50 protein-coding genes and 1 pseudogene (2 of these 51 running past the window's edge) are annotated in these 57179 nt (G+C 64.0%); 27 read left to right on the forward strand and 24 right to left on the reverse strand.

Annotated features, from left to right (window positions below; genetic code table 11):
• Positions 1-900: the 5' portion of a homocysteine S-methyltransferase family protein gene (locus AC19YX_RS15765; RefSeq protein ID WP_500606572.1), read on the reverse strand. It extends 9 nt beyond the left edge of the window; 900 of the gene's 909 nt are visible here — the first part of the coding sequence; it begins with the start codon at positions 898-900; its stop codon lies beyond the left edge, outside the window.
• A 109-nt stretch (positions 901-1009) separates the two neighbouring features.
• Here AC19YX_RS15765 and AC19YX_RS15770 point away from each other — a divergent pair, with 109 nt between their 5' ends.
• Both AC19YX_RS15770 and AC19YX_RS15775 read left to right on the forward strand, forming a co-directional pair.
• Positions 1010-1831, forward strand: a complete 822-nt coding sequence (locus tag AC19YX_RS15770; protein WP_078470387.1) for an ABC transporter substrate-binding protein — start codon at positions 1010-1012, stop codon at positions 1829-1831.
• Entirely contained in the window at positions 1828-2658 is an 831-nt protein-coding gene (locus AC19YX_RS15775) for an amino acid ABC transporter permease (RefSeq protein ID WP_078470386.1), read from the forward strand. Before AC19YX_RS15770 ends, AC19YX_RS15775 begins: the two co-directional genes overlap by 4 nt.
• Positions 2659-2754: 96 nt before the next feature.
• Here the strand turns inward: AC19YX_RS15775 and oadA are convergent, their stop codons facing one another.
• Both oadA and AC19YX_RS15785 read right to left on the reverse strand, forming a co-directional pair.
• Entirely contained in the window at positions 2755-4563 is a 1809-nt protein-coding gene (gene oadA / locus AC19YX_RS15780) for a sodium-extruding oxaloacetate decarboxylase subunit alpha (protein ID WP_078470385.1), read from the reverse strand.
• 102 nt (positions 4564-4665) lie between these two features.
• A complete protein-coding gene (locus AC19YX_RS15785; RefSeq protein WP_020294870.1) occupies positions 4666-6081 on the reverse strand; it encodes an acetyl-CoA carboxylase biotin carboxylase subunit in 1416 nt (471 codons plus the stop codon).
• A gap of 190 nt (positions 6082-6271) precedes the next feature.
• On the opposite strand from AC19YX_RS15785, the gene AC19YX_RS15790 reads away from it, so the two are divergent.
• Positions 6272-7234 carry a LysR family transcriptional regulator gene (locus AC19YX_RS15790; RefSeq protein WP_078470384.1) on the forward strand — a complete coding sequence of 321 codons (963 nt, stop codon included), beginning with the start codon at positions 6272-6274 and terminating at the stop codon, positions 7232-7234.
• Here AC19YX_RS15790 and AC19YX_RS15795 read toward each other — a convergent pair.
• The 3 genes from AC19YX_RS15795 to AC19YX_RS15805 form a co-directional block, all read right to left on the reverse strand.
• Positions 7176-7388 carry a PA3496 family putative envelope integrity protein gene (locus tag AC19YX_RS15795; RefSeq protein WP_078470383.1) on the reverse strand — a complete coding sequence of 71 codons (213 nt, stop codon included), beginning with the start codon at positions 7386-7388 and terminating at the stop codon, positions 7176-7178. The two genes, AC19YX_RS15790 and AC19YX_RS15795, sit on opposite strands and share 59 nt — an antisense overlap.
• A gap of 142 nt (positions 7389-7530) precedes the next feature.
• Positions 7531-8397: a transcriptional regulator HexR gene (hexR, locus tag AC19YX_RS15800; protein WP_003177007.1), complete on the reverse strand. Its 867-nt coding sequence runs from the start codon at positions 8395-8397 to the stop codon at positions 7531-7533.
• A gap of 172 nt (positions 8398-8569) precedes the next feature.
• Positions 8570-11437 (reverse strand): GGDEF domain-containing phosphodiesterase, encoded by a 2868-nt coding sequence (locus tag AC19YX_RS15805; RefSeq protein ID WP_078470382.1) that lies wholly within the window; start codon positions 11435-11437, stop codon positions 8570-8572.
• A gap of 246 nt (positions 11438-11683) precedes the next feature.
• On the opposite strand from AC19YX_RS15805, the gene uvrD reads away from it, so the two are divergent.
• The 4 genes from uvrD (at position 11684) to AC19YX_RS15825 (ending at position 15999) form a co-directional block, all read left to right on the forward strand.
• Positions 11684-13867 carry a DNA helicase II gene (gene uvrD / locus AC19YX_RS15810; protein WP_078470381.1) on the forward strand — a complete coding sequence of 728 codons (2184 nt, stop codon included), beginning with the start codon at positions 11684-11686 and terminating at the stop codon, positions 13865-13867.
• Positions 13868-13967: 100 nt separating this feature from the next.
• Positions 13968-14408 carry an EamA family transporter gene (locus AC19YX_RS15815; protein ID WP_078470380.1) on the forward strand — a complete coding sequence of 147 codons (441 nt, stop codon included), beginning with the start codon at positions 13968-13970 and terminating at the stop codon, positions 14406-14408.
• 176 nt (positions 14409-14584) lie between these two features.
• Positions 14585-15454 carry a Tim44 domain-containing protein gene (locus tag AC19YX_RS15820; RefSeq protein WP_078470379.1) on the forward strand — a complete coding sequence of 290 codons (870 nt, stop codon included), beginning with the start codon at positions 14585-14587 and terminating at the stop codon, positions 15452-15454.
• Between the two features lie 137 nt (positions 15455-15591).
• Positions 15592-15999, forward strand: coding sequence for an SMI1/KNR4 family protein (locus AC19YX_RS15825; protein WP_500606573.1), 408 nt, complete (start codon positions 15592-15594; stop codon positions 15997-15999).
• Between the two features lie 114 nt (positions 16000-16113).
• On the opposite strand, the gene AC19YX_RS15830 is transcribed toward AC19YX_RS15825, so the two are convergent.
• Positions 16114-17877 carry a cation:proton antiporter gene (locus AC19YX_RS15830; RefSeq protein ID WP_078470378.1) on the reverse strand — a complete coding sequence of 588 codons (1764 nt, stop codon included), beginning with the start codon at positions 17875-17877 and terminating at the stop codon, positions 16114-16116.
• A gap of 295 nt (positions 17878-18172) precedes the next feature.
• Here AC19YX_RS15830 and AC19YX_RS15835 point away from each other — a divergent pair, with 295 nt between their 5' ends.
• Together AC19YX_RS15835 and AC19YX_RS15840 are read left to right on the forward strand one after the other, a co-directional pair.
• Positions 18173-18658: an acyl-CoA thioesterase gene (locus AC19YX_RS15835; RefSeq protein WP_020294879.1), complete on the forward strand. Its 486-nt coding sequence runs from the start codon at positions 18173-18175 to the stop codon at positions 18656-18658.
• A 255-nt stretch (positions 18659-18913) separates the two neighbouring features.
• Positions 18914-20326 (forward strand): APC family permease, encoded by a 1413-nt coding sequence (locus AC19YX_RS15840; RefSeq protein WP_207202164.1) that lies wholly within the window; start codon positions 18914-18916, stop codon positions 20324-20326.
• Positions 20327-20371: 45 nt separating this feature from the next.
• On the opposite strand, the gene pdxY is transcribed toward AC19YX_RS15840, so the two are convergent.
• Complete coding sequence (gene pdxY / locus AC19YX_RS15845; protein WP_020294881.1) at positions 20372-21244, reverse strand: pyridoxal kinase PdxY; 873 nt, start codon at positions 21242-21244, stop codon at positions 20372-20374.
• Positions 21245-21362: 118 nt separating this feature from the next.
• Between pdxY and AC19YX_RS15850 the strand changes: the two genes are divergently transcribed.
• Positions 21363-21755, forward strand: a complete 393-nt coding sequence (locus AC19YX_RS15850; protein ID WP_020294882.1) for a DUF3301 domain-containing protein — start codon at positions 21363-21365, stop codon at positions 21753-21755.
• Positions 21756-21799: 44 nt separating this feature from the next.
• Here AC19YX_RS15850 and AC19YX_RS15855 read toward each other — a convergent pair whose 3' ends face one another.
• The 4 genes from AC19YX_RS15855 to dksA all read right to left on the reverse strand — a co-directional run bounded on the left by AC19YX_RS15855 (position 21800) and on the right by dksA (position 25219).
• The gene (locus AC19YX_RS15855; protein WP_500606574.1) at positions 21800-22762 is read right to left on the reverse strand and encodes a CobW family GTP-binding protein; all 963 of its coding nucleotides are present in this window, start codon (positions 22760-22762) and stop codon (positions 21800-21802) included.
• Between the two features lie 146 nt (positions 22763-22908).
• On the reverse strand, positions 22909-23571 hold the full coding sequence (locus AC19YX_RS15860; protein ID WP_500606575.1) for a DUF1826 domain-containing protein: 663 nt from the start codon (positions 23569-23571) through the stop codon (positions 22909-22911).
• Positions 23571-24779, reverse strand: a complete 1209-nt coding sequence (zigA, locus tag AC19YX_RS15865; protein ID WP_500606576.1) for a zinc metallochaperone GTPase ZigA — start codon at positions 24777-24779, stop codon at positions 23571-23573. Before zigA ends, AC19YX_RS15860 begins: the two co-directional genes overlap by 1 nt.
• 35 nt (positions 24780-24814) lie before the next feature.
• On the reverse strand, positions 24815-25219 hold the full coding sequence (dksA, locus tag AC19YX_RS15870) for an RNA polymerase-binding protein DksA (RefSeq protein ID WP_078470579.1): 405 nt from the start codon (positions 25217-25219) through the stop codon (positions 24815-24817).
• Between the two features lie 119 nt (positions 25220-25338).
• On the opposite strand from dksA, the gene AC19YX_RS15875 reads away from it, so the two are divergent.
• Complete coding sequence (locus tag AC19YX_RS15875; protein WP_201128646.1) at positions 25339-25719, forward strand: glutamine synthetase; 381 nt, start codon at positions 25339-25341, stop codon at positions 25717-25719.
• Between the two features lie 13 nt (positions 25720-25732).
• Here the strand turns inward: AC19YX_RS15875 and AC19YX_RS15880 are convergent, their stop codons facing one another.
• Positions 25733-26953 carry an N-acetylmuramoyl-L-alanine amidase gene (locus AC19YX_RS15880; protein WP_043228421.1) on the reverse strand — a complete coding sequence of 407 codons (1221 nt, stop codon included), beginning with the start codon at positions 26951-26953 and terminating at the stop codon, positions 25733-25735.
• Positions 26954-27083: 130 nt separating this feature from the next.
• Between AC19YX_RS15880 and folE2 the strand changes: the two genes are divergently transcribed.
• From folE2 to thrS, 8 genes are read left to right on the forward strand one after another with little or no spacing between them, the layout of a single operon-like run.
• Positions 27084-27980, forward strand: coding sequence for a GTP cyclohydrolase FolE2 (gene folE2 / locus AC19YX_RS15885; RefSeq protein WP_500606577.1), 897 nt, complete (start codon positions 27084-27086; stop codon positions 27978-27980).
• Positions 27977-28645, forward strand: a complete 669-nt coding sequence (locus AC19YX_RS15890; protein ID WP_500606578.1) for a metal ABC transporter ATP-binding protein — start codon at positions 27977-27979, stop codon at positions 28643-28645. Before folE2 ends, AC19YX_RS15890 begins: the two co-directional genes overlap by 4 nt.
• Positions 28645-29508, forward strand: coding sequence for a metal ABC transporter permease (locus AC19YX_RS15895; RefSeq protein ID WP_201128653.1), 864 nt, complete (start codon positions 28645-28647; stop codon positions 29506-29508). The genes AC19YX_RS15890 and AC19YX_RS15895 overlap by 1 nt, the downstream gene beginning before the upstream one ends.
• 11 nt (positions 29509-29519) lie before the next feature.
• Entirely contained in the window at positions 29520-30398 is an 879-nt protein-coding gene (locus tag AC19YX_RS15900) for a metal ABC transporter substrate-binding protein (RefSeq protein WP_421548175.1), read from the forward strand.
• Positions 30395-30832, forward strand: a complete 438-nt coding sequence (gene hisI / locus AC19YX_RS15905; protein WP_421548174.1) for a phosphoribosyl-AMP cyclohydrolase — start codon at positions 30395-30397, stop codon at positions 30830-30832. The genes AC19YX_RS15900 and hisI overlap by 4 nt, the downstream gene beginning before the upstream one ends.
• Positions 30829-31389: a gamma carbonic anhydrase family protein gene (locus AC19YX_RS15910; protein ID WP_421548173.1), complete on the forward strand. Its 561-nt coding sequence runs from the start codon at positions 30829-30831 to the stop codon at positions 31387-31389. Before hisI ends, AC19YX_RS15910 begins: the two co-directional genes overlap by 4 nt.
• Before the next feature lie 2 nt (positions 31390-31391).
• A complete protein-coding gene (locus AC19YX_RS15915) occupies positions 31392-32729 on the forward strand; it encodes a dihydroorotase (protein WP_421548172.1) in 1338 nt (445 codons plus the stop codon).
• Between the two features lie 55 nt (positions 32730-32784).
• Positions 32785-34680: a threonine--tRNA ligase gene (thrS, locus tag AC19YX_RS15920; protein ID WP_500606579.1), complete on the forward strand. Its 1896-nt coding sequence runs from the start codon at positions 32785-32787 to the stop codon at positions 34678-34680.
• 83 nt (positions 34681-34763) lie between these two features.
• Here the strand turns inward: thrS and AC19YX_RS15925 are convergent, their stop codons facing one another.
• A complete protein-coding gene (locus tag AC19YX_RS15925; protein ID WP_020294897.1) occupies positions 34764-35285 on the reverse strand; it encodes a DUF3617 domain-containing protein in 522 nt (173 codons plus the stop codon).
• A gap of 131 nt (positions 35286-35416) precedes the next feature.
• On the opposite strand from AC19YX_RS15925, the gene cls reads away from it, so the two are divergent.
• Positions 35417-36856: a cardiolipin synthase gene (cls, locus tag AC19YX_RS15930; RefSeq protein ID WP_078470363.1), complete on the forward strand. Its 1440-nt coding sequence runs from the start codon at positions 35417-35419 to the stop codon at positions 36854-36856.
• Positions 36857-36859: 3 nt separating this feature from the next.
• Here cls and cfaB read toward each other — a convergent pair whose 3' ends face one another.
• The 5 genes from cfaB to hflK (AC19YX_RS15955) all read right to left on the reverse strand — a co-directional run bounded on the left by cfaB (position 36860) and on the right by hflK (AC19YX_RS15955) (position 44238).
• Entirely contained in the window at positions 36860-38047 is a 1188-nt protein-coding gene (gene cfaB / locus AC19YX_RS15935; protein WP_078470362.1) for a C17 cyclopropane fatty acid synthase CfaB, read from the reverse strand.
• A 218-nt stretch (positions 38048-38265) separates the two neighbouring features.
• Positions 38266-40170: a cation-translocating P-type ATPase gene (locus tag AC19YX_RS15940; RefSeq protein WP_500606580.1), complete on the reverse strand. Its 1905-nt coding sequence runs from the start codon at positions 40168-40170 to the stop codon at positions 38266-38268.
• Positions 40167-41228, reverse strand: a complete 1062-nt coding sequence (gene hflK, locus AC19YX_RS15945; protein WP_201128664.1) for a protease modulator HflK — start codon at positions 41226-41228, stop codon at positions 40167-40169. The genes AC19YX_RS15940 and hflK (AC19YX_RS15945) overlap by 4 nt, the downstream gene beginning before the upstream one ends.
• On the reverse strand, positions 41225-42277 hold the full coding sequence (gene hflC, locus AC19YX_RS15950) for a protease modulator HflC (RefSeq protein ID WP_500606581.1): 1053 nt from the start codon (positions 42275-42277) through the stop codon (positions 41225-41227). The genes hflK (AC19YX_RS15945) and hflC overlap by 4 nt, the downstream gene beginning before the upstream one ends.
• A complete protein-coding gene (hflK, locus tag AC19YX_RS15955; protein ID WP_500606582.1) occupies positions 42274-44238 on the reverse strand; it encodes a protease modulator HflK in 1965 nt (654 codons plus the stop codon). Before hflK (AC19YX_RS15955) ends, hflC begins: the two co-directional genes overlap by 4 nt.
• 252 nt (positions 44239-44490) lie before the next feature.
• Between hflK (AC19YX_RS15955) and AC19YX_RS15960 the strand changes: the two genes are divergently transcribed.
• From AC19YX_RS15960 to lpdA, 7 genes are all read left to right on the forward strand, one after another.
• Positions 44491-45114 (forward strand): CDP-alcohol phosphatidyltransferase family protein, encoded by a 624-nt coding sequence (locus tag AC19YX_RS15960; RefSeq protein ID WP_500606583.1) that lies wholly within the window; start codon positions 44491-44493, stop codon positions 45112-45114.
• A gap of 10 nt (positions 45115-45124) precedes the next feature.
• A complete protein-coding gene (locus tag AC19YX_RS15965) occupies positions 45125-46882 on the forward strand; it encodes a bifunctional alpha/beta hydrolase/class I SAM-dependent methyltransferase (protein ID WP_500606584.1) in 1758 nt (585 codons plus the stop codon).
• Entirely contained in the window at positions 46882-48225 is a 1344-nt protein-coding gene (locus AC19YX_RS15970; RefSeq protein WP_500606585.1) for a phosphatase PAP2/dual specificity phosphatase family protein, read from the forward strand. The genes AC19YX_RS15965 and AC19YX_RS15970 overlap by 1 nt, the downstream gene beginning before the upstream one ends.
• Positions 48215-48670, forward strand: coding sequence for a hypothetical protein (locus AC19YX_RS15975; RefSeq protein ID WP_500606586.1), 456 nt, complete (start codon positions 48215-48217; stop codon positions 48668-48670). The genes AC19YX_RS15970 and AC19YX_RS15975 overlap by 11 nt, the downstream gene beginning before the upstream one ends.
• Before the next feature lie 9 nt (positions 48671-48679).
• Positions 48680-49300: a lysophospholipid acyltransferase family protein gene (locus AC19YX_RS15980; protein ID WP_020294909.1), complete on the forward strand. Its 621-nt coding sequence runs from the start codon at positions 48680-48682 to the stop codon at positions 49298-49300.
• A 1-nt stretch (position 49301) separates the two neighbouring features.
• Positions 49302-50234, forward strand: a complete 933-nt coding sequence (locus AC19YX_RS15985; protein ID WP_020294910.1) for a phosphatidate cytidylyltransferase — start codon at positions 49302-49304, stop codon at positions 50232-50234.
• A gap of 195 nt (positions 50235-50429) precedes the next feature.
• Positions 50430-51830, forward strand: a complete 1401-nt coding sequence (lpdA, locus tag AC19YX_RS15990; protein WP_500606587.1) for a dihydrolipoyl dehydrogenase — start codon at positions 50430-50432, stop codon at positions 51828-51830.
• A 40-nt stretch (positions 51831-51870) separates the two neighbouring features.
• Here the strand turns inward: lpdA and AC19YX_RS15995 are convergent, their stop codons facing one another.
• The 5 genes and pseudogenes from AC19YX_RS15995 to AC19YX_RS16015 all read right to left on the reverse strand — a co-directional run.
• Positions 51871-54000: a hypothetical protein gene (locus AC19YX_RS15995; protein ID WP_500606588.1), complete on the reverse strand. Its 2130-nt coding sequence runs from the start codon at positions 53998-54000 to the stop codon at positions 51871-51873.
• Positions 53987-55186, reverse strand: coding sequence for a DUF3142 domain-containing protein (locus AC19YX_RS16000; RefSeq protein ID WP_500606589.1), 1200 nt, complete (start codon positions 55184-55186; stop codon positions 53987-53989). The genes AC19YX_RS15995 and AC19YX_RS16000 overlap by 14 nt, the downstream gene beginning before the upstream one ends.
• 125 nt (positions 55187-55311) lie before the next feature.
• Positions 55312-56208, reverse strand: a pseudogene (locus tag AC19YX_RS16005) (pyridoxamine 5'-phosphate oxidase family protein); the annotation flags it as partial.
• 67 nt (positions 56209-56275) lie between these two features.
• Positions 56276-56905, reverse strand: a complete 630-nt coding sequence (locus AC19YX_RS16010) for a glutathione S-transferase family protein (RefSeq protein ID WP_500606590.1) — start codon at positions 56903-56905, stop codon at positions 56276-56278.
• Positions 56906-57036: 131 nt separating this feature from the next.
• Positions 57037-57179, reverse strand: partial view of a LysR family transcriptional regulator gene (locus AC19YX_RS16015; protein ID WP_500606591.1) — the 3' portion only. The gene runs 760 nt beyond the window's last position; the window shows 143 of its 903 coding nt (coding positions 761-903); its start codon lies beyond the right edge, outside the window — the gene reads right to left on this strand; the stop codon is at positions 57037-57039.

Consider the following 57179-nt stretch of genomic DNA (forward strand, 5'->3'; position numbering starts at 1 on the left):
CTTTTGCGCCAGGACGGCGATGTGCTCCGGGCCGATGCCGCAGCAACCACCCAGGTGGCTGGCGCCGCGTTGTTGCCAATCGGCCGCCCAGCGCAGGTAGCCCGGCGGATCCAGGTCTTCACGCAGCGGGTCGAGGCCGTCGTTGGCCGTGGCTTCCTCGGGTTGCGGCGGGAAGGCATTGGCGTAGGCACCGATATGGATCTTCATCCCCAGGCGCTCGAAGGTCGCACGCGCAACATCAATCGCATCACCAATCACTTCCGGCTGGCTGCAGTTGAACAGCAGGGTCTCCACACCCAGCTCGGCGGCTACTGCTGCCGCTTCGGCCACCGGCTCGCCGGAACGCAGGCGCGGCACGGCGTCGGTGTCTTCATCCCTCAAGGTAAAGGACAACCAGAACGGCTTGCCATCTTCAGGCAGGCCGGCATGAATCGCCCGCGCCTCGACGATGGAGCTCTGGGTTTCCGCCAGCCACAGGTCGACGTGGGGTGCCAGGCCGTTGACCAGCGGCGCCAGCAAGTCTGCAGCCCGCGAGGCATCGAACAAGTCCGGACGATAAGAGCCAAACAGCGGCGGCAGCGAACCTGCGACCCGCACGCTCTTGCCCGAGGCATCCGCCGCACGCCGCGCCAGCTCGCCGGCCAGGGCCGCCAGGGCCGCCAGGGCCTGCCCTTCAGCGGCAAACCGCTCTTCGCCAATATGGAACGGCACCACCGCATAACTGTTGCTGGTGATGACGTTGGCGCCGCTGTCGATATACGCCGCATGCACGGCTTCCACCGCTTGCGGCGCCTCGCTCAAGGCCAGGGCCGACCACTCGGGCTGCCGAAACGGCGCCCCGCGGCGTTGCAGTTCGCGGCCCATGCCGCCATCCAGAATTACCGTGCTGCCTGCGCCCATATGCCTTTTACTCATATGCTTATGAAAATAACTCACTACCGGAGTGGTTCTTATAACTATTAAATACGCACCATTCGGTTAATCACAACCTTTTTCAGTCAGGATTTCCATGAACTTCAAACCGTTATTGGCCCTGGGCCTGACCTTGCTCGCCGCCTCTTCCCAGGCGTTCGCCGGTGCCACCCTGGACCGCATCGAGCAGAAAAAGGAGTTGGTCGGCGTGTTGATGGAAAGCTATCCGCCCTTTTCCTTCCTCAATGATCAGAACCAGCTGGACGGCTTCGACGTCGACGTGGCCAAGGCCGTCGCCGCCAAACTGGGGGTCAAGCTGCGCCTGGAAACCCCTTCCTGGGACGTGATCGCCGCCGGTCGCTGGAGCGGTCGCTACGATATCTGCATCTGCTCCATGACCCCGAGCAAGGCCCGCGCCGAAGTCTTCGACTTCCCGGTGGAGTACTACGCCTCGCCGGCGGTGATCGTGGTCAACGCCAAGGACGATCGCATCCACGGGGCCAAAGACCTGAGCGACAAGAAAGTCGGCCTCACCAGCGCCTCCAGCTATGAAAGCTACCTGAACAAGAACCTGGTGATCGAAGGCGCCGAAGACACCCAATTGCAGTACCCGTTCGAGAACGTGCAGATCGCCCCGTACGACACCGACAACGTCGCCTTCCAGGACCTGGGCCTGGGTGCCGGCGTGCGCCTGGACGCGATCCTCACCAACCTGGTGACCGCACAACCGCGCCTGACCCAGGACAAACGCTTCAAGCTGGCCGGCGAGCCGCTCTACTCCGAACCCAACTCGGTGGCCATCGAGAAAGGCGACGCCCAGTGGAACAGCAAGGTGCGTGAAGTCTTCGCTCAGTTGAAACAGGACGGCACTCTGAGCAAACTGTCGGACAAATGGATCGGCGCCGATATCAGTAAATGACCTCTCTCTCGCAACCACCTCAGCCACCGCAACCGGTGGCTGAGTCGTTTCTCAAACGCCTGCTGGGTTTTCGCACACGCCTGTACCTGACCTGGGCGTTGCTGTTCTTGCTGTTTGTCGGGTTCTTCCTGAGCTTTGACCTGAAATTCGCGATCATCCTGGAAAAATTCCCCAACCTGGCGGGCTTTCGCCTGGGGCCCAATGGCTTCCTGCAAGGCGCGGCGCTGACCTTGTTCCTGTGCCTGTGCTCGATGCTGGCGTCGGTGCTGCTGGGCTTCGCCGCCGCCCTGGCGCGTCTGTCCAGCAGCGCCGTGCTGTTCGGCATCGCCAGCTTCTACACCTCATTCTTTCGCGGCACCCCGCTGCTGATCCAGATCATGCTGATCTACCTGGGCATGCCCCAGTTGGGCGTGGTGCCGGGCGCAATCGCGGCCGGGATCATTGCTCTGTCCCTGAACTACGGGGCCTATCTCAGCGAAATCTTCCGTGCCGGCATCATCGGCGTCGCCCAGGGCCAACGCCAGGCGGCACTGGCCCTGGGCATGCGCCCGACGACCATTTTCTGGCACGTGACCCTGCCCCAGGCGATGCGCACCATCATCCCGCCCACGGCCAACCAGTTCATTTCGATGCTCAAGGACTCGTCGCTGATTTCGGTGATGGGGGTTTGGGAAGTGATGTTCCTGGCCCAGTCCTACGGCCGCTCCAGCTACCGCTACCTGGAAATGCTGACCACCGCGGCGGTGATCTACTGGCTGATGTCCTTCGCCCTGGAACTGGTCCAGGCCCGCCTGGAGCGCTATTACGGCAAGGGCCATCAGCGCTAGGCACTCAACTGAACGGGCATGCGCAGGTTTTTTCCTCGCAAAAAAAAGGGGAGCAAATGCCCCCCCGAGGTAAAACGTTGCAGATGAAGGCTTAGATCAGCCCTCGATCTCGATCAGGATCTCGCCCGGGTTGACCCGGTCGCCCTTGGCCACGTGGATGGCGGTCACCTTGCCGGCGATGGCCGACTGGACTTCGGTTTCCATCTTCATCGCTTCGGTGATCAATACCGCCTGGCCGGCCTTGACCACGTCGCCTTCCTTGACCAGCACGTCGACGATGTTGCCCGGCATGGTGGTGCTGACGTGACCCGGCGCCGTGGCCTGCTTGCGTTTGCTGCTGCCGCCGCCGACAAATTCGTTGAGCGGCTCGAACACCACTTCTTCCGGCATGCCGTCGATCGACAGGTAGAAGTGGCGCTTGCCTTCGGCCTTGACCCCGACCCCGGTGATATCGACGCGGTAGGTTTCGCCGTGGACGTCGATGACGAACTCGGTGGGCACGCCCTCGCCGCCCGCCTTGCTGACGCCACCGGCTTCGGGGATCGGCAGCAGCACTTCCGGAACCAGGGTGCCGGCCTCGCGCTCTTCAAGGAACTTGCGCCCGATATCCGGGAACATGGCGTAGGTCAGCACGTCTTCTTCGGACTTGGCCAGGGCGCCGATTTCACCGCGCAGCTTGGTCATCTCAGGCTTCAGCAGGTCGGCCGGGCGCACGTCGATCACGTCTTCGCTGCCGATGGCCTGGCGCCGCAGTTTTTCGTCGACTTCACCTGGAGCCTTGCCGTAGCCGCCTTGCAGGTAGAGCTTCACTTCGTTGGTGATGGTCTTGTAGCGCTCGCCGGCCAGGACGTTGAAGAACGCCTGGGTGCCGACGATCTGCGAGGTCGGGGTCACCAGCGGCGGGTAGCCAAGGTCGTGACGGACCCGCGGGATCTCGGCCAGCACTTCGCTCATGCGGTTCAGCGCGCCCTGCTCTTTGAGCTGGTTGGCCAGGTTGGAGATCATCCCGCCCGGTACCTGGTTGACCTGCACCCGGGTGTCGACCGCGGTGAATTCGCTTTCGAACTGGTGGTACTTCTTGCGCACGGCGTAGAAGTACAGACCGATTTCCTGCAGCAGCTCCAGGTTCAGGCCGGTGTCGAATTCGCTGCCTTTAAGGGCCGCGACCATGGACTCGGTGCCCGGGTGGCTGGTGCCCCAGGCGAAGCTGGAGATGGCGGTGTCGATATGGTCGGCGCCGTTCTCGATGGCCTTGAGCTGGCACATCGCGGCCAGGCCTGCGGTGTCGTGGGAGTGGATGAACACCGGCAGCGACTGCTCGGCCTTCAGCGCCTTGACCAGCTCGCCAGTGGCATAGGGCGTCAGCAGGCCGGCCATGTCCTTGATGGCCACCGAGTCGCAACCCATGGCTTCCATTTGCTTGGCCTGGGCGACGAAGGCCTCGATGGTGTGCACCGGGCTGGTGGTGTAGGCGATGGTGCCCTGGGCGTGCTTGCCGGCGGCTTTTACCGCTTCGATGGCGACCCGCAGGTTACGCACGTCGTTCATGGCGTCGAAGATGCGGAACACGTCGATGCCATTGACCGCAGCCTTGGCCACGAACGCGCGGACCACATCGTCGCTGTAATGGCGGTAGCCCAGCAGGTTCTGCCCGCGCAGGAGCATTTGCAGACGGGTGTTGGGCAATGCCGCGCGCAGTTGGCGCAGGCGCTCCCACGGATCTTCTTTGAGAAACCGCACGCAGGCGTCGAAAGTCGCGCCGCCCCAGACTTCCAGGGACCAGTAGCCGACCTTGTCGAGCTTGTCGCAGATCGGCAGCATGTCGTCGGTGCGCATGCGGGTGGCCAGCAGAGACTGGTGGGCGTCGCGCAGGATGGTGTCGGTAACGAAGATTTTCTTAGTCATATTCGGATCTCCTCATAGCTACAAGTTTCAAGCTACAAGCTGCAGGTAAAAGCCAATCTGCTCTTACCGCCGCTTGCAGCTGAAAGCTTGCAACTGCTTCATTCATAGGCCTGCGTGGGCGGCGATGGCGGCGGCGATGGCCAGGGCCAGCTCTTCGGGTTTGCGCTTGATCGAGTAGTTGGTCAGTTCAGGGTGGCTTTCAACGAAGCTGGTGTTGAACTGGCCGCTACGGAATTCCGGGTTACGCAGAATTTCCTGGTAATAGGCCGCCGTGGTCTTCACGCCTTGCAGGCGCATGTCGTCCAGGGCACGCAGGCCGCGGTCCATCGCTTCTTCCCAGGTCAGGGCCCAGACCACCAGTTTCAGGCACATGGAGTCGTAGAACGGCGGAATGGTGTAGCCGGTGTAGATCGCCGTATCGGTACGTACGCCGGGGCCGCCGGGTGCGTAATAACGGGTGATCTTGCCGAAGCTGGGCAGGAAGTTGTTTTTCGGGTCTTCGGCATTGATCCGGAACTGCAGCGCGAAGCCGCGATGCTGGATGTCTTCCTGCTTCACCGAAAGCGGCAGGCCGGAAGCGATGCGGATCTGCTCGCGGACGATATCGATGCCGGTGATTTCTTCGGTGATGGTGTGTTCCACCTGCACCCGGGTGTTCATCTCCATGAAGTACACCTCGCCCTCGGCGAGCAGGAACTCCACGGTGCCGGCGTTCTCGTAGCCCACGGCCTTGGCGGCGCGCACCGACAGGTCGCCGATATAGGCGCGCTGTTCAGGGGTCAGTTGCGGGCTGGGGGCGATCTCGATCAGCTTCTGGTTGCGGCGCTGGATCGAGCAGTCACGCTCGAACAGGTGCACCACGTTGCCAAAGCTGTCGCCGAGGATCTGCGCTTCGATGTGCTTGGGATTGACGATGCACTTTTCGAGGAACACTTCCGCCGAACCGAAGGCCTTGGTGGCCTCGGAAATCACCCGGGGGAAGGCTTGTTCAAGTTCTTCACGGCTGTTGCAACGGCGAATGCCGCGGCCGCCACCGCCAGAGGTGGCCTTGAGCATCACCGGGTAGCCAATGCGGTCGCCCTCGGTCAAGGCTTCGGCGATGTCCGCGACGTTGCCTTCGGTGCCCGGGGTCACCGGCACGCCGGCCTTGATCATGCTGCGGCGGGCTTCGGTCTTGTCGCCCATGCGCCGGATCACTTCCGCCGAAGGGCCGATGAATTTGATGCCACGCTCGGCGCAGATGTCCGCCAGCTCGGCGTTTTCCGAGAGGAAACCGTAGCCGGGGTGCAGTGCGTCGCAGCCGGTTTCCACCGCCAGGTTCACCAGCTTGCGCGGGTTGAGGTAACCGGCCAGCGGTTCGGCGCCGATGCTGTGCGCCTCGTCCGCGCGCTTTACATGCAGGGCATGGCGATCGGCGTCGGAATAGATCGCGACCGAACGGATGCCCATCTCGGCGCAGGCACGCACGATTCGTACGGCAATCTCACCACGGTTGGCGATCAGGATCTTTTTTATCACTTGGAGGTTCCCTTGAGCCGTTGAAACACACGACCTGCTAGACCAGGTCGGCGCGTGACCAAATGTTTCAAGTCAGTCGCTGCGCCACACTATGCTTATGGAGGGATTAACAAAAATCAATAATTATTGGGTCGACCATAAGTAAAGACTTATAGTTGGCCAATCAGCCTGCGGCGCGAGACCTAAAATAATGCGTAAGTCCTTGATGCGTATGACATTACGCCAGCTCCAGATCTTCAATGAGGTCTGTGATTTGCGCTCCTACAGTCGCGCCGCCGAAGAGATGTCCCTGACTCAGCCCGCCGTGAGCCTGCAGATCCGCCAGCTGGAAGAGCTGATCGGCCAGCCGCTGTTCGATTACGTCGGCAAGAAGCTGTACATGACCGAGGCCGCCGAAGCCCTGCAACGGGCCAGTCGCGACATTTTCGGACGCCTGGAAAACCTCGACATGCAGCTCTCGGACATGCAGGGATCGTTGCAGGGCCAGCTGAAACTGGCGGTGGAATCGAGCGCCAAATACTTCGTGCCGCACTTGTTCGCCGCCTTCAAGCGCCAGCACCCGGAGGTCAACCTGCAACTGACCGTGGTCAATCGCGGACAGGTGATCCGCCGTCTTTCGGATAACCGTGACGACCTGGTGATCATGTCCATGGTGCCGCAGGACATGGGCCTGGAGTTTCTGCCGTTCCTCAACAACCCGATCGTGGCCGTGGCGCCCCCCGAGCACCCGCTGTGCCATATGGGGCCGCTGCGCCTGCAGGACCTGGAGCCCTACAACCTGCTGGTGCGTGAACAGGGGTCGGGAACGCGGATGGCCTGCGAGGAATACTTCAAGGAGAAGCGCGTGCACTTCACCCAGACCCTGGAAGTGTCATCGGCCGAGGCCCAGCGCGAATGCGTGCGAGCGGGTCTGGGCGTGGCCTTGTTGACGCGCCACGCCCTGAACCTTGAGTTGGCGACGGGGGGGCTCATCGAGCTGCCCGTCGAAGAGCTGCCGTTGTACCGCAGCTGGTGCCTGGTGCAGGCCAAGGCCAAGCGCCTGTCACCGGTAGCGCATGCGTTCCTGGGGTTTATCCGCAGCGAACGGGTGCAGATCAGCGTGCTGGTTGAGCGTTTCGACGGGAAGCTGTCGGTGCCGCCTGCCAGTAGTTGATGGCTTCAAGCTCCGGGTAATCGTTGATCTCCTGCTGCAGTTGACGCAACTCACAGCGGTGTTCGATCGCGCGGCGAAACTCCATGCGGCGCTGGTCTTCCTGCTGACGACGGGTCTTGACTACGCTGTTGCTCTCTTCGTAAGGCCGGGCCATTTCTAGTCTCCCAATGCGAGTACGGGAGTTTCACGATGGACGTCGGGCGTTACGGTTTGGCGGCGGGTCAGTGACAGAGAGATGAATGTTGCCCAGTGGTGGGCCGCTCGAATGGCGCCCACCTCAGGCGGTGCAGCCAGACTCAATCGTCCAGCGCTTTGACCGATTTGGGCGACAGGCGCAGGCTGCGCAAGCTGCGTTTGACGCTTTTCAGGTGGTTGACCAGGCTCGGCCCGCGGGCCATGGCCACGCCCATGGCCAGCACGTCGATCACCACCAGGTGAGCGATACGCGAGGTCAGCGGGGTGTAGATTTCGGTGTCTTCATGCACGTCGATCGCCAGGTTGACGGTCGACAGCTCGGCCAGGGGCGTCTGGCTCGGGCACAGGGTGATCAGCGAGGCGCCGCTTTCGCGCACCAGGTTGGCGGTGATCAGCAGGTCCTTGGAACGCCCGGACTGGGAAATGCAGATCGCCACATCGGTGGGCTTCAGGGTCACCGCCGACATCGCCTGCATATGCGGGTCGGAATACGCCGCCGCCGTCAGCAGCAGGCGAAAGAACTTGTGCTGGGCATCCGCCGCCACTGCGCCCGACGCGCCGAAGCCGTAGAACTCCACGCGCTGGGCCTGGGACATGGCGGTCACGGCCTTCTGCAACTCCACCGGGTCGAGCTTCTCGCGCACTTCCATCAGGGTGTGCAGGGTAGTGTCGAAAATTTTCAGGCTGTAGTCGGCGACGGAATCGTCTTCATGGATCGCGAACTGGCCGAAGCTGGCACCGGCGGCCAGGCTTTGCGCCAGCTTGAGTTTCAGGTCCTGGAAGCCCGAACAACCGATGGCGCGGCAGAAACGCACGATGGTCGGTTCGCTGATGCCGACGCTATGGGCCAGGTCGGCCATGGAGCTGTGCATCACAGCCGCAGGATCGAGCAACACATGATCGGCGACCTTGAGCTCCGACTTGCGCAAGAGATGGCGTGACTGGGCGATGTGCTGCAACAGATTCAAAGGGCTGGACTCATTGTTATTGGCAGGCGCCAGGGATGTAGCAGTTTTGTAGTTATACTACATGAATCCGTTTTTTGCCCGCGCAATGCGTAACTGAATCAGCTTTACGTCCCCTATTTTGGCTGGGTCCGCTGTATGTAGCTGCCAGGGCGGCCCGCGCCTGCGGCAGTGCCTACAAGGCGGCGTCGGCTCGGAGTAATGCCGCCAGGCCTTCTGCTTCGACGGGGCGGCTGATCAGGTAACCCTGCACTTCGTCACACTGCTCGGCCTTGAGAAATGCCAGTTGCCCCGGATGCTCGACGCCCTCGGCCACCACCTTCAGCGACAGGCCGTGGGCCATGGCAATGATCGCCCGGGTAATCGCCGCATCCGCGCTGCCTTCCGTCAGACCACGGATAAACGCCTGATCGATCTTCACGTAGTCCACCGGGATCCGCTTGAGGTAACTCAGGGACGAATACCCGGTGCCAAAATCGTCGATCGCCAGCTTCACCCCCAGGCCTCGCAGCTGCTGAAAGGTCGAGATGATGTGTTCGACGCTGTCGAGCAACTGGCTTTCGGTCAGCTCAAGCTCCAGGTATTGCGGCTCCAGGCCGGTTTCTTCCAGCACCTGGCGCACCAGGCTCACCAACTTGCCCTGGCGCAGCTGATACACCGACAGATTGACCGAGACCCGAATCGGCGCCAGCCCCTGGCGCTGCCATTCACACGCCTGCCAGCAGGCCTGGCGCAACACGAACTCGCCGATCGGCCCGATCAGCCCGGTTTCTTCGGCCAGGCCGATAAAGTCCCCCGGCGGCACCCGGCCCATGGTCGGGTGATCCCAGCGTACCAACGCCTCGGCGGCATTCAGATGGCCGCTGGCCAGGCACAGCTTGGGTTGATAGAAGACTTTCAGTTGCTGTTCGTCGATGGCCTTGCGCAGCTGGTTTTCCAATTGCAGGCGCTCCAGGGTGCTGGCCTGCAGACTCTCGGTGTAAAACTGGAAATTATTCCCCCCCAAGTGCTTGGCGTACTGCATGGCCATGTTCGACTGGCTGATCAGCGCGGAAATCTCCCGCGCGCTATCGGGCAGCAGGCTGATGCCCATGGACGCGCTGACCACCAGCTCGTGGCCGTCCACGGTCAGCGGCAGGCGCAGCTTGCTCAGTAAACGGGTGGCGACCCGGGTCAGGCTCGACAGGCTGCCGTAGGCATCGAACAGCACCGCAAACTCATCGCCGGACAAGCGGGCGATGGTGTCGGCTTCCGGCAGCGCATTAATCAGGCGCCGGGCCATTTTCTGCAACAGCTGGTCGGCCACGTCATGCCCGAGGCTGTCATTGAGCAACTTGAAGCGGTCCAGGTTGATGTGAACCAGGGCCAGGCTGCGCCCGCCCTGGCGCACCCGCAGATGGGCGTCGCGCAGGCGCTCGCGAAACAGCGAGCGGTTGGCCAGGCCGGTAAGTTCGTCGTAGTGGGTCAGGTAGCGCATGCGCTCTTCGGACTCGCGCCGCGCCGACAGATCGGCGAAGAAGCCAACGATATGGCTGACCTGCCCGCGCTTGTCGCGGACCATGCTCAGTTGCAGCCACTGCGGGTACAGCTCGCCATTCTTGCGCGCCTCCACCAACTCGCCCTGCCAACTGCCGTGCTGCTCCAGGGCCTGGCGGATCGCCGGGTAGTGGCGACGCGCATCGCGGCTGCACGGCAGTTCCACGACATTGCGCCCGAGCATGTCTTCGATCTGATAGCCGGTGACGCGGCTGAATGCCTGGTTGATCGCGATCAATGCGTAATCCGGGTCGAGAATCACGATGCCTTCGCTGGCGGCCTCGAACACCGTGGCGGCCAGGTTGCGCTGCTCTTCCAGCTCCTTGCTGGTGCTGATGTCGCGCCGGGTGCCGACCATGCGCGTCACCCGTCCGCTGGCGCTACGCTCCACCGCTCGGCCACGGTCCTCGATCCAGACCCAATGGCCGGCACCGTGGCGCACCCGGTATTCAACTTGATAATCCTCGCTGCGGCCCTTGAGGTGCTCCACCAGGGCGCGCCTGAGCAGCGGCAGGTCCTCGGGGTGCAGGCGGGGCTTGAGGTGGCTGAGCATCGCCGTGACGTAGTCGGGCTCCAGCCCGAACAGCTCCTTGACCTGGGTGTGGTGCACTTCGTCGGTCTGCAGGTTCCAGTCCCACAGCCCCAACTCACTGGCCTTGAGCGCCAGGGCCAGGCGCGCCTCGCTCTTGCTCAGGGCCTTGTTGGCCGCGTCCAGCTCCAGGCTGCGCTCGGCGACCCGGCCTTCAAGGCTGACCTGGGCTTCGCGCAGTTCATCTTCGGCGCGCCGGCGCTGTTCAATCTCGCGGGCCAGCTCGCTGTTGAGCTGCTCGCTGCGGCTTTGCGCCTGCTGCAGGTGCTCGATCAGCGCCTGGTTCTGGAAACGCCGCAGCATGCCACGGTGGATCAGGCGATGAACCTGCCAGGCCACCACACTCAATGACACCAGCAGAATCAGCCCCAGCCAGCCCCAGCCGCGCTGTTGCTGGTCGCCGCCCCAGAACAGATAGGCGATGGCCGGCAACAGACAGGGCAAGGTAAAGGACAGGAAGGCCGGCAGGCTGACGGCATAGGAAACGCTGGCGGAGAGAATCGCTGCGCCGATCAGGCCGAAGACCCAGGCCTGCTGCAGGAAACTGTCGGCGGGCACCAGGGCGATAGCGGCGCAGGCCAGGGTCAGGCCACTGACCGCAGACCCCATCAGAAACATCCGCCGCCACACCGCGTGTGCCTGGCGGCTGGGCATGGCGGAATCGAACGCCGCCACCTGGATCACCCGCAGCGCCACCAGGGCCAGCAGCCAGACCATCCACACACTGACCAGCAAGTACCGCTCGGGGCTCCACAGCAACCAGGCGCAGACCAGACCGTTGAGCAGCATGAAGAGTGTGGGCAGCAATGAGCCCTGATAAAGCAGACGCGTGCGCTCGACCGCCATCTCCATGGCGTAGTGCTGGCGGATAACCCGCGGCTCCACAAAAGGACCGCTCAGGTCGGTGCTGAGTGTCATAGGCAGTGTTCTTATAATGGTTGAGCCTGAAACGTCGCCGGAGCATACACAAGCAATAGCCCGTACCAAACTGCTCCAGATCATAAATCGCTAAAACAAATCCCCCGCCGGTACCGCATAAAACCGTACAGGCGAGCACTGCCAACGGCTGCAGCCTGTGACCGACCGGTCGTCATCCACGGTAGTTTTATCGGCTAAACCAACGCCGGGTTTGCCCGGTGTCGCCCGGCCCCCTAGAATGCCCCGATGCGCGATGACCTCTCCCTTCTGCTGAACTCCCTCAACGATGCCCAACGCCAGGCCGTAGCTGCCTCCGTGGGTCGTCAGTTGGTCCTGGCCGGTGCTGGATCCGGTAAAACCCGTGTGCTGGTGCACCGTATCGCCTGGTTGATCCAGGTCGAGAACGCCTCGCCACACTCCATCCTGTCGGTGACCTTCACCAACAAGGCGGCTGCCGAGATGCGCCATCGCATCGAGCAGTTGATGGGGATCAACCCGGCCGGCATGTGGGTCGGCACCTTCCACGGCCTGGCGCACCGCCTGTTGCGTGCCCATTGGCAGGAAGCGGGCTTGAGCCAGACCTTCCAGATCCTCGACAGCGACGACCAGCAACGCCTGGTCAAGCGCGTGATCCGCGACCTGGGGCTGGATGAACAGCGCTGGCCGGCGCGCCAGGCGCAATGGTTTATCAACGGCCAAAAAGACGAAGGCCTGCGTCCGCAACATATTCAAGCCAGCGGCGATCTGTTCCTGGCCACCATGCGCGGCATCTATGAAGCCTACGAGGCGGCCTGTCTGCGCGCCGGGGTCATCGACTTCTCCGAACTGCTGCTGCGCGCCCTGGACCTGTGGCGCGACCACCCGGGCTTGCTCGCGCACTACCAGAAGCGCTTCCGCCATGTGCTGGTGGATGAGTTCCAGGACACCAACGCCGTGCAGTACGCCTGGTTGCGCCTGCTGGCCAAGGGCGGTGACAGCCTGATGGTGGTGGGCGACGACGACCAGTCGATCTACGGCTGGCGCGGCGCGAAAATCGAGAATATCCACCAGTATTCCGAAGATTTCCCGGACGCCGAAACCATTCGCCTGGAGCAGAACTACCGCTCCACGGCCGGCATCCTCAAGGCCGCCAACGCCCTGATCGCCAACAACACCGGGCGCCTGGGCAAGGAGTTGTGGACCGACGGCGGCGAAGGCGAAGCCATCAACCTGTACGCCGCCTTCAACGAGCACGACGAAGCGCGCTACGTGGTGGAAACCATCGAAAGCGCGCTGAAAACCGGCCTGGCCCGCAGCGACATTGCCATTTTGTATCGCTCCAACGCCCAGTCCCGGGTGCTGGAAGAGGCCTTGCTGCGCGAACGCATCCCGTACCGCATCTACGGCGGCCAGCGCTTCTTCGAACGTGCTGAAATCAAGAACGCCATGGCCTACCTGCGCCTGCTCGAAGGCCGGGGCAACGATGCCGCGCTGGAGCGGGTGATCAACGTCCCGGCGCGTGGCATCGGCGAAAAGACCGTCGAAGCGATCCGCGAACACGCGCGCCACAGCGACGTGTCGATGTGGGAAGCCATGCGCCAGCTGGTGGCCAACAAGGGCCTGACCGGTCGCGCTGCCGGCGCCTTGGGCGGCTTTATCGAACTGATCGAGAACCTCGCGGCAAAAACCGCCGAGATGCCGCTGCACCTGATGACCCAGACGGTGATCGAGCAATCCGGGCTGATTGCCTACCACGAGGCGGAAAAAGGCGAAAAAGGCCAGGCCCGGGTAGAAAACCTTGAGGAACTGGTCAGCGCCGCACGCAACTTCGAAAACACCGAAGAAGACGAGGAGCTGACACCACTGGCTGCGTTCCTCGGCCATGCGTCCCTGGAAGCCGGCGACACCCAGGCCGACGAGCACGAAGACGGCATCCAGCTGATGACCTTGCACAGCGCCAAGGGCCTGGAATTCCCCTACGTGTTCCTGGTGGGCATGGAAGAAGGCCTGTTCCCGCACAAGATGAGCCTGGAAGAGCCCGGGCGCCTTGAAGAAGAACGGCGCCTGGCCTACGTCGGCATCACCCGGGCGATGCAGAACCTGGTCATGACCTATGCCGAGACCCGCCGCCTGTACGGTAGCGAGACCTACAACAAGGTCTCGCGCTTCGTCCGCGAAGTGCCCAAGGGGCTGATCCAGGAAGTGCGCCTGTCCAACAGCGTCAGCCGTCCCTTTGGCGGTGGCCAGCAGCAGAGCTCCAGCAGTCTGTTTGGTGGCAGTGAGATCCCGGACACCGGCTTCAGCCTGGGCCAGGCTGTGCGCCACGCCGTGTTTGGCGACGGGGTGATCCTCAACTTCGAGGGCGCCGGGGCCCAGGCGCGGGTCCAGGTCAACTTCAGCGAAGGCAGCAAGTGGCTGATGCTGGGTTACGCCAAGCTGGAAGCCATCTGAGCCCAGCGGAAGGCGGTGCGCCGGTGCGAGCCGGCACCCGCTGACCACGGCTGGCGCGCTCGCCCTCAAGCGTCCTTATATAAGGAAGAGGAACATCCCCATGGGCACAGGCTTTTTTTCCTCCTGGACATTCTGGGCCTTGCTATCGGCGACATTCGCCGCGCTGACGGCGATCTTCGCCAAAATCGGTATCGAGAACGTCAATTCCGACTTCGCCACCCTGCTGCGAACCGTAGTGGTTCTGGTGAGCCTGGCCTTGATTTTGTACGCCACGGGCCAATATCAGTCACTGGGATCGATCTCGGGCAAAAGCTACCTGTTCCTGGTGCTGTCCGGCCTGGCCACCGGTGCTTCCTGGCTGTGCTACTTCCGCGCGTTGAAGCTGGGCCCGGCCTCGCTGGTCGCGCCGGTCGACAAACTCAGCGTGGTGTTGGTCGCCCTGTTGGGCGCCGCGCTGCTGGGGGAGAAGCTCGACCTGCGGCAATGGGGTGGAATCGGACTGATCACCGCAGGCGTGGTGATGCTGGCGCTACGCCGCTAGGCACGGTTGCACTGAACCCACCCGTCGCCCGCCGGGTCCCAGATATACGTCCTCTTGCCCCGGCTGAAACTGAACCCAGCCTGTCAGGCAAAAGCCCGAAACATTATGCCGCTAGCCAGTGACACTTCACCTGTGCAACATGGCGCGCGTGCCATCCACAAATGGGAATTCCCTTTATGAAACGTTTTCTTAGCATCGCCATGGCGCTGTGCATCGGCCTGACGATGAGCCTCGACGCCAACGCCAAGCGCTTCGGTGGCGGCAAAAGCGCGGGCGCCGCGCCGTCGCACCAAACCAGCCAGATGGCGCCTTCCGCAGGTGCGGGTACTGCCGCAACCGCGGGCGCTGCCGGTGCCGCTGGCGCTGCTGCCAAAGCGGGCGGCGCTTCGCGCTGGCTCGGCCCTCTGGCCGGTATCGCCGCGGGCGGCCTGCTGGCCTCCATGTTCATGGGCGGTGGCTTCCAGGGCATGCAGATCTTCGACATCCTGATCCTCGCCGTCATCGCATTCGTGATCTTCCGCTTCATCGCCGCTCGTCGCCGCAAGCAGCAGGAGCAGTTCGCTCCGGCTGGCCACGCGCCCATGCAGCGTGAAGCCTTCCAGCCACAGCAGCCTGCTCCAGGCTCGATCTTCGGTGGTGCTTCGGCTGCCGCCGCCCGTCCGGTGATCAATGCTCCGGCCTGGTTCAACGAAGAGCGCTTCATCGAAGCTGCGCGTAACCACTTCCAGTCCCTGCAGCAACACTGGGACGCGAATGAAATGGACAAGATCGCCGAGTTCGTGACCCCGCAAATGCTGCAGTTCCTGAAAAAAGAACGCGCAGACCTGGGTGATGGCTTCCAGTCGACCTACATCGACAACCTCAATGTCCAACTGGACGGCGTGGATGATCGTGCCGACAAGACCATTGCTACCCTGACCTTCACCGGCGTGTCGAAAACCTCGCGTTTCGACCAGGGCGAAATGTTCAGCGAAAGCTGGAACATGGAACGCGCTCCAGGCGACAACCAGCCTTGGCTGGTTGCAGGTATCCGCCAGAACGGCTGATCCCTTTCGCGGTCACACCAGTAATGCAGAACCCCGACTCAGGTCGGGGTTTTGCATTTCACGATTGCACTTATAGCGAGCTACTGTATAAAACCGCGTCATATAAACCGCGCCATAGAGCTAAGAGGACCCAGGCCGTGGAAGAAGTCATCGAGCAACTGCGTGAAGCAAACGAACCGGTACCCGTTCCCCTGGAGTTACCGGACGAAGACCAACTGGTGGAAGTCGAGGAACAGCTGTTCATCAACATCCCCTACGTCTTCAAAGAGTTCCTGTTGACCGTGAGTGACGTGGTCTACGGCAGCCTGGAACCGGTGACTGTCACCGACCCGCAGTCCCACACCTATCTGCCGGAAGTAGCCGCTACTGCCTGGGACCTGGGTGTACCGCGCGAGTTGATCCCGATCTGCCAGGACGGCGAAGACTATTACTGTGTCGAGGAAGACGGCACCGTGGTGCTGTGGTCCGGCGAAGAAGAGCTGATCACCGAAGAATCCTGGGAATCGGTGTGGCACTGGGCACGGGACGTCTGGCTGGAAAGCTGAGTCGATCACCCGCACGCCCCATGGCCGGCAAGCGCGCACTTACAGAGGCATGCCCCCTGTAATGGCGCGCGTGACCGCGCCGTTGCCGTCCCCGGCAGCGGCGGGAATGGGCGATCAATGCCCTGAACTTTCCTTGTGGTTATCCAGGGTTTCCAGCAGCGCAACCTGCATCCGCGTGTGCACCCGGATAAACCAGCGCCACAGCACCGCAGCCACCGCGGCCGCGACCACCGCGATCAGGACCAGCAGCTCGGCAGTCGGCAGAATGCTCGACGACAACGCCGCCAGCAGCAGAAAGATCACCAGCAACGACAAAATCGGAATCACCTCGGCGATCACTCGCCGCACCCTCTGCGTATGGCGCCCGGCCACTTCCGCCTTGACCCCCATCTCCGCCAGCAGCATCGACAGCGCCTTGAGCTTGCGATAGGCGGCGATCAGGAACGGCAGCGACAACAACAGCGCACCGCCCCAGATCAGCGCCTTCTGCCAGCTCGGGTCGCTGATCCAGTCCTGCAGATAGCCGGCGATACGGGCCGCGAAATAGCCGCCAGAAAAGAAGATCGCCACCACCAGCGCCAGGTTGACCCCCACCTGCATCAGGATCCGCCGGATCATCGACGCCAGCAATGCGCCCTCGCCTTGGGGCTGGATGCTGCGTAGCCATTCGCCATACATGCCCAGCACCCGACCCAGGCGCTGCGGCATCACTTCGGCCAACTTCAGCGACAACGGGTCGGCGGCGCGAATCAGGTACGGAGTGAGCAAGGTGGTGATGGCCGATACCGCCACCGCCACCGGATAGAGGAAGTCGCTGGTGACCTGCAAGGTCATGCCCAGGGCAGCGATGATGAAAGAGAACTCACCGATCTGGGACAGGCCCATGCCGACCCGCAGCGACGTGCGCCCATCGTTGCCGGCGATAAAGGCACCCAGCCCACAGGACAGCATCTTGCCCAGGACCACCGCGACCGTGATCACCACGATCGGCCAGGCGTACTGCAGGAGAATCTGCGGGTCGATCATCAAGCCAATGGCGACAAAGAAGATGGCACTGAACATGTCGCGAACGGGTTCAATCAGCCGTTCAATTTTCAGGAGCTCGCGGGACTCGGCGATGATCGCGCCAATCAGGAAAGCCCCCAGCACCATGCTGTATTCCAGCTTGACCACCAGCAGGCAAAAGCCGAAACACAGGCCGAGCACGGTGATCAACAGCATTTCGTTGCTTTCAAAGCGGGCCACGTAGGCCAGCAGGCGCGGCACCAGCAGAATGCCGATCACCAGCGCCACGATCATGAACAGCGAGAGCTTGCCGACGGTGGAAAACACTTCGCCGGAGTCGACCGTGCCGCTGACCGCGATGCTTGAAAGCAAGGCGATGATGCCGATGCCGAGGATGTCTTCGACAATCAACACACCGAAGATCAGCTGCGCAAAGCGCTGGTTCTTCATCTTCAGGTCATTGAGGGCCTTGACGATGATGGTGGTCGAGGAAATGGCCAGGATCGCACCGAGGAACAGTGAATCCATGGTGCTCCAGTCGAACCAGCGACCGATTTCGTAGCCGATCCAGATCATCAGCACGATTTCCAGAAAGGCCGCGATAAAGGCCGTGGCACCGACCTTGAACAGCTTGCGCAGGCTGAACTCCAGGCCCAGGCAGAACATCAGGAAAATCACCCCCAGTTCGGCCAGGGTCTTGATGGTCTGCTCGTCATGAATCAGGCCAAAAGGTGGGGTGTGCGGCCCGATAATGAAGCCGGCGACGATATAGCCCAGCACCACCGGTTGTTTGAGCCGGTGAAAAACAATGGTCACCACGCCCGCGACCAACATGATCACTGCCAGGTCCTGAATAAAGCTGATGGCATGCATGGCGTGGGGCTCCTTGTGGGGTTGGCAAATACGCTCACTCGGCCGCCGAGCATCCGAATGCTCTGATGAAGGCCAAGTAAAAATCTGAAAATTTGAGAGAAAAAGCCCTGGGAAAGGGCCTTTCGCAGGTTACCACCGCGACTTCGAGCAAAAAGGCGGTGCAATATAAGGAAACAGATCGATCGGCGCGTGACGGCGAGCGGCGGCCCGGCGTCCCGTTATCGATGGTTTTGAAAGCTGACCAAGCGCCCGCAGAGGTGCTCCCGTAACCCCTGCCTACAACCGTGAGTGTGCTATGGAACCCGGAAACGCCCAGCTGTCGATGACGGTACTGATGACCCCTGACATGGCCAATTTCTCTGGCAATGTCCACGGCGGCACCCTGCTCAAGTACCTCGACGAGGTCGCCTATGCCTGCGCCAGCCGTTATGCCGGCCGCTATGTGGTGACCTTGTCGGTGGACCAGGTGATTTTCCGCGAGCCGATTCATGTCGGCGAACTGGTGACCTTCCTGGCGTCGGTGAACTACACCGGCAACACCTCGATGGAGGTGGGGATCAAGGTGGTCACCGAGAATATCCGCGAGCGCTCGGTGCGCCATACCAACAGCTGCTTCTTCACCATGGTCGCCGTGGACGACCAGCGTAAGCCGGCAGTGGTCCCGCAGTTGCAACCGCAGACCAGCGAAGACAAACGGCGTTTTATCCAGGCCAAGCAGCGCCGGCAGATTCGCCAGGAGCTGGAAATTCGCTATCAGGAGATCAAGGCCGACGCGCCCTGAGCTTCACGCACCACGGAACCATGGACGGTTCCAGCCTCCCGCTTCGCACCTCCCTCCCTGCAATGCCCCTCGGGTATTTCCGTGCCCTCCCCGCGCCAGCCCTTAAAGGCCAGGCAGATTGGCCGCTTTGATCCCTTTTTGACCACATACGCAGTTATGTAGCCGCAGCCCCGCTGCCAGAATCCCCGTGCAAGGCAAAAACGCACTCCCGCTCGCGGGAGCATTCGAACAAGAACGAACGCGTGAGAACCGAACATGCCCAGCACCCGCCCCGCCTCCAGCAGCAACGCCCTCGCCATCAGCGACAGCGGCGTCCCCAGCGAATTTACCCACAGCGCCCAGGGCACTTCCCTGCGACGCATCCTGCGCCTGCCGGCCCTGGTGTTCTTCGGCCTGGTGTACATGGTGCCGCTGACCATTTTCACCACCTACGGCGTGGTCACCCAGCTCACCGGCGGGCGCACGGCCGCCGCGTACGTCATTACCCTGCTGGCGATGTTTTTCACCGCGCTGTCCTACAGCGCCATGGTGAAGAAATATCCGATTGCCGGTTCTGCCTATTCCTACACCAGCCTGAGCTTTGGCCCGAGCATCGGCTTTCTGGCCGGCTGGTCGCTGCTGCTCGATTACCTGTTCCTGCCGATGATCAATTACCTGGTGATCGGCCTGTTCCTCAATATCGCCTTTCCCCAGGTCCCAGCCTGGGTCTTCGTGGTGGCGACCATCGGTGTGGTGACGGTGCTGAACATTCGCGGCATCAGTTCGGTGTCGAGCATGAGCAACCTGATCGTCGGCGCCCAGGTGGTGTTTGTCCTGGTGTTCATCGCTCTGGCCGGCAAGCACTTGCTCGGCGTCGAAGCCCTGGACTTGAGCGCGCCGTGGCTGGGTGACGGCAGTCAGGTCGGATTTCTGCCATTGATGGCCGGCGCGGCGGTGCTGTGCCTGTCGTTTCTGGGGTTCGATGCGGTGTCGACCCTGGCCGAAGAGGCCCGCGACCCGCGCAGGGACATCCCTCGGGCGATTGTGATTACTACCCTGGGCGCCGGCGCGCTGTTTATCCTGCTGGCCCTGGTCAGCCAGCTGGTGTTCCCCGGCAGTGCCTTCAAAGACCCGGAGGCGGCCGCCGGCGAGGTCATGCTGCAGGCGGGGGGGCGTTTTCTGGAGATGTTTTTCACCGCGGCCTATGTGGCGGGCGCGGCGGGATCGGCGCTGGCCTCCCAGGCCTCGGTGTCGCGCATTCTCTTCAGCATGGGCCGCGACGGGATCTTGCCGCGCCGGGTGTTCGGCGTGCTCTCGGCGCGTTACAAGACGCCCACCACGGCGATTGTCCTGGTGTCGCTGATCTCGCTGCTGGCGGTGGTGATCGACCTGACGACACTGGCGTCGATGATCAGCTTCGGCGCGCTGGTGGCGTTCTCGGCGGTCAACCTGGCAGTGATCAAGAGCCACCTGTTCGATGGCCAGCCACGTAGCGGCGCCGACCTGTTGCGCTATGGCTTGCTGCCGCTGGTGGGGTTTGCCCTGATTGTCTGGCTCTGGACCAGCCTGTCGCTGCTGACCCTGGGCATCGGCCTGGCCTGGTTCGCCGTGGGCCTGGCCTACCTGGCGTTCCACACCCGGGGCTTCAGCCACAAGGCGCCCGAGGTGCAGTTCTCAGAGCCGCTCTAGGGTCGGTTGAGGTGTGGCCCAGCACCGCGGCTTGTGACCAAACCGCTAGAGCTCGATCGGCGTGGCTTCGAAACGCACCCGCGGATGGGCGATCCGGTCCTGGGCCCGCACCAGCTCCAGTTCATAACTGGCGCAAGCCTGGGTTTCCAGCAGCACTTCATGCACCGCGGCGGCGGTGAATTCGAACGCCGCCAGCAGGCTGTCGCCCAGCAGCACCCGGGCCAGGAACAGGCCTGAGGTCAGGTCGCCCACACCCACGGGTTGACGCGGAAACGCCAGCAGCGGGCGGCGCAAATGCCAGCTGCCATCGGCGGTGACCAGCAGCATCTCAAAGCCATCGGCGACCTTGCCCGGGTAATCCAGGTGTTTGACCAGCACCGCCTTCGGCCCACGGGCCAGCAGCGCCCGAGCCATGGCCAGGCAATCGAACAGCGACTGCGGCTTGCGCCCGGAGAAGCTGTCCAGCTCCAGCTGGTTGGGGCACAGGATATCTGCCATCGCCACGGCTTCTTCGAGCAGGAAGTCGCTGACTTCTGCGGGCACGCTGCAACCCTTTTCCGGATGCCCCATCACCGGGTCGCACAGGTACAGCGCCTTGGGGTTGGTCGCCTTGATCCGCGCGACACCACTGAGAATCGCCCGCCCCTGGGCGGCGCTGCCCAGGTAACCGGACAGCACCGCGTCGCAGTTGCCCAGCTCGCCGATGGCGGCGATGCCTTCTACCAGCTCGGGAATCCGATGGGGCGCCAGGACTTCTCCGGCCCACTGTCCATACTGAGTGTGGTTGGAGAACTGCACCGTGTTCAGCGGCCAGACGTTCACCCCGACCCGCTGCATCGGAAAAACCGCAGCGCTGTTACCGGCATGGCCAAAGACCACATGGGACTGGATCGCAAGCAGATGAGGTGTACGTTTCATGCGCGGATTTTCCGTAAAACCATTGAAATTCAAGCCGCGCAGTATGCGACTAAACACAGCCTGTACGACAGACCGGAGAGGCAGTTAAGCTGATGGCACTTTGTCGGAGCAAATCTTCATGCTGACCCTTGGAAATATCTTTGTGCTGATGCTGCTGGCGACGGGCGCCGCCTGGATCTGGCACAACCACGGCTTGCGCGAGCGAGCACTGGAGAGGGTCAAGCAGCACTGCGCCAAGCTCGATATCGAGCTGCTGGACGGCAACGTCGCGCTCAAGCGCATCGGCTTCGTCAAGGATGCCAACGGCCGCCGACGCCTGGCGCGAATCTACAATTTCGAGTTCACCGTGACCGGTGAAACCCGGCACGCCGGCACCATCACCCAGTTCGGCGCCCACAGCGCACAGATCGAACTCGCGCCCTACCCCTTTGAAGTCAAAACCCCATTGCCCAGTGCGGAAGTGATCGAGCTGAGCCAATGGCGGGAAGAGCATCAGAAATGGCGGCAGTGACACGGTGGATCAGGGTCGAGGGCCAGCGCAGCCTTCGGCAGCGGCTACAGGCGGCAGGCTTGTAGGCTGTTCTGCAACGCCGCGACCTCCTGTACCTCGCTGAAAATCAACTCCAACCGCGAATCCTGGCGCCATTCACTGGGCAGCCAGTTGAGGGGCGAGTTGTCGACGCCATTCCCGGAACGCCAGCCTTCGCCGCTATGGATCACCAGCTTGGCCCGGCGCCAGTCGAGGTTCTGCAACCAATGGTCGATCCGCGTCAGGTCGAATAGCTGGCTTGGATGCCAGCGCCAGCCAATGCTCCAGCCGCCCTCCTGGGCCTGGCTCAGGCAGATCGGCCGAGTCGGATCGGTCCAGATCGCCGGCAGCTGCGCCAGGCCCTGGGGCAGCTCCAACTCGACCTGAGCCGCGTCGGCGCGAGCCAGTAAACCGGGCAGCTGTGCCAGCGGCAGATGGGCCTGGTGGGTCCAGTACCGCGGACAATCCGGCAGTTGCTCGATAACCCGCTGCCGCTCGGCCTCGTCCAGGTGCTCATCCTTGTTCAGCAACAACAACCCGGCACTGGCCAACGCCTCCTGCTGGGCCCGGGGCAAGGGCTTGCCGGCCGCCAGGGCCTGGGCATCCAGCACCAATACACAGGGCTGCACAGCCAACACGCCTTGCCACGGCGCCTCGCGCAATTGCCGCAGCAATTGCGCCGGATGGCCGAGCCCCGAGGGCTCGATAAACAGCCGGTCCGGTCGCGCCTTGCGCAGCAAGCGCCCAAGGCCCACCTGAAACGGCGCGCCGTTCACGCAACACAGACAGCCACCGGCCACCTCCCCCAGGCTAATACCGTCTTCATCCCGGGCCAGCAGCGCTGCATCCAGGCCGATCTGACCGAACTCGTTGATCAGCACCGCCCAGCGCTCGTTGGCCGGGCGCTGGCGCAAAAGGTCGCGGATCAGGCTGGTCTTTCCGGCACCCAAGGGCCCGGCGATAACGTGAGTGGGGATGTTTTGCAGCATGGGAAGGGAGTCCATAAAACCGGTGAAGCGATGCTACGCCCTTCTCGACCCAGGCGAATAGCCGCTCGACCTGCAGTCGCTGCCTAGGCACGAGGCGGCGCTGGCCATCAGCAACGCCCCATGCCTGCCTGGCAGACCACGGCCGGTCAGCCCAGCCAGTCCAGGGTCAGGATCAACCGGCGCTCGCCCGGCGCCGGTTGCGGTGAGCGATGGATCAGGCCGAAGCCTTCATTGCCGTGCCATTTCTCACCCTTGAGCAACGCCACCTCGCCGCAGGCCATTTGCTCGATTGACGCTCCGGCATCAGGCTCGGCCTGGGCCTGGCCCAACTGCCGGCGGTCCATGACGCCTTCCTTGAGCCACTGGCTGCCGATGCCGGCGTAGGTGGTGATCAAACGCACCGGCACATGGTCGACGTGAAAGCGCGGACACATGGCCTTGTCCAGAACCCGCAGACGCAACCCCACGCGTCGTGCCCCCAACAGGCAGGCAAAGGCGCTGACCAGCCAGGAAACGTCGGCGATAAAGCCGTCATAGCCCTCAAGATCACTGAAGCCCGACGCCAGGCCACGCAGGTTGGGCTCGGCTTCATCATCGGCCAGCTCCAGGGACAGGGAGTCGGCCAGGGGCTGGTTGAGGGACAGCAACAAGGCGCCGAAATCGGCGATATGCGCCGGCAGCCGGCGCTGCCACAGGGCCAGGTTGACCGGGTCCTGCAGCACGTCGGCCAATACCGAGGGCGCAGCGCCCAGCGCCTGGCGGCGGGTCACCGACGGCAACGCAATGCCGGGGGCTCTCAGGGCCGGCATCAGGCCGCGACCTCCCCTTGCCAGGGCCCGAAGGGGTCGGGCAATTGCCGCCAGCCTTCGACACCCAGGGCCATCTCCGCGTCGCTCAGCAGGCAAGCGTCGAGTTCGGCGGCAAGTTGTGCGAAGTCGATGTTCTGCCCGATAAATACCAGTTCCTGACGGCAGTCGCCGCTGGCTGGAGTCCAGTTGTTCAAGATCGCCGCAGTGCTTTCCTGATCCTGGGGCCACTGCTGCCTGGGCACGAAACGCCACCAACGCCCGGCAAACCCGTGGCGCATCAAGCCCCCGGCCTGGGACCAGCTGCCGGCGTCCCGGTACTTGCTGGCGAGCCAGAAAAAGCCCTTGGAGCGCAGCAGTTTGCCGTTGACCCAGGGCCGGTCGATAAACTGGAAAAACCGCTGTGGGTGAAACGGCCGGCGCGCCCGGTACGCCGTGGAGGCGATCCCGTACTCCTGGGTCTCCGGCACGTGCTCGCCGCGCAGCTCCTGCAACCAGCCGGGGGCCTGGGCCGCACGTTCGAAGTCAAACCGTCCGGTGTTGAGGATCGCGCTCAGCGGCACCTGGCCCATGACCATGGGCAGGATCTGCGCCTGGGAATTGAGGCGCTGGAGAATGGCCATCAGTTCCTGGCGCTGGTCGCTGCTGATCAGGTCGATCTTGCTGATCAGGAGCACGTCGGCGAACTCGATCTGCTCGATCAGCAGGTCGGTGATCGAACGTTCATCTTCCTCGCCCAGGGTTTCGCCACGGGAAGCCAGGCTTTCGGCGGCCTGGAAATCGAGCAGGAAATTCATCCCGTCGACCACCGTGACCATGGTGTCCAGGCGCGCTACGTCCGCCAGGCTCTGGCCCTGTTCATCGCGAAAGGTGAAGGTTTCGGCCACCGGCAGCGGTTCGGAGATGCCGGTGGACTCGATCAGCAGGTAATCGAAGCGCCCTTCCCGGGCCAGTTTGCCGACTTCTTCCAAAAGGTCTTCGCGCAGGGTGCAGCAGATGCAGCCGTTGCTCATTTCCACCAGCTTTTCTTCGGCGCGATTGAGGCTGACGTCACGCTGGACCTCGCCGCCATCAATGTTGATTTCGCTCATATCGTTGACGATCACCGCCACTCGCAGGTTTTCACGGTTACGCAGCACGTAGTTGAGCAAGGTGCTTTTGCCGGCGCCGAGAAAGCCGGAAAGCACGGTAACGGGGAGACGGTCGGTCATGGGGATGGTCCTCATCAGGGCGTACGGTGGCTGGGTCAAGACGCCCGGGTATGGCGTTCGCGCAGCTCTTGGCGTTCTTTGGCTTCGATACACAGGGTGGCGGTTGGACGCAGCAACAGGCGCTTGAGGCCGATCGGCTCACCGGTTTCCCGGCACCAGCCATATTCGCCACGGGCGAGGTGTTCGAGGGCCTGGTCGATCTTGTCCAGCAGCTTCTTTTCCCGCTCCAGCAGGCGCAGTTGCCACTGGCGCCGCTCTTCGGCGCTGCCGATGTCTGCGGGGTCGCTGCTGGGTTCCTGTTCGCGCAGTTCGCTGAACTCGCCGGCGATGCGCTGTTGCAGGTCGGTGCGCTGCGCCAACAGCAGTTCGCGGAAGAACCCCTGCTGGGCGTCGTTCATGTAGTCGGCCTGGGGTTGGGCAAGCAGTTCTTGTTCAGTCATGGGCATCACGGATCAGGCTTTATTTAATGCTATATTATAACAATACAAATAAGCCAATCCTCTCTTGCCGAGGCTGACGAAGGGCGCGATGCTGGCGCCCTCTTGCGACGAGAACCTTGATGCCCACTTCGTTGAAATACCTGTTGCCGAGCCTGGCGCTGCTGGTTGCCGGCCACGCCTGGGGTCAATTGCCGAGCACGCTGGCCAACTGCACCCGCAGTGCCAACCTGCTGGCCTGCGTGGATCCCCAGGGCAATGCCTACAGCGTCGCCACCGCGGGCAGCGACACTTACCTGCGCGGCTTCGAAGTCAGCGGCAAACGCTATTGGGCGCAGACCAACAGCCGCTATGGACAGCTGACCTTCTTCACCGGCCTCGCTTCCAACGGCGAAGCCTGGGTCGGCTACAGCCGCCGCGTGGGCTGGACCACCCTCAATCGATTCTCCAGTTCGGGCGGCAGCAAAGGCGTGTTCACCTGCAGCCGCCTCAGCGGTTGTTAAGCCTGCCAGCGCGTCAGACTCGGGCTTTTTGCTGCTCCTGCTGCCAGGCCATGTAGCTGTTGATGGGTGGGTTTTTCTGAAAGTAGCGCTGCAAGCCCTCGAACAAACCGTCGGCCACTGCCTGCTGATGCCGTGCGGTGACCAGGCGCTGGCTGTCGCGGCTGTTGGAGATGAAGCCGGTTTCCACCAGGATCGACGGAACATCCGGTGACTTGAGCACCGCGAACCCGGCCTGTTCCACGCGCTTCTGATGCAGGGTGGTGATCCCGGACAGGCTGTCGAGCACGGTGCTGCCCAATTGCAGGCTGGCGGCAATGGTGGCGTTCATCGACATGTCCAGGATCACCCCGGCCAGCATCGGGTCCTTGTCCTTGAGGTTGAGCAGGCTGGTGGCCCCCAGCAGGTCGGCGCCGTTTTCCCGCTGCGCCATGAAGCGCGCGGTCGCCGAGGTCGCGCCGCCTTCGGACAAGGCATACACCGAGGCGCCGGAAGCTGTCAGCCGTGGCGCGGCATCGGCGTGCACCGAGATAAACATGTCGGCCTGATGCTGACGGGCGATCTCCACGCGCTTGCGCAGCGGCACAAAGAAATCGTCGTTACGCACCAGCTTCACCGTAAAGCCCTTCTCGCGCTTGAGCCGTTTGGCCAGCAACTGGGCAATCGCCAGCACCACATCCTTCTCGCGCTCGCCCTTGGCCCCGACCGCACCCGGATCCTTGCCGCCGTGGCCGGGGTCGACCACCACCATGATGTCGCGTTTGGGGTGGGCCTTGTCCGCTGCCGGCGGCCGTTGCACCAGCGGCGCACTGGCGGCGGCCACCTGCAACGGTGCCTGGCCGACGCGGCTCAAATCCAGCACCAGGCGATGCCCCTGGCCATCCTGGGGCGGCAGCAAAAAGCTGTTGAGCTGCACCGGCTCGGTCAGGTCGAGGACGATGCGCGTGTCGCCGTCACCAAAGCGCCCGGAGCGAATCGCCCGAATCACCGTATTGGCCAGGGCCAACTGACTGAAATCGCCGCTGAGCCTGGCCCCACGCAAGTCGACGATCAAACGTTGCGGCGCACTCAGGGAGAAGGTCTGGTACTGCACCGGCCCGCTGAGGTCGAGCACCAGCCGCAGTTTGTCGTCGGAGCGCCAGAGCCGCGCGTTGCGGATCTGCGTCGCAGACACCCCCAGTGGCAGGATCAGGGCCGCGCTGGCCAGCAGCAGGTTAAGCAATTGACGTCTGTGCATGACATATACCGCTGATTAAGGAGCGTCCGTACTCACGAGACCGGGTGGTAAGCCGGCTGTGGAAAAAGTTTTCATTCGACGCATTGTTATAATATAACATGTCGAACTCTTTCCCACGATGGACCTGCTCATGAATGCGCTGACTCTGCCGGATATCGCCGCGCAGGCCGCACGCCAAGCCTTGCCCCTGGAATGGGTGGGCATGTGCGGCATTGCCTTACCTGTGTTGTTCGACGGCCAACGGATCGGCGCCACAGCAGATGCCGGAGTCAGCCTGGATGACGGCGAGGCGCGGGGCATTCATATGTCGCGGCTGTACCTGGCGTTGGAAATGCTCGAAAACGAACCCCTCACGCCGCAGCTGATTCGCAACGTGTTACAGCGTTTTCTCGACAGCCATCAAGGTTTGTCCCAACACGCCTATCTGCGGATTCACGCCGATCTGTTGCTGAAACGCCCGGCCCTGGTCAGCCCATTGGCCGGTTGGAAGAGCTACCCGGTGAGCATCGAAGCGCGCCTGAAAAACGCAATGTTCCACGTGGAACTAAAAATCGACGTGGCTTATTCCTCAACCTGCCCATGTTCGGCGGCGCTTTCACGGCAGTTGATTCAGCAACAGTTTGTCGACGACTTCGCCAATCAGCCGTTGCAGCACGCCGATGTACTGGCTTGGCTTGGCTCGGCCAAAGGCATAGTCGCCACCCCTCACAGCCAACGCAGCTACGCGCAATTGCAACTGCGCCTGGTCGACTATCTGGACCAGCTGCCGCTGATAGCCCTGATCAATGACGCCGAAACCGCCCTCGGCACCGCCGTGCAAACTGCGGTCAAACGCGCCGACGAACAAGCTTTTGCCCTAGCCAATGGACAGAACCTGATGTTCTGCGAGGACGCCGCGCGCCGCTTGCACCTGGCCCTGAAACGCTCCCCCGGGATCAATGCCTTCGCCCTGCGAGTGGTGCACGCCGAGAGCCTGCACGCCCACGATGCCGTCGCCGAAAGCCGCTACAACTGGGAGGCGGCATGATCCGCTGCCAGGCCTTGCGCTGGGGTGCCCCGGGGCAGGCGCTGACTCCGGCTCTAGATCTGCACCTGCCCAAGGGCAGCCTGACCGCCATCATCGGCGCCAATGGCTCGGGCAAGAGCAGCCTGCTCAAAGTCATCGCCGGCCTGCAAAAGCCTCTGGCCGGCAAGGTCCTGCTGGAGGTTCCAAGGCGTGGCGGCCTGGCGTTTCTGGCACAACAGCAGCATCTGGATCGACAGTTCCCCATCAGCTTGCAGGAGTTGGTGGCTGCCGGTTTCTGGGGCAGCAAGCTCGACGCCCAGACCCGCGCGCAGCAGTTGCACAAGGCACTCGAAGACTGGTGCCTCGGTGGCCTGGAACAGCGGCCGTTGATGGCGCTGTCCGGCGGCGAATTGCAACGCGCCCTGCTCGCCCGGCTGAGCCTGGGCCAGGCCCCGGTGCTGTTGCTGGATGAACCCCACGCCGCGCTGGATGAGTTGGGCCAGGCGCTGCTGTGGAAACACATCCACGCCTGGCACGCCGAAGGCCGGACCCAGGTCCTGGTGTGCCATGACCTCGCCGCCGTACGCCAGCACATTCCCCAGACCCTGTTGATCAACAGCAGCGGCTGCCTGTTCGGCCCCAGCCAGCAACTGATCAAACCGCAAGCACAAGCGCAGGTGGCTTGATGGTCGTCGCCCAGCTCTGGCAACCCTTCAACGAGTTTGTGTTTATGCGCCGGGCCTTGCTCGGCGGGCTGGTGCTGGCGTGCAGCACCGCACCGTTGGGCGTGTTTCTGATTCTGCGCCGCATGAGCCTGATCGGTGACGCCGTGGCCCACGGCATCTTGCCCGGCGCCGCCCTGGGCTTCTGGTTCGCCGGCTTGAGCCTGCCGGCCCTGACCCTCGGTGGACTGGGCGCTGGCTTGAGCATGGCCGGCCTCGCTGCCTGGATCACTCGCCGTACCGGCCTGCGCGAAGATGCCAGCCTCGCCGCCATCTATCCGATCTCCCTGGCCAGCGGCGTGCTGATTCTTGGCCTGGCCGGCAAACGCCTGGACCTGTTGCACCTGCTGTTCGGTTCGGCACTGGCCGTGGACGGGCCGACCCTGAACGGCATGCTCTGGGTCAGCGGCTTCAGCCTGCTGGCCATGGCCCTTATCTATAAACCGCTGCTGCTGGACACCCTCGACCCGCTGTTCCTGCAAACCGTCAGCCGCCTCGGCCCCCTGGCCCACGGGCTGTTCCTGACGTTGGTGGTGCTCAATCTGGTGATCGGCTTCCAGGCCATCGGCGCCTTGATGGTGGTCGGCTTGATGATGCTGCCGGCCGCCGCCTCGCGTTTCTGGAGCCGGCGCCTGCCACTGTTGATCACCCTTGCCGCCGTGCTCGGGTGCCTCTCGGTGTGGCTCGGCCTGCTGCTGTCGTTTTACTACTCGCTGCCCAGCGGCCCGGCCATCGTGCTGGTGGCTGGCGGCCTGTACCTGCTGTCCGTGGTGTTCGGTCCGGTGCACGGTTTGCTGCGCCGCCCGCCTTTGCTCACATCCCAATGAGGTGTTTCCCGATGCGCGTTCTATTCGTGCTGTTCAGCCTGCTGCTGTCACTGTCGACCGCCCAGGCCGCCGACAAGCTCCAGGTGGTCACCAGTTTCAGCATCCTCTCTGACATCACCCACCAGGTGGGCGGCGACCATATCCAGATCACCAACATGGTCGGCGCCGATGCCGATGCCCACACCTACGAGCCGACCCCGGACGATGCCAAGGCCCTGCTAAAGGCCCGGTTGATCATCAAGAACGGCCTGGGTTTCGAACCCTGGCTCGATCGTCTGGTGGCCAGCACCGCGACCAAAACCCCGGTCATTACCGCCAGCCGTGGGGTGATTCCACGCGCCCTGGAAGAAGACGGCGAAACCGTGCCCGACCCCCACGCCTGGCACAACCTGGCCAACACCGAGCTGTATGTGAACAACATCACCAAGGCCCTGGCGGCAGCCGACCCGGCCAACAAGGCCGACTATGAGCGCAACAGCCAGGCCTACCTGAAACAGATCTACCGCCTGCTGGCCGAAGCCAAGGCCAAGCTCGGCTCGCTGCCGCCGGGCAATCGCAAGATCGTCACTTCCCACGATGCCTTCGGCTACCTGGGCCAGGCCTATGGCATCGACTTTATGGCGCCCCAGGGTTTGTCCACCGAGCGTGAACCGTCGGCCGCCGAAGTCGCAGCGCTGATCACCCAGATCCGCAATGCCAAGGTCAAGGCGGTGTTCATGGAAAACATCAAGGACGCACGCCTGCTGCAACAGATCGCCGAAGAGAGCGGCGCCCATATCGGCGGCACCCTGTATTCCGATGCCCTGGCCGCCACAGGTCCGGCCAGTACCTTCGCCGGGTTGTTCGAATACAACCTCAACACCCTCTACGACGCCCTGAGCCAACCATGAACCCGTGCGCCCCGCTGTCGCTGCTGGACCTGGAGCACGCCGCCCTGGGCAGTCGCTGGCCACTGAACGCAGTGCTCGATGGGCTGCCGTGGAACGACGCCGGGCTGATCGCCGCCATCGCCCAACAACACGACAGCGGCGAGGTGCTGATGCTGGCCTGGATGAACCGCCAGGCCCTGGCCCTGACCCTGGAGAGCCGTGACGTCTGCTACTGGTCGCGCTCGCGCCGGCAACTGTGGCGCAAAGGTGAAAGCTCCGGTCATCGCCAACGCCTGGTGGAGGCGCGCCTGGATTGCGACGGCGACGCCATTCTGCTGCTAGTGGAGCAACAGGGCCCGGCCTGCCACACCGGGCGCCGCAGCTGTTTTTACAACGCCGTTCGCCAAGGTGCGGTGCAGGTCATCAGTGCACCGCTTGAGGAGCCCGTTCCATGATTCGCAAAAACCCTTCCGGCGACCTGCCGTTGATTGCCGAGTCGGCCTACGTCGATAAAACCGCGATCATCTGCGGCAAGGTGGTGATCGGTGAAAACGTGTTCGTCGGCCCCTATGCGGTGATCCGCGCCGACGAAGTCAACGCCCTGGGGGAAATGGACCCGATCACCATCGGCGCCAACTCCAACATCCAGGATGGGGTGGTGATCCACTCCAAGTCCGGGGCGGCGGTGACCATCGGCGAATTCACCTCCATCGCCCACCGCTCCATCGTTCACGGCCCCTGCCAGGTGGGTGACCGGGTATTCATCGGTTTCAACAGCGTGCTGTTCAACTGCGTGGTCGGCGACGGCAGCGTGGTGCGCCACAACTCGGTGGTCGACGGTCGCGACCTGCCCGATGACTTCTACGTGCCCTCCACCACTCGCATCGGCCCCAACACCGACCTCTCGCAATTTCCCCCGGTGAGCATCAGCGCCTCGGAGTTTTCCGAGGATGTGGCGCGCACCAACGTCGATCTGGTGCGCGGCTACAAAGCCTTGCAAAACGAGTTCTGAACATGAGCCAGATCCTTATTCGCAACGCCCGCCTGGTCAACGAAGGCCGGCAGGTGGATGCCGACCTGCTGGTGCGCCGCGGCCGGATCGAGACCATCGCCAGCAGCATCAGCAATCAAAATGCCGCGCTGGAAATCGACGCCCAGGGCCAATGGCTGGTGCCAGGGATGATCGACGACCAGGTGCACTTTCGCGACCCCGGCGCACCGGACAAAGGCAGCTTCTACACCGAGTCACGGGCGGCGGTGGCCGGTGGCATCACCAGCTTCATGGACATGCCCAACACCCAGCCGCCGACCCTGAGCCTGTCCGCGCTGGAAGACAAACAGCGGCGTGCGGCGATCAATTCGGTGGCCAACTACGGCTTTCACTTTGGGGTCAGCCAGCACAACCTCGACACCGTGGCCGCTCTCGACCCGAGCCTGGTGGCCGGGGTCAAAGTCTTCATGGGCGCCTCCACCGGCAACATGCTGGTGGACGATCCACAGGTGCTGGAGCGCTTGTTCGCCGAAGTCCCGACCCTGCTCCTGGCCCATTGCGAACATACCCCCAGCATCCAGGCCAACGAACACCTGTGGCGCGAGCGCTATGGCGAGCAGATTGGTCCTGGCGCCCACCCGCTGATCCGCGACGCCGAGGCCTGCTATCGCTCCTCGTCCCTGGCGGTGGAACTGGCCCGGCGTCACGGCACCCGTCTGCACGTGCTGCACCTGACCAGCGCCCGGGAACTGGCATTGTTCGAGGACAAGCCCCTGGCCGAGAAACGCATCAGCGCCGAGGTCTGCCTGCACCACCTGCTGTTCGATGATCGCGACTATGCGCAGCTGGGCAACCTGATCAAGTGCAACCCGGCGATCAAGACCCAGGCCGACCGCGACGCCCTGCGCCAAGCCCTGCTCACTCAGCGGCTGGACGTGATCGGCAGCGACCACGCGCCCCACACCTGGGCGCAAAAACAGCTGCCGTACCACGCCGCACCCAGCGGCCTGCCGTTGGTGCAGCACGCCCTGCCCGCGCTGCTGGAACTGGTGGCCGATGGCGTCTTGCCGCTGACCACCCTGGTGGAAAAAACCAGCCACCGGGTCGCCGACCTGTTCGCCATCCCCGATCGAGGCTACCTGCGCGAAGGCTACTGGGCCGACCTGGTACTGATCCAGCCCGAGCCCGACGGCAAGGCCGTGGACCGCCAGCAGATCCTCGCCCAATGCGGCTGGACCCCGTTCGCCGGGCGCAGTTTTCGCCACAGCATCGCGACCACGCTGGTCTCCGGACAACTGGCCTGGCACGGCGAACGCCTGTACGACGGCTGCCAGGGATTGCCGTTGCGCTTCAATCGCTGAGCCGCGCCCCCTGTCTTTTTGCAGTCGTTTTTTACACCTCCAAGGACCGCCACAGATGATCCGCATCACCCTGCCCGATGGCTCGCACCGTGAGTACAACCAGCCGTTGTCCGTGTTCGAGGTGGCTGCCAGCATCGGCGTCGGCCTGGCCAAGGCGGCCGTCGCCGGTCGCGTCGACGGCCGCCTGGTGGACTGCACCCACCTGCTGGAGCAGGACGCCAGCGTGAGCATCGTCACCGGCCGTGATCCCGAGGGCCTTCAGATTCTGCGGCACTCTTGCGCCCATCTACTGGCGATGGCGGTCAAGCAGTTGTACCCCTCGGCGCAGGTCGGCATCGGCCCGGTGATCGACGACGGCTTCTTCTACGACTTCGCCCATGACCGGCCGTTTACCCCCGACGACCTGGCGCTGATCGAGGCCCGCATGCGCAGCCTCGCCGCCACCAATCACAGCCTGCGTCGCCGCGAGTTATCCCGCGCCAATGCCTTGGCATACTTCAGCGCCCTGGGTGAGTCCTACAAAGTCGAGCTGATCCGCGCCCTCCCCGAGGCCGAGGTGCTCTCGCTGTACCGCCAGGGCGATTTTGAAGACCTGTGCCGCGGGCCCCATGTGCGCTCCACCGGCATCCTCCAGGCCTTCAAGCTGACCAAGGTCGCCGGGGCCTACTGGCGCGGCGACGCAGGCAATGCACCGATGCAGCGGATCTACGGCACCTGCTGGGCGCAGCACAAAGACCTCGACGCCTACCTGTTGCGCGTCGAAGAAGCCGGCAAGCGCGACCACCGCAAGCTCGGGCAGCAGTTGGACCTGTTCCATTTCGACGACTGCGCGCCGGGCTCGGTGTTCTGGCATGCCAAGGGCTGGGCGCTGTTCCAGCAGTTGCTGGGGTACATGCGCACACGTCAGGAGCGGGCCGGTTACCAGGAGGTCAACACCCCGGACGTGATGGACCGCAGCCTCTGGGAAGTCTCCGGGCACTGGCAGAACTACCGCGACCATATGTTCACCTCGCGCACCGAGGACGATCGGGTGCTGGCCCTCAAACCGATGAATTGCCCGGGGGCGCTGTCGATTTTCGGCCATGGCCTCAAGAGCTACCGCGACCTGCCACTGCGCATCGCCGAGTTCGGCAAGGTGCATCGCTACGAGCCCTCCGGCTCGTTGCACGGCCTGCTGCGGGTGCGGCACTTCACCCAGGACGACGCGCATATCTTCTGCACCGTGGCGCAGATGCAGGCCGAATGCGAGGCCACCATCGCCCTGGTGTTCGACATCTATCGCGACTTCGGTTTCGACGATATCCAGGTCAAACTCTCGACCCGGCCGGCCGAGCGCATCGGCAGCGATCAGGTCTGGGACCAGTTGGAAGGCGCACTGTCCGGGGCGCTGGCGAACATGGCGATCGACTATCAGCTCAACCAGGGCGAAGGCGCGTTCTACGGGCCCAAGCTGGAGTTCGTGCTGCGCGACGCCATTGGCCGCGACTGGCAATGCGGCACGCTGCAGGTCGACCTCAACCTGCCGCGGCGTTTCGATATCGGCTACATCGACGAGGGCGGCGAACGTCGGCAGCCGGTGATGTTGCACCGTGCGCTGTTTGGTTCACTGGAGCGTTTTATCGGGATCCTGCTGGAGCACTACGGCGGCGCCCTGCCGTGCTGGCTGGCGCCGCAACAAGCGGTGGTGCTGAACATCAGCGAAGGCCAGGCGCAGTACGCGCAAGCCGTCAGCGACGCCCTGCGCCAGCGCGGACTGCGCGCCAGTGCCGACCTGCGCAACCAGAAGATCAGCTACAAAATCCGCGAGCACAGCCAACAGAAAGTGCCCTACCTGCTGGTGGTGGGCGACAAGGAAAAGGACGGCGGCTTCGTCAGCCTGCGCAGCCGCAACGGCGAAGACCTCGGGCGTCTGACCCTGCCCGAGGCCATTGAAAAAATAGCGGCCTTGTAAGCGGGCCGCCGAGGTCGGTCAGGTAGACGTTAATTGTTGCGCAGGGCCCGCGCAGCCTCGTGCCTCGGCAGCGGCTAGAGGGCTCAGGCCCGTGGTTTGACTGTGCCGCAGTCCTGCCCCAGCCAGACGGCACGGGTGTCCATGCTGCCCTTTTGCTGGACCCCGGTGGCATTGAAGGTGCCGAGGACATTGGTGGTGAATTCACGATCGCTGAGGAACTTGGCAACGCCGGTGCCCTGGGCTTTCGGGCAGTTGAAGCGGAACTTCCACTGGTTGCCGGTCCGGTCGGTGACCTCCTGCTTGCAGCCCGATTGCGGGTCTGTCAGCGGGATGCTGTCCGATTGCACCTGAGCCTGGGTCAGGCACACCCGGATCCCCTTGCCGCCCATGGTCACGCCCTGTTTCTCCAGCATGGCCCGTTGTTCCGGAGTCATCTGCTGCTGCAACTGGCCAAGGATCAACGACAGGTCCGGCAGGTTCTGATCATCGACCTTCATGTTGCTGCTGGTCAGTTCCCATAGCCCGGGCTGCAGCATCTGCGCCTGAGCGGCCAGCGGAAGTGCAACACCCATCACCATGGCCAAACCCAGTAAACGACGTTTCATCGAGAAGCTCCTAGACAGTAGTGGCCGTTAGACGTCAAAAATCGACTTGCGTTGCATGGCCAATTAAATAGCGACATTCGCCGTGGAACATGGTCTGTTACGCATTGAGTCTTCAGGAGCAAGGCTGCCCCATGGATTATTTCGGTCCGCATATCTTCGGTTATTTGATCGCACTGTTGCACTTCCTCGGATTGATCGCCGCCATCCACGCGGTGCTGACCGTGCGTACGGCCCAAGGCGCGATTGCCTGGGCACTGTCGCTGATGTTCATCCCCTACCTGACCCTGATCCCCTACCTGGTTTTTGGCCGCAGCACCTTCGACGCGTACATCAAGGCGCGACGCCAGGCCAACCTGGAAATGCGCAAAGCCATCAACGAACTGAACTGGCGCCCCTGGATCGAAGAGGCCCTCAGCGCCCGCGCCTCCGCCGCCTATGCGTCGCTGCGGGCGATGCCCAAGCTGGGGCGCATGCCGTGTCTGGCGAGCAATCAATTGCAGTTGTTGATCAATGGCGACGCCACCTTCGCGGCGATTTTCGATGCCATCAGCCGGGCACGGACGGCGGTGCTGATCCAGTTCTTCATCATCCATGACGACGATTTGGGGCGCCGCCTGCAAAGCCTGCTGCTGAAGAAAGCCGCCGAAGGCGTGGCCATTCACCTGCTGTACGACCGCATCGGCAGCCATTCGCTGCCCCATGCCTATGTGCAGACCCTGCGCGACGCCGGGGTCGAAGTGCACGCTTTCGCCACCCGTAGCGGCTGGCTCAATCGTTTTCAGGTCAACTTCCGTAATCACCGCAAGATTGTCGTGGTCGACGGGCTGCTGGGGTTTGTCGGCGGGCATAACGTGGGGGACGAGTACCTGGGCAAAAAATCGCCCCTGGCACCGTGGCGCGATACCCACGTGCAAGTCAGCGGCCCGGTGGTGGCCTGCCTGCAGGAGTCGTTCGCCGAAGACTGGTACTGGGCCTCGCGGCAATTGCCGCCGCTGATCCTGCCGGACACCTACCCCGATGAAGGGGTGCTGTGCCAGGTCCTGGCCAGCGGCCCGGCCGACCCTTATGAGACCTGCTCGCTGTTCTTTGTCGAGGCGATCCACGCCGCCACCGAGCGGGTGTGGATTACCAGCCCGTACTTCATCCCCGACGAAGCCGTATTCGCCGCATTGCGCCTGGCGGCCCTGCGCGGAGTCGATGTGCGCATCCTGCTGCCCTCACGGCCCGACCACCGCATTGTCTACGCCGCCTCCAGCCTGTACGCCTTCGAAGCGGTGCGGGCCGGGGTGCGGGTGTTCCGTTATCAGCCGGGGTTCCTGCATCAGAAAGTGGTGCTGGTGGACAACGAGATCAGCGCCATCGGCAGCGCCAACCTGGACAACCGCTCGTTCCGGCTCAATTTTGAGGTGATGCTGCTGACTGTCGACCAAGCGTTCGCCGCTGAGGTCGAAAGCATGCTGATCGCCGATTTCGCCCAGGCCCACGAGATCGCCCAGGAAGAAAGCCGGGAAACCCACCGCCTGCAACAACTGGGTATGCGGGTCGCCCGGCTTATCTCACCGATCCTCTAACGCTCAGGGGTAGTAGAGGTCGTCACGGGTCCAGGGCAGTTCATGGCTGCCATCGGCCCGGGCCTTGACCGCAAGGATCTGGTGCAGATTGATCCAGCCCCGGGCGAACGCATAGGCGCAGCCGGCCAGGTACAGGCGCCAGATCCGCAGGGCCTGTTCGGGCACCAGCTTGCCGGCGGCCTCCAGGTTGTCTTCCAGGCGCTCGCTCCAGTGGTCCAGGGTCCGCGCGTAATGCAGGCGCAGGCTTTCGACGTCGACCACTTCCAGGCCGGCCTCGCTGATCTCGGCCGAGATCATCGCCAGGTGCGGCAACTCGCCATTGGGGAATACATAACGTTCGATAAAGTCCCCGGCCCCACGTCCGACCGGACGGCCGTCGGTGTGCTTGGCGGTGATGCCGTGGTTCATCACCAGACCGCCTTCACGCACCGCGCCGAACAGGGTCTTGCAGTACTGGGCCAGGTTGGCGTGGCCGACGTGCTCGAACATGCCGACGCTGACCACCTTGTCGAAGCGCCCGTCCTGGGGCAGATCGCGGTAGTCGAGCAGTTGCAGCTCGACCTGGTCTTCCAGGCCTTCGGCGATCACTCGCTCGCGGGCCAGGGCCAACTGTTCCTTGCTCAGGGTGATGCCGAAAACCTTGACCCCGAATTCCCGCGCCGCATAGCGCGCCAGCCCCCCCCAGCCGCAGCCGACATCCAGCAGATACTCGCCGGGCTGCAGGCGCAGCTTGCGGCACAGATGGCGGAATTTGGCTTGCTGAGCTTGTTCGAGGGTTTCGCTGCCAGTCTCGAAATAGGCGCAGGAATAGGCCATGTCACTGTCGAGCCAGAGCTGGTAGAACGCGTTGGACAGGTCGTAGTGGTAGGAAATGGCGGCGGCATCGGTGGCCTTGTCATGCTCGGCGCGGGCCGGCTGCACAGCGTCGTCCTCGTCCAGCAGGGCCTGGCTCCACTCGTCACACACTCGGATCACGTCGCTGATCGAGCCCTCGAGCTCCAGCTTGCCTTCAACGAAGGCCCCCCCCAGCAGGTCCAGGCTGGGGTGGGTGAATTGGGCAACCAATTGCGGGTCCTTGACCACAATAGTGACACTGGGGGCTGGCCCCAGATTGAACTCGTGGCCATCCCAGAGCCGCAAACGAAGCGGTAGATGCAGATTCTGTAAGGCCGGTGGAAGTTGCGCGAGCATGGAATAACCCCCTGGTTTCAGACGTCTGAAATGAGGGTAGACCATCAGCGAAAATTAGCAGGCTATCGATCTGATAGCCGGTTTCTATAAGACTCGACACGGCAAACCGCCATCGAGTACCCAAAATTCCCGCCAATGATCACCGGAAAAGCCACGCCCTCTGGACAGAGGACGTCGTGCAGTTCGGCAAAGTTCCAAGCGCCGCAGCCGCCTGCCCCTTAGAGTTTGAGCAGCGGCTCCTGGAAGCGCAGCAAGCGCCCGGCGTTACCCAGCACCAGCAACGTGCTGAGGTTGTGCAGCACTGCCGCAATCATCGCCCCTGCCGCACCGAGCCAGCCGAACGCGGCAAAGGCGACAATGGCCAGGGTCCAGCCCAGGCCGATGATCACATTGACCTGCAAGGTCTGCCGGCACTGCCGGCTCAAGCGCACACAGGTGCCGAGGCGCCGCAGGTCGCTGCCGATCAGCACCACATCCGCCGAAGCCAGGGCGATATCGGCACCGCCCGCGCCCATGGCCACGCCGACCACGCCGGCCTTGAGTGCCAGGGAATCGTTGATCCCGTCCCCCACCACCATCGGCCGGAAGCCGCTGTCGATCTCTTGCAGCACCCGGTTGAGTTTGTCTTCGGGCAAGGCCTGGGCTTGCACATCGCGGATCCCCACCTCCAGCGCCAGGCTGTCGGCCACGCTCTGTCGGTCGCCGGTCAGCAGCAACTGGCGGCCCAGGCCCAACTCACGCAGTTCATCGAGGGCCGCGCGCGCTTCGGGTTTGACGCTGTCTGCCAGCAGCAGCCAGGCCAGAAACTCCCCATTCAAGGCCAGTCCGGCAATCGGCCCGTCATGGCCCGGCACCGGGGTGGTGCTGATGCCCAACTGCTCGAACAGCTCGGGGCGACCCAGGGCTGCTTCGCCTTCAAGGGTTTGCGCCACCACGCCCAGCCCCTGGCGCTCACGAATATCGCTCAGGGCCTGGAGCTGTTCCTGGCCCACCAACCCGGCCAAGGCGCGGCTTACCGGGTGGCTGCTGGCGGAACCGAGGCTGGCCGCCAGGCTGAGCCATGCGCCGTGGTCTGCCTGCGGGCTGTCGATGGACTGCAAGCGCAGGGTGCCGTAAGTAAGGGTCCCGGTCTTGTCCACCACCAGCGACGTCAGGTCGGCCAACTCCTCGAGGAAAGCCGAGCTGCGGATCAATATGCCGTGGCGGGCCGCCACCGCGATCCCGGCAATGGCCGTGGCCGGGGCCGACAGCACCAGCGCACAAGGGCAGGCCGCCACCAGCACCGCGAGCATGGCCTGCGCGTCGTTGGTGACAAACCAGGTCACCGCCGCCAGCAGCAACACCAGCACCATATAGCTGCCGGCATAACGCTCCAGCAGACGGGTGATGGGCGGCTTGGAACGTTCGGCGCTTTGCATCAGGGCGATGACCTTGCCCAGGGTCGACTCATTGCCGGTGCGGGTGACTTCCAGGCGCAACAAGCCATCGAGATTGATCGCCCCGCCAAATACCAAGGTGCCGACGCTGGCCTCCAGCGGCACCGACTCACCGGTAATCGGCGCGGTGTCCAGGCTCGCCTGCCCGGACAACACCAGGCCATCGGCCGGCACCCGGTCGCCGGCGCGCACCTCCACGATATCGCCGGCCTTGAGGATCGAGTTATCCACTTCGCGCACACTACCATCGGCCTGCACCAGGCGTGCATGACTGCGGGTCAGGCGCCCCAGGGCATGGATCGCTTCCTGGGAGCCGATGACACTGCGCTCTTCCAGCACATGGCCGAAGATCATGATGATCGGCAGCAGCGCCGCCGTCAGCAGGTCGCCGGTCGCCCAGGCACCGAGCATGGCCAAGGCGATCAGTTGATCGGTGATGCCGTGCAGGCTCGGGTAGCGCAGGCTGTACCAGGCCGAACGCATCACCGGCACCGCTACCAGCAACGAGGCCACACCCAGCAGCAATTGGCTGACACCCTCCTGCTCCGGCGCCAGCCAGCGCCAGGCCAGGCCCAGACCGAGCAAACCCAGGGCCAGCATGGCCAGGGTCAATTGCCGGGCGGCAGTGCGTTGTTCGACGGAAGTCAGCATGCTCGCGGGCGGAGCGGCATGAGTGTGTGCGGTCATTGTTCGGCTCCCTGAATGATCAGGCGGGAATCATCTTTAGGGTTGACCGTGGTCACCGAGGCGGCCTGGCCGAGAATCTTCGGCAGGCGCTCGCGGTAGATCCGCAGCAGCATCTCCGGGTCGGTGCCCTGCTGCTGGGCCACCGCCAGGCTCTGGATGGTCGCGGTGTCGGCCTGGGCCTTGGCCAGCCGTTCGCCGGCTTGGGCGTGGGCGACTTGCAACGCCCGGTCGGCCTGTTCGTTGGCACCCTGGGTGAGTTTTTCGGCGTCGGTGCGGGCATTGGCCACGGCTTTGTCAGCCTGCTGGCTGGCCGTCAGCACCGCATTGAAGGCGCTGACGGCGGGCCCGGGCAGGCTCGATTGCACATCGACCCGGGTCACTTCGATACCGATGCCCTGACCGGTGGCGGTCAACTCTGTCAGGCGCTGGTTGATGCCCTGCACCAGATCACCGCGCAATCGCTCGCGGCGTTCGGCGGCCAGGTTGTCGGCACCGATCAGTTCCGGCCGCGCGACCAGGATAGTGTCCAGGTCGCGGGCAGCGGTCAGGGCCACGGCGCTGCGGGTCACCAGCCGGTCGAGGGCCGGCAGCACGTGTTCGCCCTGCAAGACAAAGGCATAAGGCTCGTTGACCTTGTAGAACACCCGCACATCCAGTTGCACCACCCCGGCATCGCCGGTCAGCAGGTAACCGGACCCGGCCAGGGTATCGCTCAGGGGCGTGGCAAAACTGGCGACCCGGTCGCCTTGCAACGCCGCATCGGAGCGCAGCAGGCTGGTCACCCGACGCTCGATCACCCGATCGGCCGCTGGTAGCAATACCACCTGCTCAAAGGGACGCGGCCAGGCCAGGAGCAGCCCGGCATTTTGAATCCGTTCCAGAGCACCAAAGTGCACGACCACCGCGCGGTTTTGCGGATCGATTTGCCGCACGTTGGAAAACGCCCAGGCCACTGCCGCGAGGATGGTGACGCCGTACAGCGCCAGAAACGCCAGGCGGCCGGCCTGAATCCAGGGGCTGGCCAGTTCATTTGTTCCACGTGGAACCTTATCGCTCATGGCTGCGACCCGGGCGCTTTGTTGCCCAGGCTCGGCGGCCCATCCACCAACACCCGGAACGGCGCCGCATCGGTGCGCAAAATCAGCTTGGTTCCGGGGGTGACCACCGTGCCCAAGGTGTCCAGGGAGCGCAGCAGGTTGTACAGCTGGGGCGAACCGGCGTAGGCGCGGCCATAAATCTGCGCCGCTTCAACCCGCGACTGAGCTTCGATATCGGCCGCTTTCACTGTGGCGTCGGCCTGCACCATGCGCGCTTCGCGCTCGGCAGCGGAGCGAATCTGCGCCGCTTCGCGCTTGCCGATGGCGGTGCGTTCGGTGGCGATGGTTTCACGCTCGGCGCGCATGCGATCCACGGTGGCGGTCAGGGTCACCGAGGGCAAGGTCAGGCGTTCGACCCCGACCTGCAACACCCGCACGCCGTAGGTACTGAGCAATTGCTGCTCGATCTGCTTGCGCAACTGCGCCTCGAAGTCGGCGATCTGCACGTTGCTCGCGTCAGTGTTGATCAGGTTGGCCAGATCAAAACTGCTGGCGGTGGTCTCCAGTGCCGAGCCGACAAAGGTGCGAATCTGCCGCGCCGCCTCATCCGGCTGGTTTTGCACCGCGCGCATAAAGCGCTTCACGTTTTCCGGGTCACCTTGCACCTGCCACGCCACATAGGCCTGGACGATGATGCGCAAGCCATCGCGGGTGCCCACATCCTGCAAACCGCTGGAGGTGGTACGCAGCCGCAGGTCGACCGGAATCGCCGCCTCGAACGGTGCCGGCCAGCGCCACCCCAGGCCCGGGTCGAGCAACACCCGGGCCGGGTTGCCGAAGCGGGTGATCACCGTCGCCTCGCCGGAGCGCACTTGCACCAGGCTCGCGGCAGCCAGTGCAAACAGCACCAGCAACAGCGCCCAGCCCATGCGCCGCCAAGGGAAAGGCCCCGCCTCTGCCGGCTCGCCATGATGATGGTGGTGGTGGTGCCCGTGATGGTGACCGCCATGACTGTGAGCGTGACCGGGGTGATCGTCGTGATGCTCGTGGGTAGGGGAAGACTGGCTCACTGGGCGGCTCCTGGCTGAGCGGTTTTACGCGGCACCGAAAGCTCGGTCGGTAGAGTGAAAGGACGCAGGTCAATGGTCGGCGCGCTGTCGCCGCCCAGACGGTGATCGAGAATCAGCAACTTGGCGTGCGCCAGGCCCTGGGTCAGTTGGCTCAGGTACTGCTCCAGCACAAACGCCTGGCCGGCGCTGGCATAGGCCTTCTGCTCGGCAGTGAAACGCAGGTCGGCAGCCTGGGCCGCAGCCTGCACTTCATGGGCCGTGGCCTGGGCCTGATCGCGCACCACACTGGCTTGCAAATGAGCCTGGTTGGTCTGCTCACTGGCCGCACCCCGCTCCCGGGAAATCAGCGCCTGGGCGCCGATCTGCGCAGCCTGAACGCCGTGATAGGCATTGGCAGCGCCAGCCGGTGGATGAATGGCTTCGACCACGGTGGCGAGGATTTCCACCCCGCTGTCGAGCTGCGCCAGGTCGGCCTGCACCGCGCGCCCGATATCATCGGCCAGATTGCCGCGGTCTGCGCCCAGCAGGCCATCGAGGGTCCGCGAAGCAAAGTCATGGACCAGCACCCGGCTGGCCGTGCTGCGGATCAGGGTCGGCACATCGGCGCTGTTATAGGTGGCCGCGAGCGCTGACTTGTCGTCCAGGCCGATACGGTAGACAAACCGCACGTCCATGTTGACGATCTGGAAGCTCTGCTTGTCGCCACTGCCACTGGCAATCACCTGGGACTTGTCGTTGATGTGGCTCGCGTCCCACAGCCGGTTGGCGACCACGGGCGCCGGGCCTTCCGCCGGCTCGGCCTGGGCCGGTGGCGCGGCCTCGCCGACGCTGGTGGCCAACTCGTGCACCACGCCGTTTTCCACACTCAGCACCCGCCCCAGCGGCCAGGGCAGCCCGGCATGCAGGCCAGGCCCGAACACCGCCACCGGTTTGCCGAAACGCTCATAAATGCCGCGATTGTGGAGGGATATTTCATGAATGCCGGTCAATAGCCAACCCACAGCGGCCACCACCAACGCCACCGGCAGCAACGCCCGACGCATATAGGTAAAGGCCCAGATCTGCCGCAGGTCGATGCCAAAGCGGTTGTGCAGCTCGTGTTGCAGGGCTCGCAGCGGTTGCGGTGGCCAGCGCAGCATATCGGCGACCACGCTGTGGGCCAGCAGCCGGGGCTCCAGGCGCGCGCGATGGGGGCTGAACAGGGACAACAGCGCCCGCAGCAGCAGTTCAACCGCCACCAACCCAGGCAACGCGCCCAGCAGCACCGCCAGACGCACCGGCCAGACAGCGGATTCGCCGGCAAACAACAGGCACAGCGCGCCCAGCATCAGGCAGATGATTGCCACCCGCGCCAGCTGCGCCAAGGCCCCGGCCTCCGGCCATTCGGCGGAGTGTTCCTGGGCCAGTTGCCGCTCGAATACCAGCAGGGCGAACGCCAGCAACAAGGCCAGCACCGCGCCCACACTGGCGGACACACCGAGGGCCGCGCCTGGCAACTCCAGGTTCCAGAACTGCTTGATGGCCCACAGCGCCAACAAGGCGCCGGCCGCCAGCCACAAGGTCGGCGCGCCGATCTGCGATAACAGCCCGCGACCACGCCGGCCCACGCCTTCGAGCAAACGCTCGTAGGCGGCAGGGGCTGCCGCGTCAAGAGGAGTGGTCTGTTGAACAATCAGGGGCGGTGCGTTTTCCATCGCCTCGGCACGCCAATGCGCCACCCACCAGGCCGATTGCAGGCCGCAGACCAGCACCGTCAGTGCCGCCGCCAGGTTCATCAGCAGCACCGGCCAGATCGACTGCGTTGCAAACAGCACCACAAACAACGCCAGCACCATCGCACTCGCTGCGACTGCGGTCAGGCCACCCCCCCAGCGTTTCAAGCGGCGAGCGTGAAACCCCGCGCGCTGAAACCGTGGCAAGGCCTGGACGCCCTCCCCTTCAGCATCAAGATCGACTTGCATACCACCCCAACAGGTACAGTTGTTCAAACCGGGCCTGTGGATAATTTCCAGGCCGCTGAAATCGAAACAATTGGTTACGATATAACAATAGTAGTGAAATTTTTGTCACGCCCTATGCCTTTTCGTCTGTGCGGTGCGTCAAAAAATCACTAGGCAACCCGGGGCCTCAAGGGAAGTACTGATGTCGGCGCCCCGGGATTTATGGCAATAATCCAACCCGGCTTCCCCAGCGTGACAAGGAACTGTCCCACCATGCTCTCGATTTATCAGCTCAAACCGCGCTTTCAGAACCTGCTGCGGCCTCTGGTACAGCGTCTTTACGACAACGGCACCACCGCCAACCAGATCACCGTGCTGGCCGCGCTGGTCTCGGTGCTGGTGGGCGTGGTGATCGCCTGTTTCGCCAGCCACCTGTGGCTGTTCGCCCTGATTCCCCTGTGGATGATCCTGCGCATGGCGTTGAACGCCATCGACGGCATGCTGGCCCGGGAGTTCGGCCAGCAATCGCGCCTCGGCGCCTACCTCAATGAACTGTGCGACATCGTTGCCGATTGCGCGCTGATCCTGCCGTTTGCGGTGATCCCCGGCGTCAGCCTGCTGCTGGTGCTGGCGGTCACGCTGTTGGCGCTGTTCAGCGAATACGCCGGCGTGCTCGGGCCGATGGTCGGCGCCACCCGGCGTTACGACGGGCCAATGGGCAAAAGCGATCGGGCGTTCATCCTCGGCGTCATGGCCACCGGCATTGCCCTGGGCTGGCTCGCCGCCGCCTGGATCAACGGCGTCCTGGCGATCGTCGCCGCACTGCTGCTTTACACCCTTGTGAACCGGGTCCGCCAGGGCCTTAAAGAAGTGCAGAACAACGCTCCCTCAGCATAAGGAAATTGCAATGCGCGATGCTCAACACCAGACGTTCACTACCCACGATGGCGTAGAACTGTTTTACCGGCACTGGCCAGCCACTGCCGCCACACCCGGCGAGCCGCGCCAGGCCGTGCTGTTGTTCCACCGCGGTCACGAACACTCCGGACGCATCGCCCACCTGGTGGACGAACTGGACCTGCCCGGCTTCGACTTCTTCGCCTGGGACGCCCGTGGCCATGGCCAGTCCCCGGGTGCACGGGGCGACAGCCCGAGTTTCGCCACCAGCGCGCGAGACGTGCAGACCTTTTGCGACCACTTGAACGCCACCTACCAGATCGACGAAGAGAACATCGCGGTCGTCGCCCAGAGTGTCGGCGCGGTCATCGTCTCGACCTGGGTCCACGACTACGCGCCACGCATCCGTTCCCTGGTGCTCGCGTCGCCGGCGTTCAAGGTCAAGCTCTACGTGCCCTTTGCCCGCAGCGGCCTGGCCCTGATGCGCAAGTTTCGCGGCAATTTCTTCGTCAACAGCTACGTCAAGGCGCGCTTTCTCAGCCATGACCCGGAACGCGTCGCGTCCTATGACAGCGACCCGCTGATCACCAAGGCGATTTCGGTCAACGTCTTGCTCGGCCTGTATGAGGCTGCCGATCGCGTGGTGGCCGACGCCCAGGCAATCCAGGTGCCGACCCAACTGCTGATTTCCGGCGCCGACTTCGTGGTGCACCGCAAACCCCAGGAGCAGTTCTTCGAGCGCCTGGGCAGTCTGCACAAGGAAAAACACATCCTGCCGGGCTTCTTCCACGACACCCTGGGCGAGAAGAACCGCGCCCCTGCGGTCGCCAGCGCACGACGCTTTATCCTGCAGACGTTCGCCCAGCCCCTGGACCGCCCTTCCCTGCTCGATGCCGATCGCCTGGGCGCTACCTGTGCCGAATCCGAATCCCTGGCCGCGCCGCTGCCGCACAACTCGCCCCGTGACCTGTACTGGCGCATGACCCGCGCCAGCATGCGCCTGGGCAGCCAGCTGTCGGCCGGGGTCAAGCTGGGCTTCGACACCGGTTTCGATTCCGGCAGCACCCTGGACTATGTGTACCGCAACAAACCCACCGGCACGTCGGCCCTGGGCCGCATGATCGACCAGAACTACCTCAACTCCATCGGCTGGCGCGGCATCCGCCAACGCAAGCTGAACGTCGAGGAACTGCTGCGCCTGGCCATGGGCAAGCTGCGCGAACAGAACAGCGAAGTGCGCATCGTCGACATCGCCGCCGGTCACGGGCGTTACATTCTCGAAGCCCTGCAAGGGGTCAGCCCGCTGCCGGAATCGATCCTGCTGCGCGACTACAGCGACATCAACGTGCGCGACGGCAGTGCGCTGATCGGCGAGAAAGGCCTGGGCCAGATCGCCCGCTTCGTCAAAGGCGATGCCTTCGACCGTGCCGACCTCGCGGCACTCGACCCGAAACCGACCCTGGCGGTGGTCTCGGGCCTGTACGAGCTGTTCGCTGACAACCAGATGGTCGGCGGTTCGCTGTCCGGCCTGGCCGAGGCCGTGGAACCCGGCGGTTACCTGGTGTACACCGGGCAGCCGTGGCACCCGCAGCTGGAACTGATCGCCCGCGCCCTGACCAGCCACCGCCAGGGCCAGGCCTGGGTCATGCGCCGCCGGACCCAGGCGGAGATGGACCAACTGGTGGAAGCCGCCGGTTTCCGCAAAGTGACCATGCGCGTCGATGAGTGGGGCATTTTCAGCGTGTCCCTGGCCCAACGGATGCAATGATGACCCACGCCGCAACGCCGGGCCGCGAGCCCGGCTTGCTGAAACCCGCGGTGCTCTGGTTGTTGCTGCTGGCACCGCTGTTTTTCAGCACCTACGGTTTCGCCACCTGGTATACCTCCCAGCGTGACGATGTCGGCAGCCTGGTGTTCGGCTGGGAAAGCCATATGCCGTTCTGGGCCTGGACCATCGTGCCCTACTGGTCCATCGACCTGCTGTACGGCCTGTCCCTGTTGCTGCCCGATAGCCGCGAAGAACTCAAGCGCCACGCCCTGCGCCTGCTGACGGCGCAGTTGATCGCGGTCAGTTGCTTCCTGCTCTGGCCGTTGAGCTTCACCTTTGCCCGGCCGGAGCTGGACGGGGTGTTTGGCTGGATGTTCGAGGTCCTGGCCGGGTTCGACAAACCGTTCAACCAGGCACCGTCGCTGCATATCGCCCTGCTGGTGATCCTCTGGGTCTGCTATCAACGGCATAGCCAAGGGATGTGGCGCTGGCTAGTACACGGCTGGTTCGCGCTGATCGGGGTCTCGGTACTCACCACTTATCAACACCACTTTGTCGACTTGCCCACAGGCGCCCTGGCCGGCTGGCTGTGCGTCTGGCTCTGGCCCCTGGACCGACCCAGCCCGCTGCTGCGCCTCAAGCCCGCCCAGGACCCCAAGCGCTGGCAACTGGCCGTGCGCTACGGGATTGCCGCGGCGCTGCTGGGCTACCCCGCCCTGACCCTGGGCGGCACCTGGCTGTGGCTGGTGTGGCCGGCTGTGGCCTTGCTGCTGGTGGCCCTGAACTACGCCCTGATTGGCGCCGAAGGCTTCCAAAAACGCGCGGACGGGCGCTTGACCCCCGCCGCGCGCTGGCTGCTGGCGCCTTACCTGGCGGCGGCCTGGATCAATTCTCGGCTGTGGACGCGCAAGCATCCACAGCCGGACCAGGTTGTGGATAACGTCTGGCTGGGGCGGATTCCGACCCCGGCCGAGCTGCGGGACAGTCCATTCAGCGCGGTGGTCGACCTGTGCGCCGAGCTGTCCCTGGATGCCCGGCACCTGGCCTACCGCTCGATCCCTGTACTCGACCTGACCGCGCCCAGCCCCGAACAGTGCCTGTCCGCCGCACAGGCCATCGAGAGCCTGCGCCAGCACGGACCGCTGCTGGTGTGCTGCGCCCTGGGTTACTCCCGCAGCGCCACCGCCATCGCCGCCTGGCTGCTGCACACCGGGCGCGCGGCCAACGTCGATGCCGCTATCGTGCAGATTCAGCGCGCGCGGCCGCAGATCGTCCTGCACCCGGCGCACCGTCAGGCCCTGGAGCAGTTATCCACAGTCGCGGGTGCGGTTTATGGCCACTGACATGCAATTGCACGCGGTGGCCAGCCTGTTGCGCCGCGGGCGCAGCCTGGATCAGTTATCCACAGGGCTGAGCCTGTTCGGTGTCGCCCTGGGGCTCAGCCCCTGGTGGCTGGCAACTTTCAATCCATGGCTGCTGTGTTTCGGGGTGACCCTGTTGGTGGTGGGCCTGCTGGAAAAATACTGGGCGCTGCGCGTGGCCTTCGATGCCGATCTGTTTCAACGGGTCGCCGACGATCCACAGCCACTGGCCGAGCGTACCCAGGCGCTGGACCTGGCCCTCAGCGCGCTGGGCCTGCAACCCGCCGCACGCGCTGGCCGGCCCTGGCCCGAACGTACCCGTGGTGCCCTGGGGCTGTTGCGCCGCCAGGCTCTGCTGCTCGCTGTACAAGTTTTGCTGACATTGGGCTTCATCCTGGCCAGCCCCTGGCTGGCCTTTGCCGGATAAGGAATTCTCATGTTCGAACCCGTGGTCTCCACCCTCATCACCTCTGCCGCGCGCAGCATCACCGGGGCCCGCAGCCTGTGGCTCGGCTGCGCGCCGGAAGCGACCCAGCGCATCTACTTCGCCAACCACAGCAGCCACGGCGATTTCGTGCTGCTCTGGGCCTCGTTGCCGCCGGCCCTGCGCAAATTGACGCGCCCGGTGGCCGGCTCCGACTACTGGCACAAGAGCACCCTGCGCCGCTACATCATCAACCGCGTGTTCAACGGCGTGCTGATCGACCGCGAGCGCAAAGAGCCTGTGGATAACCCCTTGCAGCCCATGCTCGATGCCCTGGAGAACGGTGATTCGCTGATCATCTTCCCCGAAGGCACGCGTAACCTCGAAGACGGCCTGCTGCCGTTCAAGAGCGGGATCTACCACCTGGCAAAAAGTTACCCACAGGCGCAATTGATTCCGGTGTGGATCGCCAACCTGAACCGGGTCATGCCCAAGGGCCGGTTCCTGCCGCTGCCGCTGTTATGCACCACCAGTTTCGGCGCCCCGCTGAACCTTGAAGAAGGTGAAAGCAAAGAGCACTTCCTTGAACGCAGCCGCGAAGCGCTGCTGGCCCTGGCCCCGGAGCATTCCTGACATGGATAAGCAAACCCTGATGTTGTTCGGCGGCATCGGTGCCATTTTGGTGCTGGCCTCGCTGATCGGTTTCATCCTCAAGCTGCGCACCCGCGGCACGCCCAACTCGGTGATCGACAACCTCAACGCGCGGATCAACGCCTGGTGGGTGATGGTGGTGGTGATCGGCCTGGCCTTCTGGCTCGGCACCAGCGCGGTGATCCTGCTGTTCTACGCGGTGTCGTTCTACGCCCTGCGTGAATTCCTGACCCTGACCCCGACCCGGCGCAGCGACTACCCGGCGCTGGTGGCGGCGTTCTACCTGGCGCTGCCCCTGCAATACCTGCTGATCTACTCAGACTGGTACGGGCTGTTTTCGATCTTTATCCCGGTCTACGTGTTCCTCCTGCTGCCGATCCTGGCGTCCCTGGGCGGCGACACCACGCACTTCCTGGAGCGCGCCTCCAAGGTCCAGTGGGGCTTGATGATCGCAGTGTTCTGCGTGTCGTTCGTACCGGCCCTGCTGACCCTCGATATCGCCGGCTATGAGGGCCGCAACCTGCTGCTGATCGCCTACCTGGTGATCGTCGTGCAGCTGTCGGACGTGCTGCAGTACGTCTGTGGAAAACTCTTCGGCAAACGCAAGATCGCGCCCAACCTGTCACCGTCCAAGACGGTGGAAGGCTTTGTCGGCGGCATCCTGCTGGCCTCGCTGATCGGCGGCGCGCTGTTCTGGATCACCCCGTTCAACATCTGGCAGTCGTTCCTGATCGCCCTCCTGATCAACCTGCTGGGCTTCGCCGGTGGCATCGTCATGTCGGCCATCAAGCGCGACCGTGGGGTCAAGGACTGGGGGCACATGATCGAAGGCCACGGCGGCATGCTCGATCGCCTGGATTCGGTGTGTTTCGCCGCGCCGATCTTCTTCCACCTGGTGCGCTACTGGTGGACCTGAGGTAACGACGCGCTATCGCTCGGGCGGGGGCATCGACCTCCCCCGAGCAATCTCCCTCCTGCTCCCCCCGCCTTCCTTCCTCGAAACCCGGCCCTTGACCGGCAGGCTTTCGAGGTCTCATATTACGACCGTAATTTTTTATTCGGCCATCCTTCAACGGTCTTCCTTTCCCATCCCTTGTGCAGGAGTAACGCCATGAGTACCTACGACGTCGTGATTCTGGGCGGCGGCCCCGGTGGCTACAACGCGGCCATCCGTGCCGGCCAGTTGGGGCTGAAAGCCGCCTGCGTCGAAGGCCGCGCCACCCTCGGCGGCACCTGCCTGAACGTGGGCTGCATGCCGTCCAAGGCGTTGCTGCATGCCTCGGAACTGTACGACGCGGCCATGGGCCAGGAATTCGCCAACCTGGGCATCGAGGTCAAGCCGACCCTCAACCTGGCGCAGATGATGAAACAGAAGGACGAAAGCGTGGCCGGCCTGACCAAGGGCATCGAGTTTCTGTTTCGCAAGAACAAGGTCGACTGGATCAAGGGCTGGGGCCATATCGACGGGCCGGGCAAGGTCACGGTGACCGACAACCAGGGCGCCAAGACCTCATTGCAGGCCAAGGACATTGTGATCGCCACCGGCTCCGAGCCGACGCCCTTGCCCGGGGTGGAGATCGACAATAAACGCATCCTCGATTCCACCGGTGCCCTGTCCCTGGGCGAAGTGCCCAAGCACCTGGTGGTGATCGGAGCCGGGGTCATCGGCCTGGAGCTGGGCTCGGTCTGGCGCCGCCTGGGGGCCGAGGTCACCGTGGTCGAGTACCTGGACCGGATCTGCCCCGGGGTCGACGGCGAAGCCGGCAAGACCCTGCAGCGCGCCCTGGGCAAACAGGGCATCACCTTCAAGCTCGGGGCCAAGGTCACCCGCGCCACCACCTCGGCCAACGGCGTGCAGTTGAGCGTCGAACCGGCGGCCGGCGGCAGCGCTGAGCTGATCGAGGCCGACTACGTGCTGGTGGCCATCGGGCGCCGGCCTTACACCCAGGGCCTGGGCCTGGAAAACCTCGGCTTGAGCACCGACTCGCGGGGCATGCTGGCCAACGAACGCCACCGTACGGCGGCTGCCGGGGTCTGGGTGATCGGTGACGTGACCTCCGGACCGATGCTCGCCCACAAGGCCGAGGACGAAGCCATGGCCTGCATCGAGCAGATCGTCGGCAAGGCCGCCGAGGTCAATTACGCGCTGATCCCCAACGTCATCTACACCCGGCCGGAACTGGCTAGCGTCGGCAAGACCGAGGAGCAGCTCAAGGCCGAAGGCCGGGCCTACAAGGTCGGCAAGTTCCCGTTCAGCGCCAACAGCCGGGCCAAGATCAACCATGAGACCGAAGGCTTCGCCAAGGTACTGGCCGACGAGCACACCGATCAGATCCTCGGGGTGCACCTGGTGGGCCCCAGCGTCAGTGAAATGATCGGCGAGTACTGCGTGGCCATGGAGTTCTCGGCCTCGGCCGAAGACATCGCCCTCACCTGCCACCCCCACCCCACCCGCTCCGAAGCCCTGCGCCAGGCGGCAATGGATGTGGAAGGGGCAGCAACGCAGTTCTAAGCTGCAAGCCTCAAACGTGTAGCTTGCCGCTGAGGGGGGCTTAGGCTCTCCTGCGCCAGAGCAGGTAGCCGGCGCCCAGCACCAGCAAACCGGCGCCCAGCAGCACACCGGTCTTGTGGGCCCGCAGTGTGGAATACAGCCCGTCCAGCCACTGGGTCAGGTAGCGTTTATTGGCGGTGTCGAAATTCGGCTCTTCACAGTTCATGCCGAAGTTGCCGGCCCATTCCACATAGGGGCCGTGTTCCACATAACGCTGGTAGTAGTCGATCTCGACATCGCTGCCCCGGGTCCAGCGCGCCGCCTTGCACAGCACCGCGGCGAAGGCCTGGCTGCTGTGAGGCAGGAAATCGGCGGCGGTGTTGGCCAAGGCTCCCGCCACATAGCGGTAGTGATAACGCACGTCGGGCTCGGCCTGGCTGGCCTGCTGGCGTTCGACTTCCGCCGCACTGACAAAGGGCCCGGCCGTGGTCGCGGGGATCTCCAGGCTGTAGTCCCCCCACAGGGTGCGGTAGTCCGGCCCCATCTCATACCCGAGGATCTCCATCCCCGACTTGCGCGCCAATTGCCCGGCCCGGTAGTAGGCTTCGGCACGGCCGGTGGGCAGCCAGGCCGATTCCGCCTGGCGCCGGTAATCGCCATAGGCCTTGGCAGTGGCCTGCAACTCGGGGCTGTCGAAGTAGCCCGGCGCTTCGGCGTAGCGGCCTTCGCGCAACAACCTGCGGCCGAGCAGCTCACGCAGCTGCGCGGCAATCGGCAGGGTCTGGTAGTAGCCCTGTTCCTGCTTCGGCGTCGGCGGTGGCGCCGGGACCTGGGTGTCGACGAACTGCTTGAGTTCATCCACGGTCAGCACGCGCTCGGCCACGGTGGCCGCGTCCTGCCAGTAGATGTCGTCGCTGTGATACAGCTGCTCGAACGCCTGCAGGTAATCGCCACGCTCCAGCGCCAGCACCGCACTTTCACCCTCGACCCGGCAGCCGGGCCTGAGGGTTTCGTAGTTGCCGTCCTCGCCGGTGCGCTCACCCCAGCTTTCGCCCTGGGGGAAGGCCTTGGCCGCCTTGGCATAGGCGCTGGCCGCCGCGGCCTTGTCATCGTCGCGCAGCGCCAGCTTGGCCCGCAGCCACCAGGCCAGGCCGCCATCGCCGGCCCGTTCGAGCAGCAGCTTGGTGGTGGCGTAGTCGCCGATCTGATAATTCAGCGCCGCCAGGCGGTCGGCGTTGTCCAGGCTGCCGCTGGCCGAATGGCTGAGCAGCTTGATCATTTTCTGATCAGACTCCGAGCGCTGAGTGGGTTCGCCAGTCATGCGACTGATCAGGCTCGCCGCCAGCAAACGCGGGACGGCGGGGTGACTGAACAAGGCCTGCAACTGCTCTTCAGGCAGTGCCGCGAGCTCGCCCGCCAGCTCACGCAGGGAGCTGGTGCCGATCGACGAACCCAGGCGACTCTGGCTGGCATACAGCTCGATGGCCTGCTGCCAGTCGCCGGCCATTTTCGCCACGCGGGCTTCTTCGCCCAAACTGGCGATGCCCAGTTCCAACGGGTCGCCAAAGCCGTCGATGCTCAATTGCCGCGCTTGCTGAAAGGCCTGCCGGGCCTGCTGCATCAATGCCTGACGGCCCTGTTCGTCGAGATCGCCAGCCTCCTGGCCCATGGTGTACAACGCCCGCCCCAGGGAATAGGCCGCCCAGGTACTGCGCAGTGCGCGCTGCGGCGCCGGCAAGGCCAGCACCTGGCGGAAATACTCCGCCGCCTGGGCGTTGTCGCCGGCCTTGAAGGCCACGGCCCCGGCCAGGTACAGGTTGATTTCCAGCGGCAGGCTGGCGCCCTGTTGCTGCGCCTGATGCGGGTCCTGCAGTTGGCGCAACTGGGCCACCAGCGTGCGCTGGGCGTCAGTCAGGCCGTCCTGCTCGGCTTTGTCCCGCTGCTCCTGGTACGGCTGCTCGCCACCGTCGTAATAGGGCGACAGCGAAGCCTCGGTCGCCGGCTTGAGCCCGGCAATTACCTGCCCCAGGCGGCTGACCTCGAACTGAAAGCTGCCCTCGGGCAACACGGCCAGGGTCTGCGCCCGGTCACCCAGCAGGCGCGCCGGGAAAAACGGCCCGCAGGCCAACGCCGAGGTCAGCGGCAGGCACAGGCTCAGGCACAACAGGTGACGGGGTTTAGGGACGAACATGGGACGCTCCTTGATCAATTCTTGAACAACGCGCCCAGCCCAGGGCTCGCGCGCTTCCTGCCTGCAAACGGCCTTCACTGCGCCGGGTGAACAGCAACTGCCCGGGGCGTTGTTGCACCCCGTAACCGGCCAGGGCGTCGCTGGCCTGGCAGCCTTCCACCACCAGGCTGACCTGCTCGGGCAAGGGGCTGTCGAGATTGCCCGTGTTGCCCAGGCGAATATCAAACAGACCGTCTTTTTCGCTGAATGTCAGCTGCCACCGGCTGATCAGTTCATCACCACGGGCCACAGCGCCCAGGGTTTCGACACTCCAGGCCCGCCGATCGCCCTGGAGCGGCAGGCGAAACCAGATCAGCCCCGCCAGATGGGGCAGCCGATCCCCGCGCAATTCACGAGCCAGCTTGGCCAGTTGCACCGGGTCGGCCATCAGCTCACGGCGCTGGCCAAGGCCTGGCACCGGCACTTCGCTTTCAATCACCGGCGCCCCGCCATCACTGGGCAGCAGGGCCACGCCGTAGGCCGGCAAGGCCAGGTAGAACGGTTTGTCGCTGACCTTGGCCCAGCGCTCGGCCCATTGCCGGGCCTGCTGTGGATCGAACAGGCCGTGCCGCGGATCGCTGACGGCATGCACCTGCAACACGCTGCTGTCGACCGTGGCCAGCAGCGCCGGCAACTCGCGACTGCCCAGCCACGACGGCAAGGCGGTGATGCTGAGCTTGAGGGAGGCCGGCAATACGCCGCGCAATTGAGTGAGGAACCCGGCATAGGCCGGCAGCCGCGCACTGCCGGCGTCGTGGTCGATCTCCACCCCGACCGGGGTCAAGCCCTGGGCCTGCCAGTCGGCGAGCAATTGCAGGATCTGCGCGCTGACCTCGGCCTGATCCAGACTCTTGAGCTGGCCATCGAGGCGAATCACCGCAATCAGCGGGCGCCCGTCGGCCTTGAGCAGCGGTGCATCGATGCGTGCGCGGCTCCAGCCGGCACCGGGGAAGGCCTGCAGCGCCAGCACGCGCAAGGTGGAAAAGTCGGCGCGGGTCCGGGCCAGTGCATCGCCATGGGCCGGGGTCCATTGGCGTTGCCAGATATAGAGCTGCTGGTCGAGCGCGGTCGTGTCCCTGGGCTCGCAGCCGCCGAGCAACAGGGCGAACAGCAACACACAAAGGCGGACGCAGACGGAAGCGGACATGAATCGCGGGTATCCCTTGACGCAAAAAGGGCCGGTTCAAGGCCCTGTTTTCAGATCCGCCAGCCTACGCAGGCCCAGGCTTGGGAGCAATGCGCGCCGGGTATTTTTAGACGCTCCGGTCAAACCGAGGGCGCCGGGAAATGCCCGCGCAAACCCAGGGCCGCCGGGCGTCGTACCAGGTGCTCGACCTGCAGTTGCCAGACTCGCTCGGCCCCCGGCAAGGCCTCGACCTGCGGGCCCTCAAGGATGATCTGCGTACGGCCGCTGAGTTGCAGCAGATCGCCCCGGGCAAAGTCGATAAACAGCAAGCCGGCGCGGGGATTGAGCAGCAGGTTACCCAGGGTGTTGAAGAAACGGTTGCCCGAGTAATCCGGAATCGTCAGGCAATTACCCTCGACCCTGACGAACCCGGGCGGCCCGCCACGATGGGAAACATCCACCGAACGGCCCTCGGGCTGGTCCAGGTAACTGGCGACAAACAGCGTATCGGCGGCGCTGATCAGGGCCGTCGCGGCCGCGTCCAACTGTTCCAGCCGTTGCACCGCAGGCATGGCCGAGGTGATGGCTGGCGCCTGCTCGAACTCGCGGCGCTGGATGTATTGCGGGCAATTGCCGAACGCCTGCTGCACTGCAACGCTGAAACCGTCTGCGGCGTAAGCCTGGAGCCGGCCATTGAGCCGGTTCCGGCGCCGCGTGTGCAGCTCGATCCCGAGCAGGCCGATGGCGGCGCCCGCAGCCAGCTGCGCCGGGTCTTCGGGCGCTGGCAACCGCTCAATGCGCAACAGGTCCGGCGCCGGGCTATGGGCGAAGCCGGGCGGCCCTTCAAGGAGGCTCGCCCAAGGGTTGCCCGCAGCATCCACCGCGCCAAACAGCAGGAAAGGCAACTGCTGATAGAACTGGCGGTGCTGATCGGGCATTGCCTGGCGGATCACCTTGCTGCCAAGCGCTTGCATGCGCTCGACCACCCCCATGTGCGCCTGCAACTGTTGTTCACCGGCGTGCCAGGGCGATTGTGGGTTCATGACGATGGCTCCCTTGTGCCCGAGGCACAGTCAACAGGGGCGCCAGCCGGGCTGGGCCCTCAATGGTTTACGCGGTGTACAGGCCGGCCACGGTCCGCGGCATCGGGACAAAACCGGGCCAGGCTTCGATGCGCGCCAGCCAGGCGCGGACCTGGGGGTAATCGGCCAGGGACACGTTGCCTTCCGGGGCGTGGGCGATATAGCTGTAGCACGCCACATCGGCGATGGTTGGCTCGGCACCTGCCAGGTAAGGCTGCGGCGCCAGTTCCTGATCGAGCACCTTGAGCAGCGCGTGAGAACGGGCAATCACTTGCGGGGCATCGCCCGGCGCGCCAAACACCGTAATCAGGCGTGCCGTGGCCGGGCCCGAGGCCAACGGCCCCGCCGCCACCGACAGCCAACGCTGAACCCGTGCCGCGCCTACCGGGTCACTTGGCAGCCAGCGGCCCTGGCCATAGCGCTGCGCCAGGTACACCAGAATCGCGTTGGAGTCGGCCAGGATCACCCCCTGGTCATCAATCACCGGCACCTGGCCGAATGAATTCAATGCCAGGAACGCCGGCTGTTTGTGTGCCCCCTGGGTCAGGTCGACCAACAGGGTCTCGACCGGCAGGTGCAGCAACGACAGCATCAACTCGACGCGGTGCGCGTGGCCAGAACGGGGGAAGTTGTAAAACTTGATCGGGGACTGGGACACAGGAACTCCGCAAGGTAACGGCGGCTCACGGGAGCCGCACTGACGGGAGCCATTTTCCACCCTGTGTGAAAACTGCAGAATCACTAGAAAACACAATCCATTATTTCATTGGCTGCAATAAAACCTGATAGCTAGCGGCTCAACGCGGGGTGCTCGCGCAGCCCCTGTACCGCCAGATCGACAAAACTGCGCACCCGCGCCGGCGCCTTGCGCCCGCCCTGATACACCACATGAATCGGCAAGGGCGCCAGCTCGAAGGCCTGCAAGACGATTT

It is taken from the genome of Pseudomonas sp. MF09150 (assembly GCF_059862355.1).

Bases quoted from the DNA above. Each gene is read 5' to 3' on its own strand.
- zigA (WP_500606576.1), bottom strand. From the start codon at position 24,779: ATGACCGACCGTCTCCCCGTTACCGTGCTTTCCGGCTTTCTCGGCGCC.
- AC19YX_RS15910 (WP_421548173.1), top strand. From the start codon at position 30,829: ATGATTCGCAAAAACCCTTCCGGCGACCTGCCGTTGATTGCCGAGTCG.
- hflK (WP_500606582.1), bottom strand. From the start codon at position 44,238: ATGCAAGTCGATCTTGATGCTGAAGGGGAGGGCGTCCAGGCCTTGCCA.
- hflK (WP_201128664.1), bottom strand. From the start codon at position 41,228: ATGAGCGATAAGGTTCCACGTGGAACAAATGAACTGGCCAGCCCCTGG.
- AC19YX_RS15850 (WP_020294882.1), top strand. From the start codon at position 21,363: ATGCTGACCCTTGGAAATATCTTTGTGCTGATGCTGCTGGCGACGGGC.
- AC19YX_RS15890 (WP_500606578.1), top strand. From the start codon at position 27,977: ATGATCCGCTGCCAGGCCTTGCGCTGGGGTGCCCCGGGGCAGGCGCTG.
- AC19YX_RS15790 (WP_078470384.1), top strand. From the start codon at position 6,272: ATGCGTAAGTCCTTGATGCGTATGACATTACGCCAGCTCCAGATCTTC.
- AC19YX_RS15795 (WP_078470383.1), bottom strand. From the start codon at position 7,388: ATGGCCCGGCCTTACGAAGAGAGCAACAGCGTAGTCAAGACCCGTCGT.
- AC19YX_RS15820 (WP_078470379.1), top strand. From the start codon at position 14,585: ATGAAACGTTTTCTTAGCATCGCCATGGCGCTGTGCATCGGCCTGACG.
- AC19YX_RS15880 (WP_043228421.1), bottom strand. From the start codon at position 26,953: ATGCACAGACGTCAATTGCTTAACCTGCTGCTGGCCAGCGCGGCCCTG.
- uvrD (WP_078470381.1), top strand. From the start codon at position 11,684: ATGCGCGATGACCTCTCCCTTCTGCTGAACTCCCTCAACGATGCCCAA.
- AC19YX_RS15900 (WP_421548175.1), top strand. From the start codon at position 29,520: ATGCGCGTTCTATTCGTGCTGTTCAGCCTGCTGCTGTCACTGTCGACC.
- AC19YX_RS15775 (WP_078470386.1), top strand. From the start codon at position 1,828: ATGACCTCTCTCTCGCAACCACCTCAGCCACCGCAACCGGTGGCTGAG.
- AC19YX_RS15965 (WP_500606584.1), top strand. From the start codon at position 45,125: ATGCGCGATGCTCAACACCAGACGTTCACTACCCACGATGGCGTAGAA.
- pdxY (WP_020294881.1), bottom strand. From the start codon at position 21,244: ATGAAACGTACACCTCATCTGCTTGCGATCCAGTCCCATGTGGTCTTT.
- dksA (WP_078470579.1), bottom strand. From the start codon at position 25,219: ATGACTGAACAAGAACTGCTTGCCCAACCCCAGGCCGACTACATGAAC.
- AC19YX_RS15770 (WP_078470387.1), top strand. From the start codon at position 1,010: ATGAACTTCAAACCGTTATTGGCCCTGGGCCTGACCTTGCTCGCCGCC.
- AC19YX_RS15940 (WP_500606580.1), bottom strand. From the start codon at position 40,170: ATGACCGCACACACTCATGCCGCTCCGCCCGCGAGCATGCTGACTTCC.
- AC19YX_RS15895 (WP_201128653.1), top strand. From the start codon at position 28,645: ATGGTCGTCGCCCAGCTCTGGCAACCCTTCAACGAGTTTGTGTTTATG.
- hisI (WP_421548174.1), top strand. From the start codon at position 30,395: ATGAACCCGTGCGCCCCGCTGTCGCTGCTGGACCTGGAGCACGCCGCC.
- AC19YX_RS15915 (WP_421548172.1), top strand. From the start codon at position 31,392: ATGAGCCAGATCCTTATTCGCAACGCCCGCCTGGTCAACGAAGGCCGG.
- oadA (WP_078470385.1), bottom strand. From the start codon at position 4,563: ATGACTAAGAAAATCTTCGTTACCGACACCATCCTGCGCGACGCCCAC.
- AC19YX_RS15980 (WP_020294909.1), top strand. From the start codon at position 48,680: ATGTTCGAACCCGTGGTCTCCACCCTCATCACCTCTGCCGCGCGCAGC.
- cfaB (WP_078470362.1), bottom strand. From the start codon at position 38,047: ATGCTCGCGCAACTTCCACCGGCCTTACAGAATCTGCATCTACCGCTT.
- AC19YX_RS15860 (WP_500606575.1), bottom strand. From the start codon at position 23,571: ATGCCGGCCCTGAGAGCCCCCGGCATTGCGTTGCCGTCGGTGACCCGC.
- cls (WP_078470363.1), top strand. From the start codon at position 35,417: ATGGATTATTTCGGTCCGCATATCTTCGGTTATTTGATCGCACTGTTG.
- thrS (WP_500606579.1), top strand. From the start codon at position 32,785: ATGATCCGCATCACCCTGCCCGATGGCTCGCACCGTGAGTACAACCAG.
- folE2 (WP_500606577.1), top strand. From the start codon at position 27,084: ATGAATGCGCTGACTCTGCCGGATATCGCCGCGCAGGCCGCACGCCAA.
- AC19YX_RS15855 (WP_500606574.1), bottom strand. From the start codon at position 22,762: ATGCTGCAAAACATCCCCACTCACGTTATCGCCGGGCCCTTGGGTGCC.
- AC19YX_RS15985 (WP_020294910.1), top strand. From the start codon at position 49,302: ATGGATAAGCAAACCCTGATGTTGTTCGGCGGCATCGGTGCCATTTTG.
- AC19YX_RS15805 (WP_078470382.1), bottom strand. From the start codon at position 11,437: ATGACACTCAGCACCGACCTGAGCGGTCCTTTTGTGGAGCCGCGGGTT.
- AC19YX_RS15840 (WP_207202164.1), top strand. From the start codon at position 18,914: ATGCCCAGCACCCGCCCCGCCTCCAGCAGCAACGCCCTCGCCATCAGC.
- AC19YX_RS15995 (WP_500606588.1), bottom strand. From the start codon at position 54,000: ATGTTCGTCCCTAAACCCCGTCACCTGTTGTGCCTGAGCCTGTGCCTG.
- AC19YX_RS15960 (WP_500606583.1), top strand. From the start codon at position 44,491: ATGCTCTCGATTTATCAGCTCAAACCGCGCTTTCAGAACCTGCTGCGG.
- AC19YX_RS16000 (WP_500606589.1), bottom strand. From the start codon at position 55,186: ATGTCCGCTTCCGTCTGCGTCCGCCTTTGTGTGTTGCTGTTCGCCCTG.
- lpdA (WP_500606587.1), top strand. From the start codon at position 50,430: ATGAGTACCTACGACGTCGTGATTCTGGGCGGCGGCCCCGGTGGCTAC.
- AC19YX_RS15925 (WP_020294897.1), bottom strand. From the start codon at position 35,285: ATGAAACGTCGTTTACTGGGTTTGGCCATGGTGATGGGTGTTGCACTT.
- AC19YX_RS15975 (WP_500606586.1), top strand. From the start codon at position 48,215: ATGGCCACTGACATGCAATTGCACGCGGTGGCCAGCCTGTTGCGCCGC.
- AC19YX_RS15815 (WP_078470380.1), top strand. From the start codon at position 13,968: ATGGGCACAGGCTTTTTTTCCTCCTGGACATTCTGGGCCTTGCTATCG.
- AC19YX_RS15875 (WP_201128646.1), top strand. From the start codon at position 25,339: ATGCCCACTTCGTTGAAATACCTGTTGCCGAGCCTGGCGCTGCTGGTT.
- AC19YX_RS15830 (WP_078470378.1), bottom strand. From the start codon at position 17,877: ATGCATGCCATCAGCTTTATTCAGGACCTGGCAGTGATCATGTTGGTC.
- AC19YX_RS15835 (WP_020294879.1), top strand. From the start codon at position 18,173: ATGGAACCCGGAAACGCCCAGCTGTCGATGACGGTACTGATGACCCCT.
- AC19YX_RS15970 (WP_500606585.1), top strand. From the start codon at position 46,882: ATGACCCACGCCGCAACGCCGGGCCGCGAGCCCGGCTTGCTGAAACCC.